We start from the raw sequence: 56,838 nt of genomic DNA on the forward strand, positions 1-56,838 counted from the left end.
ATCGCCAACACGCTGCTGCTCATGGTCACCGACAACCGGTTCGGCAGCGATCTGCTCGGCGGCGCCCTGTCTGCCCGCGATGCCATCGACGAGGCCCTGTTCGCCGATCCACCCCTGGCGAACTCCTGCCTCACCTACCCGCGCCAGCCCCAGCTGCTGGGCGACTTCTGGCTACCCGAGCACCAACCCGTCCTCATCAGCCTCGCCGGCTGCCACGACGACCCCACCGTCCACGGCGAACGCACCGGAAACCGGTCCCACCTCGCCTGGGGCGCCGGCCCACACGCCTGCCCCGCCCAATCGGTGGCCATGCTCATCGCCAACGAGGCCCTCGATCAGCTCCTGGACGCCCTGCCCGACCTCGAGCTGGCCCACCCTGCCAGCGAATTGGCCTGGCGCCCAGGGCCTTTCCATCGCGCGCTGACCGCGTTGCCGGTCACCTTCCCCCCGTCGCCACCGCTGAACTACCTCAGTGACACCGATCCCGCAGCGGCAGCACGGCCGTGGTGAGGTCGCACGCGCCGGCAACACCGAGACGGTGACACTCCGGGAGGGCGCCCATGGGGCGCCCTCCCGGAGTCCTACTCAGCCCCGAGAGGGACTGTTGCAGCGTGAATCCCACGCCGTCGGCAGATCCGCCGACAACACCGGCGCCCCGAGAATCTCGTCGTCGAAGCCGAAGGCATCCAGCAGTGCGGGCACACAGGCGGCGAGATCGTCGATGGCACGACGCAGCAACAGCTTCGTCGTCTCCACCCCGGCAACGTCCAGCAATCCGTGCGTGAGATACCACGCGGCATTCTGATCGAGATAATGCAGCGCGAAAACATCACGCACGGCAGCGATCTCGGCAAGATTCGCATGCTGGTGCAGCAGCTGCAGAGCCTCCTCGGCGCAATACGCCTCGGCCAGGCTCAACGCCTCCGGAATGACCGCCAGCCGATTGGCCAGCCCCGGGGTCGTCAGATGCTCCTGCGCCTCGTGCACGATCGTCAGGGTCCGGGCATTGAGCAGGCCCAGCCGATCGGCCGGATCCGCCGGATCGTGCAGACCCGGCTCGGGCACGGGCTTTCCGGCCAGGTGCTTGGCCAGCACGCGACCGGCCACCGAACCCAGCACGTGACAATCGCCCTCACCGGTGATCGCCGCATGACACACCCCGAGGTAGTCCGCGACCCGGTTCGCACTGAACATCCCCTGCGCACCCATCTTGATGCGACAGTGGGTCACCGTGTCCAGCGCGTGCAACTGGATGAAGTGCTTGGCCAGCATCACCGACACGACGGTGTCGCGATCGGTGAGATCGCTTGTCGCCAGTGAGGTCTTGATCGCGTTGCCGTAGATCGTGCGGGCCAGGGTGCCGGCCAGATCGGTCAGCAGCGTGTCGCGCACGTGCGGGATATCGGCCATCAGCGGGCTGTCGAACGGCGTCAACGGCACCACCCGCTTGGCCGCGTAGTTCAGCGCGATGTACAGCGAGGCGCGCGCCGAGGCGTTGAGGCAGGACGAGAGCGCCAGCCGTCCGACGGTCAGCTGGCTGATCGCCGAGGCGAACGAACGCTTGCGGCTGCTCTCGTCCTGCCAGGTCAGCACGCCCTGGTCGTCGATCGTGGCCAGGTCGTTGCTCAGCCAGGCATTGCGCTCGACCCGCAGGTTGTCGAAGGAGATGATCGAGTTGTCCATGATGACCAGCGGCTGATGATCCAGCTGGGTGATGCTCACCCCGGGGGCCGGATCGCCGTTGGCATCACGCAGCCGTGCCGCGAACAGGTGCACGCCCTGGTCCACACCGTTGGTGTCGACATACCGCGCACCGACGACGCAGACCCGCGACACCGGAATGCCCACGCTGGGCATGAATTTGCGCGCCCGGGTGTTCGGGGTGTTGATCACGAACCCGTCGCCGTCCCAGGTCGCGGTGGTCTGCATGAAGCCGATGTTCGAACCGCACCCGTACTCGGTCAGCAGCATCACGCCGATGCTGCTGGCATCGTCCAGGTCGTGCAGATACGGCGCTGCGGACTCCGCGTCGGTCAGGGTCGCCAGGCTGCCCGAGGCCAGGTTGTAGTGCCCGCTGATCAGCGGAATCAGGTCGGTGGCCAGGACCGCGGACCAGTCGAACACCGCGAACAGCTTGGGCAGATCCGTGGCAATCTCGCGGGTGCTGCCGATCTCCCGGACCAGGTAAGCGAGCTGGGCGTAGGCGTTCTCGCGCCGTAGCGCCTGGCTCTGGTGTTCGGTGACGGCGTAGGCCGGGTCGCTCAGCACCTTCTGCAGCTGGTGGTGGAAATCCAGGCTGCCGTGCCGAAGTAGCTCGGCCAGCGACGTCCCTTCCTGATACTCCTGCGTAACCATAACCCGCCTCCTACTACTCATTTCGAATCCCAGCAGCAACTTCGTCCACCGCTGGGCATAACGAGGCGATCGCTGCCGGACTTCGACGCACCGGGGCACCGCCGTTACTCGCACGCAAATGCGGATACCGGCGGGGGCGGTCGGGGAGTCCGGACGATCACCTGTCAAGAGCCCTATACAGCACAACCTACATGTAATTTCCGTTCCGCCACAGGGCTATCGAGCTCCGCACGCCCGCTCGCCGGACGCTGCGGCTAGCTCGGGAAATCCCGAACAGCGCAGGTAGAAGTGGAAAATGGGGGAGTAGACGGTCGCCCGATCCGACGCTTCCGGCAGGCCCGACGGACCGACCGGAATGCAGCGAGCAGGCGCCGCCGAGGCAATCGTGTCCTGACGACATCGCCGCTGTCGTAACGACGCACTTGACCGATCGAGACACAGATAACTATTGTGCCACACACCCTCTCGCTGTTCACGTCGAACGACGCCAATGCCCCAAATGCTCCGAAACAGACCTGGACGCACGGCGTGTCGGCCACTTCCCAGCGCAACGGCCAACCGACCGGAACGCTATGGGGCGCACGACCTCTCAGTGATCATCCGGCGAAGCATGTCGAGCCCGGATCGCGATGAGCCGTCACGCACTACGCGATTCGATGAGGTGTCATCGAAATCGGAGGTCTCCCAGCCGGTTCCGGCACAAGCCGTACGGTTCCACCGAGCGCCGCCCGACGCCGCGCACACCAGGTCCCCTGCGGCCCTTCAGTACTGGCCAGCGTCCAGCAGGCAAAACCTCACCAGACGGTTGGGTATACGATACTGCCGCAACCGAATTCAAGGAGACTACGTGTATCCGCCGCGCACGCAAGAGGGTGCCACCGCCAGCCCCAGGTCGATCGAGGATATCGGTCCCCGAATCCCGATCCACAGTGCACAATTCGCGACCGACCCCCACGGGGCCTATCGCCGAATGCGGAATGACTACGGCCCCCTGGTTCCGGTCGAGATGTGGCCGGGAGTACCCGCAACCCTGGTCATCAAATACCGCACCGCCGTGCGAATCCTCAACGATTCCGACCATTTCCCGGCCGACCCCAGCAACTGGCAGAGGACCGCGCCCCCCGACATTCCGATCATGCCGATGATCGAATACCGCCCCAACGCGATACGCACCGCAGGCGCGGAACACGCCCGCTACCGCACCGTAATGGTCGACGCACTCAACGGAATCGACGTGAACCAACAGCGGTCCCTGATCGCCAAATCCGCCATCCCCATCATCAACACCTTCTGCAAGGACGGCGAGGCCGACCTGCTGAACCAATACATCCTCCCGCTGGTCTTCTCCGCACTCTGCCAGGTACTCGGCTGCCCCCCGGAAATCGGCCAGCAGGTCGCCACCGCCAGCGCCGCCATGTTCGACGGCGTAGACACCGACACCGTCAACGAGATCATGGGCAAGGCCCTGCTCGACCTCACCGCCCTCAAGCGCAGCCAGCCCGCCGACGACGTCACCACCAGACTTGTCCAACACTCCGCCGGGCTGACCGACGAGGAAATGGTGCAGCAACTCGTCCTGCTGTTTGCCGCCGGCGTCGAACCACCACTGAACCTCATCTCCAACACCCTGCTGCTGATGCTGACCGACCGCCGCTTCATCGCCAGCGAGGACAACAGATTCCCCCTGACCAGCCAAGCCGCACTCGACGAACGGCTTGCCACCGACCCACCGATGGCGAACTACTGCATCACCTACCCGCGCCACCCCATCCTCATCGAAAACGTCTGGCTGCCGGCCAACCAACCGGTCATCATCAGCATGGCCGCCTGCAACACCGACCCGGAACTGAACAACGGCGAATTCCTCAACCGCGGCTGGAACCTGGCATTCAGCACCGGCGACCACGCCTGCCCCGCCCACGTCCGGCCCTACGCATTCCAGCTCGCGCAGGAGGCCATCGATCAAATCATGGACACCCTCCCGGAAATGGAACTTGGCGTCCCCGAGGACGAACTCGTCTGGCGCCCAGGACCATTCCACCGAGCCCTGACCTCACTGCCCGTCGTCTTCCCGCCCGCATCCCCGTTCATGCCCTGAGACCCGAGCACGCGCCGACACCCACAGGCGCAACGTGATCACGCCCCATCCGACTCCTTGATGTGTCATAAGTGATTGGCCAGTGGCTTTGGGGTGGAGCTGCGGCTACATCATCATCAGTTTCGTCTCGATTGGCGTGAAGTTCACGGGCATCTCGACCAGTGCACGGTGGAAGGGGCCCGGCCGCCACTTCAACTGCTCGGGCTCGATTGCCAGCTGGATTTCACCCACACGGTCGAAGAGTTGGTCGATGGCGTTCTGGACGGTCTGGTAGGCCACGTCTTTGGCGGGGCAGGCGTGCGGGCCGGTGCTCCAGGCGAGGTGTGAGCGGTTGCCGATGCTCTTGTTGCCTTCGCCGCGCTCACGAGGGTCGTTGTTGCATGCGGCGAGGCTGATCAGTACAGGCTGGTCGGCCGGTAACCACACGCCGTCGATCTGGATGGGTTGCCGCGGATAGGTGGTGCAGAAGTTCGACATCGGCGGGTTGTTGAACAAGACCTCATCGAGCGCATGGGCGGTCGACAGGTTGCGGCCTTCCTCGGTGGTCTGGAATCGCGGATCGGTGAAGATGAGCAGCAGCGCATTGGCCAGAAAGGTGCGCTGAGCCTCGAATCCCGCACCGTAGAAGCTCATCAGCTGCGCGAATACCTCGTCGTCGTCGAGGCCGTTGGGATGATGGGCCAGGTGTGAGGTGACGTCGTCGCCGGGGTGCTCGCGCTTGAGCGCGATCAGCTCCATCAGCGCCTGCTTGAGCATCACCATGCCTTGCTTGGCCTTGACGCGGTCGGAGTCGAAGCGATCGGCCATACCGACTGCGACCCGCTCGCCGATCTCGCTGGGGCAACCGCACATCTGATTGAGCACGTCGAGTATCAGCGGGAACGCGTACTGCATCACCAGGTCCGCGCTGCCGTTTTCGCAGAACGATGCGATCACCGGGACAGCAGCCTTGTCGACCATGGCTCGGATGGCGGTCTGGTGGATGTTATCGATCGCCACCACCGATGGCTCGCGGTAGCGCAGATGGGTGGCGCCAGTGTTGTTGCGGGCCGCCGGCAGCCACCCCATCATCGGCAGGATCGGTGAATCAGCGGGAATACTCTTCTGCCAGGTGCGCGGATCAGCCGGGAAATGTTCTGGGTCGTTGAGGATGCGGACCGCGGCCTTGTAGCCGATACACAGGTAGGCCGGAACGCCCGGAGCCAATTCGACAGGAACCAACGTGCGTTCTTGCTTGCGCATCTCGTCGTAGATCTTGTTGGGGTCGGCGACGAACTCGGGTGTATACATCGGGAACCGGTCCGGATCGACCTCCAACGATGCGCCGTGCTGGACGGGGCAGGTTCCGGTGGCCGTGGTGTGGGACTCGGGGACAGGTGACTGTGATGTGGTCAAAGACGTGACTCCGGACTGGAACAGGAATACGACGGGAAACTGATGCGATCACGGCAGGCTGGCGCGCTCACGTGGGTAGCACGAGGACGCCCTTGTGCCGGATAGTCGCGGGGACCGATCGATAGCATGTGCTCAACTGTTGTGCGGTACTTGGCGCTTCGCCCACGCAAGCAACATAGCAGCGACGACGACGATAGGCTCGCGAACACGGGTGCTACGCTCACGCCCCCACCGCTGGTTGCTGCCGCCCAAGGTCTTCGACGCCGGGCACGACTCACTCGAATACTACTGCGCCGCAGTGTATTCCGCGTTTCCGGTGCCTCGCATGAGTCGTGCGGAGGGTGAACGGTCAGTGCGCACGCACCCGTTGAGGTGCGTGATGGTCCGCGCGAATACTGACCGTAAAACGCTGCTGTACAACATGTTACGTTCGGGTACGTCTACTCGGCGAAAGGGGATGACTTCCGACAACCGGATGTGGAAGCCATCCGTGGTTATCGAGTAGCGCTGTCCGGCTCAGCGTCGGTCAGCAAGGCAGCATCGCCCACGCCGTGCGGTTGTGTAGTAACGGGGGCGATCGTCCCGGCGGCATGTGCCGCGGGCGGGGTCTCGCGGGGGCTGTGAGCCATGCCGAGCACGCGGAGTATCGGCGCGGTCGATGCGGTCGTCACCAGTGCCATGACCACCAGCAGCGAATACAGCTGGGCTCCGATCAGCCCGGTGGTCAGGCCCACGGACAGGATCACCAGCTCGGTCAGCCCCCGCGTGTTGAGCAGCGCTGCCACCGCGGCTGCTGGTCTCGCCTGCATCCCGGTAAGGCGGGCGGCGAGGTAGACGCTGCCGATTTTGCCCAGCACCGCGGCGGCGATGATGATCACGAGTTCACCGATCGCGGTCGAGTCGATCGAGCTGAGATCGACGGCCAGGCCCGCGACGACGAAGAACCCGGGTAGCAGGATCGCGCTCAGGACGCGTACGCCGGATTCCACGGTTCGGCGGCGTTCACGGGGGAAGATGACCCCGAACGCGAAAGCGCCGAAGATCAGGTGCAATCCGATCCATTCGGTGATCGCCGCGACGGCCAGCGCGCCACTGATGCCGAGCACGATCATCGTGTGGGCGGTGCCGATCTGGGAGATCCGCTCCAGCATCGGCCGCAGAACCCACCACAGCAGCCCGACAAGAGGGATGAGCAGGGTCAGCCGCCACGGGGTGCTACCCGGATGTGCCAGTGCCAGGACCACGGCCAGTACCGTCCACGCCGCGATGTCTACCAGCGCCGCGCATGCCAGGCTGATCTGGCCGATCTCGGTGTGTATCAGGTTGCGGTCGTGCAGGATCCGGGCCAGCACCGGGAAGGCGGTCACGGCCAGCGCGCAGCCGATGTAGAGGGCGAAGTGTAGCCGGTGGCCGGTCTGGTAGCGCGTCAGGACGGTGACCGCGAGGCCGCTGCCCAACACGAATGGCGCTATATAGGCCGCCGCCGACACTGTGGGGATCGAGCGGCGAGCACCGGTGAAGATGCCGCGATCGAGTTCCAGGCCGGCGGCGAACATGAACACGGTCACGCCGATATTGGCCAGCAGATTGAGGGAAGAGCGGGCGTCTTGCGGGAACAGCATCGAGGACAGGTGATGCCCGATGATGGCGGGGCCGGCCAGGATTCCGGCCGCGATCTCGCCGATCACCGGTGGTTGGCCGAGCTTCTCGGCCAACCATCCCAGGATGTGGGCCGCCGCCATGATCAGGACCAGGTCCAGCAGGACCGTGACGGTGGGAACGTTCAACTCTGGCATCTCCTACTCGGGCCCGCTGCGGGAGTACTGGACGGCGCGGTAGCAGGGTTCCAGGTCAGGTCGGGCTCCGCGGGGTCGGGTTCGTCGCGCAGCTCGGGTTCGGGCAGCCACACCATGGCCTGCTGTGCCGGGACGATGTCCGGGTTGAATGCTTCGCGAATCCAGCACACGGGGCGGTCACCCATTGACATCACGTACGCCCGGGCAGCGCAGGCACGCCCGTCCGGCCACGTCCTGGCGCCCGCCCACAGGATCCGGCGGCGCTGGCTCAGGCCGCGGGCGATCAATCCGTGCCCGATCGGGGTACCCAGATCGGCCAGCCCGCTCGTGTGAGCCGGTTGTGCCACGGCCGCAACGTAATTGATCGACACAGTCTGCTCGGGAGTGGCCAGGCACGAGCGCCGGATCGAGGCACGATCGGCTACCCGCAGCTGGAGAACACCGGCAATGAACGCGGGCAGCACACGGGCGGGAACCTCGTCCTGACGTATGACCCGCACGCTCAGACCATCCGCGAGCAGGTGCTCGAGTGCTGTGGTCGTCAGATTCTCACTCGCCAGCAAGGCTCGGGTCGTGGGGTGGTGGAAGCGCTGGATCTGTGCGGCCGTGTTCGTCCGGAACCCCGGCCCGTTGGGCGATGGTTCGCCCAACGGGCCGGGGGAGTGGGTGATCGTCACGGCCGACTCCATCTATCGGTTCGCACCGGGGAGTCCTGGTGACCGCGCCGCTAGTGCGCGGCGGCGCCGTGGCGCGGCGGCAGGACCGGGCGGGCCACCGCCTCCCGTTCGGCGTCCGTGCGTGCGCGGGTGGTCAAGCCGAACACCGGCTCGGTCGTGATCCGGATCTCGCCCATGTCGGTGTCCACCAGCGGGTCGCGCCAGTGATCCCAGACCGGTGACATGTCCAGTCCACCCATGTATTTGATGTTCACCCCGTCGGTGTCCGGGTCGGTATGCAGACGCTCGGCCTCGGAGGCGATGACCTCGGTGCCGGTCCGCTCCTGCGTGCCGGTGGTCTCTCCGACATCGGTCAGCCCGGCCATGATGCGCGTGAACGACTGTTCCGGCGAGTCGCCGTCGTAGACGTCGGTGAGCCGGTGAGCGTGTGCGAAATACTCCTCGGATCCGACGTAGTGCTCGTACATGCGTGAGACCAGCGATAGGAACCGGGTGTAGCCGCGGCGGAAAGTGTATTCGTAATAGGCCAGGGCGTCGGCTTCGCTCATCTCACCGCGCAGCGTGGTCGCGATCGCGGCCGCGGACACCAGCCCCGAATAGGTCGCCAGGTGCACGCCGGTGGACAGCAGCGGATCCAGGAAGCAGGCAGCGTCACCGACCAGAACGTAGCCGGGCCCGCAAAACCGGTCCGCGACATACGAATAGTCCTGCTCGGCCTTCACCTCGGCGACCTGCTGCGCGCCTTCGAGCATTGCGCTCATCGGCTTGCTGGCTGCGATGGTGTCCAGGTAGTAGGACTCCCGCGAGTCATAGCCCCGTAACTTCTCCGATGCCAACCGCGCGGACACCACGTAACCGACGCTGTTGCGACCGTCCGCCAGGGGGATGTTCCAGAACCAGCCACCCTCCTCGGTGGACGCGACGTTGATCGCGCCCTCGGGGCTGTCGGGGTGCAGGTGCGCACCCGTCCAGTACGACCAGACCGCGACGTTGCGGAAGGCCGGGTGCTGGCGGCGCATGCCGAAGTGCTTGGCCAGCAGTCCGTCTCGGCCCGTCGCGTCGACGAGGAAGTCGAACTCGAGCGTATGGACGGTGTCGTCACCGGCCTGGACCCATTCCGCGGCGATCGGGCGCTCACCGTCGAACACGATCCCGGTGACCTTCGCCTGCTCGATCACCTTCGCGCCCTGCTCGGCGGCGTTGCGCAGCAGCAGGTTGTCGAACGTCGCCCGGTCTACCTGCCACGACCACGCCTCGGCGTCGACCAGCTTGCTCCAGTCCAGCAGCCAGGTGTCGTGCTGCCACTGGAAGTAGCCGCCCCGCTTGATCTGGAAGCCGTGCGCGGCAACCTTGTCGTAGGCGCCGGATATCTGCAGGGTGGACAGGCACGAGGCCAGCAGCGACTCTCCGATGTGGTACCGCGGGAACGTATCCCGCTCCAGGAGGGTCACCTGCACTCCGGACCGTGCAAGCAGCGCAGCGGCGGTCGAACCCGACGGACCTCCGCCTACCACCAGAACATGTGGATTTTCCCTGGTCCCCATAGCAACTCCCTGGAAAGTGCGAACAGATCGTGCACCGCATCGTGCCTGGTCACGCGTCAGATGACAGATTGCCAACCTCCGTAGCCGTTGGTTAACTCGCTGACGGCGCACGGGATTCAGATTAACAGGCGATCTTGAAACATCAAGCAGAACAGTGTGTTCAAATGCAATCACATTGGCTGCATTCGATAGCTAAAAGTTAGCCATTGACCCAGTGGGGTATCGCTGGCAATGACACGCAGGCAAGGTGTCACGACAGTGAGGCTGTATTATGTTGCGGTGGTGCCGATTTCGGCGAACCGCCAAGAAGGGGGAGGCGTCGGCAAATAGACAGAAGGGCCGTGATCAGAGCTGGTTCGTCATGCATCACCCCATTTCCCGGCGCGTCCATAGTATGACGTTTGTTCGATTTCCGGGGTGCGTAGACCGGCAACCGGGCAGATACGCCTCGTGTGCGCTGGTCGAGCGGGGTGTACGCAGAGCTCTTGCGGCCGAACACGATTGCCGCCCATACGCGCGGACGGGCCGCGGCGAAAATCGGTCAGAGGCCCTGACCATGCTTCGCCGCGCCCCACCGCGCACAGAGCTATCCGGCAGTCGCCTCGGCGGTCAGCTTCGCCATCGTGGTCGCGGCCCGTTGCGCATCGGCAACATTGCACCGGCCCAGACCGCACGCGGTCGCGACCCCGTAGGCGGTGCGGCCGGCCGCTTCTTCGAACATACTCAGGGCACGGGCGCTGTCATCGCCGGATCTCGGCGACACCACACCGGCGATGATGTTCCACTCCGGGTCGAGCCGCCGCAGAGGTGCATAGAACGTGGGGGCCGCAGGAGCCGGTTCGGCACCGAACGCACACGGAATATGCACGGCGGGAAGGGGAGTGTCGTGATCGCGCAGTTGCCGCGCCGTGTGGTTCAGCAGAGTCACCGCCGGCGCCAGCGAGCGCGGACTCAGCAGCGACTTGTGCTGGTAATCGCCATAGCACAGGTGCAGGACACTGGGAGCCCCGATCTCGTGGATCCGGGTGAGCAGTGCGGCGAGTTGGCGAGCCAGCAGCGGCGCCGCGGCCCACTTTGCCCCCAGCCGATCAGCCTTGACCATGCCCAGCAGCGCGAACGGTGATTCCACCTGCCACACCACCCGGTCGCCGTAGCGGTCGTTCACCGCGGCGATCTCCTCGAGCACGGCCTCGGTGAATACCGGCAGCGCCCGCAAGGCGGCCACGATCAGATTCGATCGCCGCAGCGCCGGCCCGAGCGGGAATCCAGCCGACACCGCCGCACCAGCGAATACGAACATCGCCAGATCCAGCGGATTGGGTTGGCTCAGCTGCAGTTTCGTCTGCGCCAGCTCCGGTCGCTCGGCGCGCAGCGTATCGAAGGCAGCTACCACGGAACCGATGCGTTCGAGCCGGTCCATCGACACGTGCCGCCGCTCCAGCTTCGCACCGGGGCGCAGCGCGTAGCTGGGGAAGTCGCTGTAGTCCGCATACTCGCCTGCGCGGACGATCTCGAGAACATCGTCGTGTTCGCTGCGGTCACGGAGATACTGCAGGATCCAGTCCGGATCCAGGTCACAGGGCAACCCGGTCAGCCGACCGCCAGTGCTGTCGGCGAACCACCGCAGCACCGCATCGTCCCCGGTCATCAACTCCTCTGGAACACTTCCCACAAAATGCGCATACCTGGTCATCGACACTCCTCAGTTGTTCCGTTGCCCGCTAACATTCTCAGCCGAATCGCTTGCCTGTGAAAGGATTCCGCGAACCAGGAGGTAGACGTGGCTGCCGTGCGGCTGACAATGTAGCGGAAACGTGTACCAGGCATCGTATTTGCCCTCACAACGGGGAGAGGTGCTGCAGCAGGTTCCCTGCCTCGGCCAGCCGCGGAAGCATCTGGGTCGCAGCATCATTGACCGTCGCGACGTCGAACAGGCCCGGAGCCAGCAGCATCGCCGGGTACCGCGTGAGAGCCACCAACTTACGTCACTGTGACGATACGAAAGGTGCATAACTATGCATAAAACGCCGAATAAGGCCTTGGCGCTCGCAGGTTCTTCCCGGATCAAGCTTCACACTCGGATGCTGTCAACTGCGATCGGACCAGTCTCAGCTTTTTCCGAATCGCACACTGTTGCACGCCAACGCATTCCGCCCGCTCAGGCGATCCCGTTGTTACGCCGATAATTGACATTATGTAAGGCTAGCCGGACGCTCGCATCCCCCTCTTTCGGGGCATGCCACTATCGGACGGACGGTCGGCCCGCTTGTCCTGTCCTGGATCGACCGCAAGCAGACCGCCTCGACCTTCCACACCACCTCTGCGGCGCCGCCATCACGAACGGCTCCTGCCTCGAAACAACTCGCGGAGTAGTGATCGAAACCACTCCCCGCTTTCCCGACTTCCCCCATTTTGGGTGACGACCGAGTCGCTCGTGCGCACCTAAAGTCGGACCTATGAGTCAGTCGGAAATCCGAGAGGAGCTCAGAATGCCTGAAAATAATAATGAGGTCTGGTCTCAGCCGGCGGCCATGGCCATCCCGAAGGAAGGCTATGTGGAATACACTCGGGGGCGGTACGGCCCGACGTATCCCCGTACTCCGGCGTGCTACGGATTCAACATTATCGCCAAGGTGAAGGAAGGCCGAGAGGAAGCCATCCGCGCCTACGGAAAGCAACTCGATGCCGCCGTCGCTGCGCAACCCGACGTGCTGGCGCCGCTGCGCCTGCATTATCTGCGCTGGCAGTTGTTCGATGTCGGATCCGGGCTGCACTTCCAGTATCAGGGGATCTTCGACACCGACTTCGATAAATACACAGAGGGCGCCGTCAAGCTGTTCAGTATGACGGGGATCACCACAGCGTTCACCCATCTGGAGGGATTTCCGGAGGACTGGCGGACAAACCCCAAGGCTTTCATAATGTTCGTCCGCGACCATCAGGTGCCCAGCTTTCTGGAATACGGCGAGTACCCGTACGTCACCGCCGACGAGGTCAAAAAGGCGCTGCGGCTCAAAGCAGCGTTCTCCGACATGTTGGATCAAATGCAGTGATGGAGCTCGAATTCACTGATATCCAACACATACTTCTCGCCCGAACGCCGACCCGGGCCGGGCGCTATGAATTCCTGACATTCGACGATGCCGCCGGCGGGCGGGCATGGCTGACCGGACTGCTGGACCGCGTGCAATCGGCGGCCGATGTCCTCAGCACACTGGATGAATCGCGAAGTTGGGCCACGGTGGCTTTCACCTGGAACGGTCTGCGTGCGCTGGGTGTCGACGAAGATTCCCTGGCGACATTCCCGGACGAGTTCCGTGAGGGCATGGCCTCGCGCGCCGACATCCTCGGGGACACCGGCGCGAACGCGCCGGAGCATTGGACCGGCGGTGTCGCCGGCGACAATCTGCATGCGATCGTCATCCTGTTTGCCCGGGACGAGGACGAACGCCGCAGGTGTGTCGATGAACACGATGAACTGCTGGCTCGCTGCGATGGCGTGCGGTCGCTGTCGCACCTCGAGGTGAGCGCTACCCCACCGTTCGACTACGAACACGATCACTTCGGGTACCGCGACCCGGTGTCCCAGCCGGCCATGAAAGGTTCCGGCGCGCAACCCACCCCGGGGTCCGGCGAACCGCTGGAGCCCGGCGAGTTCATCCTCGGATATCCAGACGAGGAGGGGGTTACGGCACTCCCTGCACCCGAAGTGCTGTCGCGTAATGGGAGTTACCTGGCCTATCGCAGGCTGGAGGAACACGTGGGGCGCTTCCGGGATTATCTGCGGGAGCAGGCCGACACCCCCGAGGGGCAGGAGCTGCTGGCCGCGAAGTTCATGGGCCGGTGGCGTAGTGGGGCGCCGCTGGTCCTGGCACCGGAACGCGACGATCCGGAGTTGGGCGCAGACCCTGTGCGCAACAACGATTTCAACTACGGCGAGATGGACCCGCACGGCTATGCCTGCCCACTCGGTGCCCATGCCCGCCGGCTCAACCCACGTGACACCGCACCGAACATCAACCGCCACAGGATGATCCGGCGCAGCAGTACCTACGGACCGGCGCTGCCCGAAAACGTCGCCGATGACGGGGTCGAGCGTGGTATCGGGATGTTCCTGATCGGTGCCAGCCCGCTGCGCCAGTTCGAATTCGCTCAGAACGTCTGGATCAACGACACGTCGTTCCACGAGCTGGGCAACGAGCGCGATCCGATCTGCGGAACCCAGGACGGTTCGTTGGAATTCAAGATCCCCGAGAAGCCGATTCGGCAGGTGCACAGGAGTTTACCGGCCTTCACCACACTGCGGGGCGGGGCGTATTTCTTCCTGCCCGGCCTGCGAGCCCTGCGTTACCTAGCCGCCCTTGACGTCAACCCCGAACACTAGGAGTCACCATGACTGCGTTCGCCCGCACCTACAACCAGGCCCACATCGCCCGTCCACATACCGGCGGCCGACGGGTCAGTATCTACTGGACGTGGAGCTATCCCTGGGAGGCCCAGCGCGACCTGACGGCGCTGGACAACCGGTTCTCCACCATCACCGAAGTCCGCCGGGTGGCGTGGCCTGTCTATGAGACCCCGGAGTACGAGGCTGCCAATTTCCTGCAGGGCATCGCGGGCACGCTGGAGCTGTTTCACCGCTCTACGTTGGCGTTTCAGGAACTGGCTGGGCAGGTGACCGGCCATCCTGTCGGGGTCTTCCAGCGAGTCGACCAGGCGGGGTATCGACAGCCCATCGACGAGCGGGTCCTGGCCGACACCGACACCCTGATGGTGTTCGGTCTGGACCATCTGGCCGCGGACGAGCGCGCTGGGGCCGACGAGATCGCCGCGATCAAGCAGTGGCTTCGCCGTGAGGGGACCTGTCTGTTGCTGGCGCCGCACCACGATGTCGGATTCACCGATGACCTGGACCAGCGCCAGATGGAGTACCTGCATCATGGAGACGCGTTGGTGCCACGGCAGCAACGGTTCGGCGAGTACACCCGGTCCCTGATGGCCGCCCTGGACGTGCCGGTGCACAACAAGTGGGGGCTGCGGCCCGCTGTGGTTGAAGGCACCAAACAGATCGCGCCGCTGACCGCCTTCCATGATCTCGACACACCCAGGTTGCTCACCGATGTCACCACGCTGAACTTCCACCCGCACCTACCCCACTACGAGCTCACCGCACCGGAGAGCGCGAATCTGCGGGTCCTGGGCCGTCAGCGCGTCGACCCGACCAGGCCGCATCCTTTCACCATGGCGGGCAACTCGGAGTTCAATGCGCTGGTCTGGATGCCGCCTGCCGGTGACCGGGCAGGTGACATCGTGCTCGCCGACTCGACGCATTTCACCACCCTGTTCGGCGGCACCGACAGCCTGAAGTTCTTCTGGCGCAACCTCGTCACAATGCCGTGAACGAACTTCTGGTCCAGGGCTCGAACATTGCGGTCGTCGTCTTCGTTGTGTCGAGCACTCTCAGTGTTGGCCTGGGCCTGACCGTCGGCCAGATCTTGGCTCCGCTCGGGAACGTTCGGTTGGTTGTGCTGTCGCTGGCCGCGAACTTCGTGGTGGCGCCCTTGGTAGCGCTCGGGCTGTGGTGGGCACTCGGCCTCGAGCAGCCGCTCGGAGTCGGCCTGCTGGTGTGCGGCCTGGCGGCGGGCGCACCGTTCCTGATCAAGCTCGCGGAGTTCGCCAAGGCCGACCTGGCCTTCGCTGTGGGCCTGATGGTGCTGCTGATGGTCATCACCGTGGGTTTCGTGCCGCTGGTCCTGCCGTTCTTCGTCAAGGGGACGGCTGTGAACCCCGCGAGGATCGCGGCGTCGCTGGTGGTCCTGATGCTCATCCCGCTGGCGGCGGGCCTCGCGTTGCGAGCCCGCCGCCAGGCCGCCGCAGGCCGTATCCGACCCGTGCTCGGGCGGATCTCCACCGTCAGCATGATCCTCGTAGTGGTGTTGACGCTGGCCGGGCACTTCACGAGCGTGCTGTCGGTGTTCGGCACGTTCGGGATCCTGGCCGCCGTTGTGTATACGGTGACCTGCACCGGGATCGGTTGGTTCGTCGGCGGCCCCGGGGCGGGCACGCGGGGGGTGCTGGCGCTGGGGACGGCGCAGAGAAACACAGCTGCAGCATTCGTGGTGGCCGGGCAGAACTTTCACGACCCGAAGGTTGTCGTGATGATTACCGTCGTCTTGATCGTTGATTTCCTGCTGCTGCTGCCATTGGCTCGCCTGCTCGCGCGGCGGCGCTGACTTGGCTCAGCGGTGGTCGAGGAGGCCGAGTCGGCCGGCCTCGGCCACCGCGGCGGCGCTGACTTGGCTCAGCGGTGGTCGAGGAGGCCGAGTCGGCCGGCCTCGGCCACCGCGGCGGCGCGGGAGGAGACGTCGAGCTTGCGGTAGATCGACTTCGCCTGGCTCTTGACGGTTTCCCGGCTGATGGTCAGCCCGTCGGCGATGTGCTGCAACGACAGGTGCGTTGCCAGGTACGGCAGTAGCCGCAGCTCGGCCGGGGTCAGGGACGGCCGCAGTCCGCGTGCCGCCCGGGTAGCAGACAGGTCGCGGGTCTGGTCGAGCCAGCGTCGCACGCCGGCCGCGTCCGGCTCGCGCCGATAGGCCTGTTGGGCTGCGTCCAGGTGGTGGTTGCACAGCTCGCTGTCGTCGACCTCGATGGCGGCCGCGGCCACCAGCACGTGTCCCAGCATGGCGGTGCGGGCGGACAGATCGCCGAGTCGCCCGAGGAGTCGCTCGGCCTGGTGCATGGCCGCCTTCGCCCCGGGTGCGTCGCCGTGCCGGGCACGGACCAGGCCGTCGACCGCGTAGACCACCACCATCGGGACGAGGTCGCACAGGTCCCTCGAGTCGGCAATCGCGCGGGCGGCGGTACTGTGCTGCACGGCTGTCGGCAGATCGCCCTCTTCCAGATCCAGTACGGCGAGATGCGCGAGTGCGGCGGCTTGGAAGCCGGGCAGGTCCTCGATCACCGGCAGAGCGGCCTCCAGTGTCGTCCGTGCCCGCTGATGCTCGCCCATCATGGACAGTGCGACACCCTTCATGGTGGTGGCCGCCCCCCACCACGGGTTGACCAGGTGATCGCCGGCTTCGCACACGGTGTCGGCGTGCCGAACGACCTCCAGCACGCCACCGACACCGACCATCGAACCGATCAAGGCCGCCGACACCTTGACCGACGGCGTCCCGTCGGAGAGCGGCTCGCCGCGGTCGGCGCGGCTCGCACTCAACAGCGAGCGCTGGATCAGGTCGGCGTCACCGGTGGTCACGCCCAGCCAGGCCCGTGCGATGGCGCTGTCGGGATAGTCGGTGAATGTCTGCTCGCGGATCAGGCTGAGTCGCCGGACCAGGATTCCGGCGCGACCGTCGAAGCCCAGTCGTACGGCGTCCCGGCCCACGAGCGCGGCCACCCGTGCTTGGTCGTCGGCGGCCAGTGCCTGCGCCAGCGCGCCGTCGATGTCGCCTGTGCTCGCGAGCCGATCTGCGGCCTTGGTCGCCAGCGTTCGAAATCTGTCGGGATCCCGGTCCCGCAGTCGCGCGCGCAACAGGTCGCCGAACAACTGGTGGTAGCGATACCAGATCCCTTGACTGTCGATGGAAATGAGAAACAGATTGCCTGACCTGGTGATTGCGTCGAGCATCGCTGCGGAATCGTCGCGCTGCAGCAGGGCGTTGAGATCCTGCGCGCAGAATCGATCCAGCATTGCCGATTCCATGAGGAACGTGGCGGACGCAGAATCGAGCCGACCGAGTACCTCCTCGACCAGGTAGTTGGCTACCAGCCGGTGACGACCGGTGAAGGCGTCCGCGGTTGCACCTTCCCGCAGTGCCAATGCCGCCATGATCACACCGGCGACCCAGCCTTCGCACTTGTCGAGCACTCGCGCGACGGTTGCCTCGTCGATGCTGCCGCCGACCGCCGCGAACGCGGCAACTCCTTCGGTGGCGGACAACTTCAGCTCTGGGATTCCGATCTCGACGACGAGCCCCTGCAGTCGGCGTCGCGCCAGGTCGATCGGCGGCGCATGCCGACCCAGCAGCGCGATGGTCGTCGACGCCGGGGCCGTGTCGACCACGGCCCGCAGTGTGTCGACGGCGATGCCCGTCGACAACTCGTGGACGTCGTCGAGCACCAGCACAATCGGCCCACAGACCTCGAGCGCCTGAACCAGAGCCGGCACCAGTTGGGTTTCGGTAGCACGGCCGGCACCTTGTAGATACCGGAGCACAGCCGGGTCGACGTGCTTGACCTGGCTTATCGCAGTTGCGAGGTGCAGGAGGAGATGTGCGGGATCGTTGTCGAGTTGATCGAGACGCACCCACGCGAACGGACGGTTGTCGGCGTCCTCCCACAGTGCCACTGCGGTGGTCTTCCCGTATCCCGCCGGCGCGCGCACCACGACCAGCCCGCCGAGGGCTGTTTCGAACATGCGGATCACCGCTGGGCGGGCAACGACCGTGCCTGAAATCTTGGGTCGCCCTACGGTGGCCGATGGGATGTGGGCCAACCAATCTCCCGCTACCACGTGGCAATAGTAGGCCTGTTCGGCCCAATCGGATTACGTCCAGCACCGGTTGGATCGCTGAGCATCCTGCTCTCTCGAATGCTCACTTGATGGGGTTCCTGTAGTAACGGCGCAGGTTCGCCGCCTTGCGATGCCGCGACTTGGCCATCAGCTCCAGCAGGCTGGCGCCAGCCTCGCCGAGGTGGGTGAGCCCGGAGTGCCGGAGCTCGTGCAGGTCCCATCCGGTCCCGGTACCGTCAACGGCGGTTGCGGCGTCGAGCAGGTCGCGGGCCTGGTCGTAGGACAGCCGGGCCAGCCCGGTGTCGGGGCACACGTCCCGGTCGGCGAGGTACTTGCCGGGCCCCGGTCGCCGGTGGGTGACGAACTCTGTGCGGGCGCAGGTTTCGTACAGCATCCGCCACAGCGCCTTCTCCCGCACATGCACGTCGCGGCGGGAGATCAGCCGGTCGATCGCGGTGCGGGACCGTGTTCCATCGCCCGTGCCGGCAGGAACTCGTCGAGTTCCTTCGGCTCGCTCGGCCCGGCCTGCCGCCAGCCCAGATAATGCGCGGCCAGGCGCAGATGCTCAGTGCGGGTCTGGGCGCGCTTGCCATACGAACGGATCAACGCCGCGTCCACACCCAGCTGATCCGCCAACCGGGCCACCGCCAGCGCACCGGCTACGTTGTCCGGCACGAACCCCAACCAGGGCAGCGTGCACACCGCCACCGCCAGCCCGAGACGCACCCCAGCACCACGGCCCTGTGGAGCGATGAACGCCAGATCCGCCGGGGCCAGCGTGAAGAACCGGAACAGCTCATCCCGGCTGATCTCGGGGAACTCCCGCAGACGCTCCAGTTCCCCATCCGCGAACAACCGCGTCGCCATGAACCCCAACCTCCGGCCAGCCGCCCAACTACATCAGAAGTCCAGCCAAGTACCAACCCCACTGCCCCGCAGCCCAACTCGGTCGCACCACGGCGGATCAGCAGCTACCCGAGCTTCGTTGCTTTCTGCGCCGTTACTGCAGGAACGCCGAGCAGACGGCGTTCGACTACCCAGGTGGCGTCCATGCCTGCCATCACAGACGTGGAAAACGCGCCGATGATCAGAGCCATCGAACAAGCCGCGAACCAGACTCAGCCTCTGTTCTCGCTAGGCGGCCACCGGGAGTCGTGCCGAAACCCGATGGCCGAGCGCTCGATTCGCGCAATGACAGGGTCGGCGGGCCGACAATCCGCGACTATTCGGTGACCTGGTCCTCGGCCAAGTCCTCGACGCGACCGTAGAGCATGTGTTCCCGGCGTACGCCGTCGTCGTCGATACCGTCGGCGAAGTCCTCCCAATCCATGTTGGCGATCGAGAGGTTGTTTTCGATCTCCTGGATCGTGTGCGGAAGGGCCCGGAACGATCGCCCGGCGGGCTGGCCCGGCCAGTCATGGCCCGGGGCCGGCTCCGAGCCTAGATCCACGACCAGAACCGGGTGTTCGGAGGATCGAATTGTGGTCTCATCGACGACCAGCAGCAACGCGTGCCCGCCGCCGTCCGGCAGGCGCTCCAGTAGATCAGCGACCGGCAAGCCGGCGAACGTCCGGTCGTCGACAAAGGTCACGTCGGCCGTGAACTCGTCCGGTGTCACCCAGCTGATCCCGGCCTGCACCTGCTCCCAGGCCGCGTCGTCGGAGAAGTCGGTACGGACCACCGGGACGGCCGACGTAGCCGGCAGAAATGTCGTCATGCCCTACACCCTCGCAGGGCCAGCTCACCAGCTCAACTCGCGTCCGGCCACTCGGGAACCCACTATTAGCTGCGCTGGTGAATCCCGACGGCGGTTGTCTGCGAATTCCGGCGTCGGGCGGTGCGGCCGAGAGCTGTTGGCATCGGCGAAATCTGACGTCGTCGGCGAGCATGTCCGGTCGCTTCGGTGTGTCCCCACGAACGCACCATAACGCCGAATACAGGATGGTCATCCGTAGTAATCCATTGCGGTACAGGGGTCCTCGTCCCGGGCCACCTCAGGGCTTCCGTCCTCCTCTGACCCACTCACCGACTATTCGATCGCCCGGATTGTCATCGGCCGCGCCGCGAAGGCCGGATGCCCGCCACTGCGCAGGAACAGCCTGCGCGCGGGCAGGGCCGCCTGGATGTTCGACGTCGGCGCGCCCGCCGACGTCGCTGCGCTAACCCGAGTTCAGCCAAGCCACGCTGCACGCAGGTACGACCAGTGGCCACCGCTCGACAGCGTCATCGACGATCACGGCCTGTGACGCAGGTGAGTTCTGGTCAGCCCTTCTCGCGAGCACTCGCTGTTGACGAATTCGGCTGTTAGACAGAGTATCTCCCCTGGAAGGTCAGAAAATTCGGTGACGTGGAAAACATCCGTTGCTGTCCGTACTGCCCTGAGCCTCAGGAGACGGAGCGACGTCCAGGGCTCTACTGCGGAGAATCACCCGGACCACGTCGCGTTGGACGAGGAGAGTCTGAATCTGCTGGCAGGCCCGGTCCGCGAGCACCAGCAACAGCACATGCGGGCGGCGATCACCATTATCGGGGCCGGGATACGTCGCGGGGCAAGGTTTTCTCGTCTTGTTACGGTTCACGTTTCGTCCAGGCACTATCCGGCTGTCGCTGATCACGACTGACCAGTCGCTGGCGGCGGCAGTGCTCGGTGTGCTCGCAGCACTGGTCTCGTGGTCACCCCGGCGCCCGTTCTGGTTGAATCGCCCGTATGGCAACCAGTGTGCGCATCCCCGGCCTGGTGCTCACCGAGCACGAGTTCTCCGTCCCCCTCGACCATTCCCGCCCTGACGGCCCGAAGATCACCGCCTTCGCTCGGGAGATCGCCGATCCGGACGGGCTCGACCGGCCGCTCCTCGTCTACCTCCAAGGCGGGCCCGGGCACGAGGCGCCGCGGCCGTCGCGCGGGGCGCCGAGCTGGCTGCCGCGGGCGTTGCAGGAGTACCGGGTGCTGATGCTCGACCAGCGCGGCACCGGACGGTCCACGCCGGTCGGCACGTTGTCTGGCACTCCGGCCGCGCAGGCCGAATACCTCACCCACTTCCGCGCCGACGCGATCGTCCGCGACGCGGAGTTCGTGCGGCGGCAGCTGGGCATCGAGAAGTGGAGCGTGCTCGGGCAGTCGTTCGGCGGGTTTTGCACGCTCGCATACCTTTCCCACGCTCCAGAAGGCCTGGCCGAGGCCTTCTTCACCGGCGGGCTGCCGCCGATCGCGCGGCATCCCGACGAGGTCTACACCGCGACGTTCGCCAACCTGATCGAGCGCAACCGCCAGTACTACCTCCGCTATCCGGGCGATCGGGGCCGGGTCGAGGCGCTGCTGCCGATGCTCGACGACGGGGCCGTCGTCCTGCCCGACGGCAGTCCGCTCACCGCTCGGCTGTTCCAGCAGCTCGGGTACGTCCTCGGTGCCAGCGGCGGCGAGGAGGCGCTGCATTACCTGCTCGAACGCGACCCGAAGTCCCCGGCCTTCGCGCACGACGTCGCCAACTCGCTGCCGTTCACCGCGCGCAATCCGCTGTACTCGGTGATCCACGAGTCGTCCTACTCCGACGGATTCGCCACCCGCTGGTCTGCCGAGCGCGTGCTGCCGGATGAGTTCCGCACCGACCGGACGTTGTTCACCGGAGAGCACGTGTTCCCCTGGCTCTTCGACGACTTCCACGGTCTCCGGCCGATGAAGGAGACCGCCGAGCTGCTCGCCGCACACGAGTGGCCGCGGCTGTATGACGCCGATGTGCTGCGCGAGTGCACGGTCCCGGCGGCGGCCGCGATCTACGCCAACGACATGTACGTCGAGCGGATGTTTTCCGAGGAGACCGCGCGGTTGATCCCGACGCTGCGGCCGTGGATCACCAACGAGTACGAGCACAACGGCCTGCGCGCGTCGGGCGATCACGTGCTCGGACGGTTGATCGACCTCGTCCGCGGCCGGGTCTGACGGGTCGTGAGGGGATCCGGCCCCCGATCTTCAGTGAATGGTGCTGAACGAAACCCTCAGGCGCGCAGAGATTCGCATCGAACTCGGCACCGTGATGATTCGTGTCCTGAGGGGACGTTGGCAGGCGTCCAGACTCACCGGGGGATTCGCCTCCGGAATTGCCAGATACTCTGCGACACCCTCCGGGTTTGCCAGATATCTTGCGACAAATTGGCTTCAATCCGTCGCAGTACACTTGGCAATCCGCAGGTCACTGTTGCCAACTGCAGTGCGACCGGACAGTCACGCGCGAGTGCGGTTAACGCCGATGCGCCGCGGACGGACCGAGTCCATTCTCAGTCGAGATCGGCATCGAGCTCCTGCCAGGTGACCGTGACATCGAGCGGGTCGGTGATCGCGACGGCGGTGATGCTGTCGTGGGATCGAAAACGACTCTCGGTAACGTACTTTCCCTCGCTGTTGAGCCGGAGCACCTCGATCGACTTGACGCGACCGTTGTTGTTCTCCATGCGCACGATCCAATATTGCTCGATCCCCAGACGCGCATATTCTGCGCGTTTGTCGACACAGTCCGCGGTGACAGTGCCCGGGGATACGACCTCGACGGCGAGCACCGTGTCGGCAGCCGTGGGCTTGGTCTTCCACTTGCCTCGCGGCTCTTCGATGCACCGGTAGACGATGACATCGGGAGTCCGGAAGTTGAATGGCACCTCGGATACCAGCATGTCCACCTCGCGGCTGGCCTTCAGGCAGGGTTCATGCGGTTGCCGCTTGCGGACCGCGCCGCGCATGGCTTGCTCGATCGCCGAGGTGATCGCGATGTGGTTTGTCGAGGGCGATTCGCAGACAACCGGGAACCCGTCTTTGACCTCGATCGTCCGCGATACCTCCACGGGCATCGCAAGATACGTGTCCATGTCGATCTCGGGTACGGTGCGCAGCCAGGTCCAGTCGTATGCCTCGCTCATAGGAGCCAACCCTACCTAGAGGCCGGGTGATTCACCGGAGCGGACGCCACCGCCTTCAGCAGTTCCGCGGCTCGGCGGACGGCTGGGTTGGTGGCGGCTGCGGCGCGGATCGCTAGTCCGACGTGGCGGGTTGGAGTGGGGTTGGTCAGTGGGAGGATGCGGACTCCGGCGGGTGGGTCTACTGCTGCGAGGCGCGGGATCACCGTGATTCCGATGCCGGTGGCCACCAGGGACAGGGCGGTGCGGTAGTCGGGGGTTTGGACCTGGAAATTCGGGGTGATGTCGGCTTGGGCGCAGGCGTCCAGGAGGATGCGGCGGCAGGGGCCGTCGCTGGGTTCGTTGTCGATCCAGGCGCGCTCCCCCAGCTCGGCCAGCGGTACCGCGGGGGCCGCGGCGAGGGGGTCGTCGCGTCGGAGTGCCACGACGTACGGGTCGGCGGCCAGGCGGCGGAGGTGGGCGCTGGGTGGTGGTGGTTCGGCGGGGTTCTCGATGTAGATCTCGATGTCGTGCTGACCGTCGGCGACTTCGATGAGGCGCAGGTCCAGGCGTAGGGCCGGGAATTCCGTGCGGAGGGTCTCGATGAGGGGTGGCAGCCAGGTGGCGCTGACGGAGGCGACGTATCCGATCGAGATGCTGCCGAGCCGCCCGGCCCGCAGGTCCTTGATGACGCCCTCGACGCGCCCCATCTCGTCGAGGAGGTTGGCGGACTCGGTGGCCAGTGCGCGGCCGGCGGCGGTGGGTTCGAGTCCGCGGCCTACCCGTTCGACCAGTTGCAGGCCGGTCTGTCGTTGCAGGGCCGCGAGCTGCTGGCTGGCCGCCGAGGAGGTGTAGCCGAGTGTCTCGGCGCTGGCCCGCAGGGATCCGGTCGCGACGACGGTGCGCAGCAGTCGCAGGTGTGCGAGGTCGAGCATGCGTCGATCATACAGAATTGCTTAAGGGTTATAGAGAATTATTCGCTTGTCCTGTTCGGTTCGGGCGGTGACGATGGTCGGGTGACGCACGAATCCCCCACCGCCCCAACGCCAGGTCCGAATCTCGCTTGCGGCCTGCCGGCCGACGCCGCGATCATCGCTGAGGTGAGTCCCTCCCGCCCTCGGCTGCTGCCCGCCGGTGTCGATTACCCCAGTGCCGCGGCCGCCGCCGTGTCGGTCGTGCTGTGGGCGTCGGCATTCGTTGCCATTCGTGATGCGGGGCCTCGGCTGTCCCCCGCGCCGATGGCGTTGCTGCGGTTGGTGGTGGCGGCGGTGGCGCTGACCGTGCCGATGCTGGCTCGCACGGGTCGTTTCAGTCACGTGCCGCGGGCGCCGAAGCCGTTACTACTGGTCGCGGCGTACGCGGTGTTGTGGCTGGCGGGATATACCGTGGCGCTCAATACTGCCGAGCGTCATATGGATGCCGGGACAGCGGCGTTGCTGGTGAATCTGGCGCCGCTGATGGTGGCGTTCGGGGCGGCGGCGCTGTTCGGGGAGAAGCTGACTCGTTGGCTGGTGATCGGCGCGCTGATTTCGCTGGCCGGTGTGGCGGTGATCGGTCTGGGGGGCGGTGGCGGTCACCGCGACTACCTGGGTCTGGGGTTGTGTCTGGCCGCGGCGGTGTTGTACGCGGCGGGAGTGCTGGTGCAGAAGCCCGCGCTGCGGCACGTGGATCCGCTGACGGCGATCTGGCTGGGCTGTGTGATCGGCACGGTGGTGCTACTCCCCTGGGCCCCGCAGTTGGTGCACGAGTTGGCCGTTGCGCCCGCGCGGACGGTGATCGATGGTGTGTATCTCGGATTGTTCCCCACCGCAGTGGGTTTCACGACGTGGTCGTTCGCGTTGAGGCGCACCGATGCGGGTCGGCTGACCGCAAGTACGTATGCGGTGCCGGCGGTGTCCACGCTGATGTCGTGGCTGCTGCTGGGTGAGGTCCCCTCGGCGTGGGCGTTCGTCGGGGGCGTGGCCTGCCTGGTCGGGGTCGGGATCTCGCGGCGCAAACCGCGTGCGCGGGTGGCGGTTTCGCAGTCGGAGGTTCGGGCCGCGGCGTAGTGCGTGTCAGTGTGTGGCGCTGGGTGGGGTCAGTTGCTGGCTGCCGATCACCGAGAGCAGGCGGAGTTTTTCGGCGCTTTCGGTGCCGGGGCCGGCGGTGAAGACGAGCAGGGTCTGCTGTTGGTCGGGGTCGTCGAGGAGTTGGCAGTACAGTTCGAGGTCGCCGACGACGGGGTGGCGGAAGTGTTTGGTGCGGGTGTGCCGGATGCCGACCTCGTGTGCGTCCCAGAGGCGGGTGAACTCCGGGCTGGTCTGCTGGAGTGCGCGGACGATGGCGCCGGCGCGTGAGTCCGGTCCGTCGACGGCGTATACCGAGCGCAGTCCGGAGACCAGGACTCTGCTGTGGATCGGTTGTTCGTGGTCGGCGTAGAGGGCGCGAGAGCTTTCGTCGGCGAACCAGCGGTAGATGCCGCTGCGTTGGAGGCCTTCGAAGTTGGTTTGTTCGCCGTCGAATGCGATGTGGACGGGGTTCTGGGCGAGGGTTTCGCCGAGCCGGTTCAGGACCAGGGCGGGGGTGTCCTCGCCGATGCGGTCCAGGATGCGCAGCAGGCCGGGGTTGACGTGGTCGAGGCGGGTGGCGCGGGGTGGGGTGCCGCGTTGGGCCAGGACGAACAGGTGGTCGCGTTCGTCGACGGTGAGTCGCAGGGCGCGGGCGATGGCGGCGAGGATTTCCTCGGAGGGTTGCGGTCCGCGTCCGCCCTCGAGTCGGCTGTAGTAGTCGGCGGACATCATCGCGAGGGTGGCGACCTCTTCGCGGCGCAGGCCGGGGGTGCGTCGGCGGCGGCCGCGTGGGAGGCCGACGTCTTCGGGTTGCAGTACTTCGCGTCGTTTACGCAGGAAGTCGGATAGTTCCTGGTAGTCCATGTCCCCCATTGTTCAGGATCGTGCGGCCGCAACCACTGCTCGGCGAGCAGTGGTTACGGTGGGCCTGGTTGTCGGTCGGGGGTTGTCGGAGTGTGGAGGTATCGAACCGACACAAGGAGTGATGAGATGAAGACGACGGGCAATACGATCTTTCTGGCGGGCGGTACCTCGGGCATCGGTTTGGGGTTGGTCGGCGGCGGGCGCGTGGACCAGTGGGAGCCCGAGGAGGACGTGTACTGGGGTCCCGAGCAGACCTGGCTCGGCGACGAGCGGTACAGCGGCCAGCGCGACCTCGAGAACCCCCTCGCGGCGGTGCAGATGGGTCTGATCTACGTCAACCCCGAGGGCCCCAACGGCAACCCGGATCCGATGAAGGCCGCGGTCGACATCCGTGAGACCTTCCGCCGGATGGCAATGAACGATGTCGAGACCGCTGCGCTGATCGTGGGCGGGCACACCTTCGGCAAGACCCACGGCAACGCCAATGCCGAGCTGGTCGGCCCCGAGCCCGAGGCCGCCCCGCTCGAGGAGCAGGGCCTGGGCTGGAAGAACCCCCAGGGCACCGGTGTCGGCAAGGACGCGATCACCTCGGGCCTCGAGGGCATCTGGACGACCACACCCACCAAGTGGGACAACACGTTCCTCGAGATCCTGTACGGCTACGAGTGGGAGCTCGGGAAGTCCCCCGCCGGCGCCTGGCAGTGGAAGCCCAAGGACGGCGCCGGCGCGGGCACCGTCGCGGACGCGCACGTCGCGGGCGTGACCCACGCGCCGACAATGCTGACCACGGACCTGTCGCTGCGCGAGGATCCGATCTACAAGGAGATCACCAGCCGCTGGCTGAACAACCCGCAGGAACTCGCGGACGAGTTCGCCAAGGCCTGGTACAAGCTCACCCACCGTGACATGGGCCCGAAGGTCCGGTACCTGGGCGCCGAGGTTCCGGCCGAGACGCTGCTGTGGCAGGACCCGATCCCGGCCGTGGACCACGCGCTGGTCGACGCCGCGGATGTGGCCGCGCTCAAGGCCAAGGTGCTCGAGTCGGGTCTGACCGTGGCGCAGCTGGTGTCGACCGCGTGGGCCGCGGCCTCGTCGTTCCGCGGCAGCGACAAGCGCGGCGGCGCGAACGGCGGCCGGATCCGGCTGCAGCCGCAGGCCGGCTGGGAGGTCAACGAGCCCGACGAGCTCGCGCAGGTGGTCCGGGTGCTCGAGGGCATCCGCGACGCGTTCAACGCCTCGGCGGCGGGCGGCAAGCAGATCTCCTTCGCCGACCTGGTGGTGCTCGCGGGTTCCGCGGCGGTCGAAAAGGCCGCCCAGGACGCGGGTTTCGCGGTCGAGGTGCCCTTCCACGCGGGCCGCGGCGATGCCATCCAGGAGCAGACCGACGTGGAGTCCTTCTCCGCGCTCGAGCCCGCCGCGGATGGCTTCCGCAACTACCAGGGCAAGGGCTCGCGCCTCCCGGCGGAGTACCAGCTGGTCGACCGGGCGAACCTGCTGACCCTGTCCGCGCCCGAGCTGACCGTGCTGGTCGGTGGCCTGCGGGTGCTGGGCGCGAACCACAAGCAGACCGCGCACGGCGTGTTCACCGCGAACCCGGGCACCCTGAGCACGGACTTCTTCGTGAACCTGCTCGACATGGGCACCCAGTGGGAGCCCGCGCCCGCCGATGACGGCACCTACCTGGGCAAGGACCGCGCCACCGGCGAGCTGAAGTGGACCGGCACCCGCGTGGATCTGGTGTTCGGCTCGAACTCCCAGCTGCGTGCCCTGGCCGAGGTCTACGCCGAGGACGACTCGAAGCAGAAGTTTGTCAAGGACTTCGTCGCCGCGTGGGTCAAGGTGATGGATCTGGACCGCTTCGACCTGGTCTGAGCGCTGCAGTAGAACGGTGCCCCCGAACCGCACGGGTTCGGGGGCACCGTCGTTTCGGCCGACCGGCACTGCAACCGAATTCGCCGCCGCTGCAACCGATTTCATGTCACCGGGCCGGGCGGAGTTGTCAGTCCAGGCAGAACTCGTTGCCCTCGGGGTCGGTCATCACGATGTGACCCGCGCTCATCGGCGGTTGGGGATCCTCGCGGCGGACCCGTGTGGCGCCGAGCGCGACCAGGCGGTCGCATTCGGCCTCGAGCGCGGCCATCCGTTCGGCGCCCCGCAGGCCCGGTGCCGCACGGACGTCGAGGTGGACGCGGTTCTTGGCGACCTTGTCCTCGGGAACCTGCTGGAAGAACACGCGCGGGCCCGCCCCGCCGGGATCCTCGATCGCCGAGCGGGTGTTGCGGGCCTCGGGCGGAACACCCAGACCCACCAGGAACTCGTCCCAGGCCGCCAGCGGGTCCGCGCCGGCGGGCAGGTTCACCCCGGGCGGGCCGGGGTGGACGTAGCCCAGCGCCTCGCGCCAGAAAATCGACAATGCGCGAGGGTCGTGGGCGTCGAAGGTGATCTGGATGTGGCGGGTCATCGGGCTGCCCCGTGGGTGTGCAGGTACAGATCGCGCAGCAGGGCGACCTCGGACAGGTGGTGGATCAGCTCGCGATGAATGTTCAGCACAAGACTCGCCATCGGTGCGTCGGCAAAGGCCGGCTCCGTCGCACCGAGCGGGACCGCCAGCCCCTCCCGGCCCAGGGCCCGTACCCCGCGCAGCCACAGCTCGAGCTGGGTGTCGAGCTGCTCGAGCGCCTGCGCCGCGGTACCCGCGTAGTTCCAGGTCTCGTACGACGCGGCGGGCGCGCCGAAATGCGTCGCGTTACGCATGGCCAGCACGCCGACGATGACGTGCCCCAGGCGCCAGGCGATCGTGGTGAAGGGCGCCGGATCCGGCTGCGGGAACGCGAAATCGATGGTGAACTCGCCGCTTCCGGCCTGAATGGGCGCACTCGAGGCGCCGCGCGGGCTCACAGTCCACGGTTGCGGTACCGGAGACCAGAAGTACTCCTCGTCGGTCAGCCCCGCCAGCCGGGCGCGCACCTGATCGTTCCAGTGGAGCTCCCACTGCTCGCGCAGCTCCCGGTTCCAGTCCAGTTCGGTATCCATGGCGCCACTCTCGCACGCCATGCGGACAGGATCGGTCCGCTATCTCTGGCACGCTGAACCCATGGACGCGGGCCGACGGGAACGGGACACCACCGAGCGGGTGCTGACCCTGCTGGGGCTGTTGCAGCAGCGTCCGATGTGGACCGGCCCCGAGCTCGCCGACCGGCTCGCGGTCACCACGCGCACGGTGCGGCGCGACGTCGAGCGGCTGCGCGCGCTGGGCTATCCGGTACACGCCTGCCAGGGCACCGGCGGCGGCTACCGGCTCGGCGCCGGACAGGAGCTGCCGCCCCTGCTGCTGGACGACCGGGAAGCGATCGCCACCGCGGTCGCGCTGCTGGTCGGCGCCGGGCGCGCGGTCCCCGACGACGCCGCGCTGCGCGCGCTGACCAAACTCGATCGCGTACTGCCACAACGACTTCGGCACGAGGTACGAGCACTGGCCGGATCGGTGGAATCCTTCGGCACCGACCGCGAACCGGTGGACCCCGAGGCACTGATGACCCTGGCCCGAGCCTGCCGCGACGAGGTCGAGACCGGATTCGACTACCCGTCGGCGGGCTCGCTCGGGCGGCGCCGGGTCGAGCCCTACCGCCTCGTGGCCTCCGACCGGCGCTGGTACCTGCTGGCCTTCGACCTCGACCGCGACGACTGGCGGACCTTCCGCGTCGACCGCATGACCCGGGTCGCCGCCCGCACCTGGCACTTCCGCGCCCGCCCCGCCCCCGACGCGGCCCAATACGTCCAGGAAGGCATCGCCAGCCGCGTCTACCCGCACCGGGCGCGATTCCTGGTGCACGCCCCGGCCGACACCGTGCGCACCCGGATACCCGCGGCCGCCGCGGTAGTCCTGCCACGCGCGCACGACCGATGCGAAATACGCAGCGGCGCAGACAATCTCGACTACGTGCTGATGCACGTGGCACTACTGGGCCACGAATTCGAGGTCCTGGACCCGCCCGAACTGGCCGCGCGCGCCCACATCCTGGCACAACGCCTGCTGGCGGCCGGTGGCGCTCCTACCCAGGAGAAGTAGTAGCGCATGCGCAGGCGTACACCGCGTGGAAAGCTCGGCGCATGTCCGAACGCGCGGCGACCTCGCCGAATCTCACCGACCGGGGCCGCATTCCGGCCGTACTGCGGGTGGTCACCGAACTGATCGCCTGGGTGACCCTGCCCTGGGGCCTGGCGTCCTACTCCCCGATCTGGTCGGTGGTGGCGCTGCTGGTCCTGATCGGGCTGCCCGCCCTGTTCGCCACCCCGGGCGACAAGAAGCAGGTGTCCCGCCCCGTGCCCGGATTCGTGACCATCGCGTTCATGATCCTGCAACTGGCAGGCGCGGTATGGGGTGCGTACCTGGTGCTGCCCCGCTGGGCTCTCGCGGCGGTGTGCGTCCTGGTGGTGATCACCACCGTCGCCGAGATCCCGCGCTGGCGGTGGCTGGCCACCGCCCGGTCCTCGTGACCGTCGCCCGCGCGGACCCGTCCGAGTCCGCCGCCGGCGCATGCGAACTGTCCCAGTGCCTCACGGCCACCGAGGGATCCGCCGACTAGGCTGACCACATGTCGTTGCCGTGGCGTGGTCGGTTCCAGGAAGCCCCCATCACCTGGGAGGAGTTTCTCCAGATCGACGAAGACACACGTCAGACCCTGGAGATCGTCGACGGTTATGTGATTCCGCGCGAGCAACGGGACTCCAAGCATCAGAAGGTGGGAACACGCCTGTCGAATGCACTGGAGGAAGCGGCGGTCGAGGAGATGCGCCGCAATGGGGACCAATATATCGAGACCAACACCGAGACCAGCGTTCTGCTCTGGGAAGTACCGGCGACCGCCCGCATCCCGGATGTCGTGGTCAACCGGTGCCTCGACGACTTCGAGCAGCTCACGGCCGATCAGGCCCTGATCGTGATCGAGGTGGTCTCTAGGTGGTCGCAGCGACGCGATCGCGTTCAGAAACTCGCGGACTACGCCGACGCGGGAATCCCGCACTACTGGATCGTGGAGTTCGACAAGATCGGAGCCGTGAGCATCGACCGTTACCTGCTCCAGTCGCGCGCTCGTGCCTACACCCATCTGGAAACGACGCACCGCGACGGCCATGGTCTGGCCGTAGACGTGCACGTTCCTTTTCGGATCGTCATCGCCTGGGAACAATTGGACATCGCTCCGCGAATGTAGCGCGGGGTCGTCCGATTCCGGGGAAACTCGATGTGGACCGTGCTGGCCGCTACCACATCAGGGTCGTGCCCCCCCCCGCGCGGACCTTGCCGAAGAAGCGGCGGCCGGTGTCGGCGCCGTCGTGGTTGTAGGCGTTCATGATTCGGGCCAGGGCCTCGGCGAGTGATTGCAGGGCGGGATCGACGGTGTCCGGTTCCCAGTCCGCCGGGATGTTCCCGATCGTGACCACGATGCTGCCCGCGGCGGCCTCGACGGTGTAGGTCAGGTCCGCGGGCGCCTGGCGCAGCGGGCTGTGCACGGCCAGCTCGTCCGGGGCGCCCGGGTCGAGCAGGATGCGCTCGAGGGCGATGTCCTGGCCGATCATCTCGGCGATCTGCTCGAGGCTCGCGTGCCGACCGGCCCGGCCGTGGCGGGCGCCGTAGCTGCGGCCGGGATGCTCGTGCCGCGCCCGGCCGCTCTTGTCCAGGATGCGCTCGAGCATGCGCTGGGCCGCGGCGCGCTCGCCCGGGCCGGTGGCGGGATGCTCGATCAGGGTGCGCAGGCGCATGATCCGCAATGATGCACCGACTGCCATTCCACGCCCCTTTCGCAAACCATTCCGCCCGACGCTACCAGCGCCGGCTCACTGCTCGGCCGATCGCTGCGGCAGCGCGCAGGTCATGCCCTCGGCCATCCCCGCCGGGCGCACGCCCAGAGCCTGATTGACCCGGGCGCGCTGATTCTCCCAGGCGATCGCGGCCGCCAGCTCGGCGAACTGGGCCTTGGACAGGGTGGCCAGCAGCTGGGTGCGCAGCTCCTCGAGGTCCAGCGACGCCGGGGTCACCGTCATCGCCTCGGTCAGGGCCAGCACCAGCCGCTCCTGCTCGGTATAGGCGTCGCTGGTCCGAAACCGCGGCAGATCGGTGAGCTGGCGCTCGTTCAGGCCGCTCGAATGCGCCAGCGCCGAACCGATATCGAGACAGAACTCGCACCCCACCAGGCTCGCGGCCTTCAGCTCGGCCAGCTCCTTGAGCCGGGGATCCAGGCGATTGCTCAGCAGCAGCGCGGTCTCGTAGAACCCCACCGCGGCCAGGACCCACGGCCTGCGCACCAGCCAACCGGCCAGATCGGTCCGGTTGCGCCGGGCCCGCGCGAACGCCCGAATGTAATGCCAGATCCGCGTGACTGCGCGCATAACTCTTGCTCCCCACTGAATTCGGCGATGCGGAAGTGCAAGATCACCCTACCGCGCAACGACTACATTCTGTCGTAGTTCCCGCATCGGTAGTCTCCGCGGTAGTCTGAGGAGGTGGGGATCGAGTGGTATTGGGCCCTTGCGCAGATGCTGGCGCGAACAGGAGTTGACGCGGACGACGTATTCGACTTGGTGGATGCATGGATGAAGGGAAAACGGTCGGTGTGGCTACGGACCGCCGTCGACCCGGCGACCGGGCTCACGTCCCTGGTGATCTGGGGCCGCGCCGAGGACGGTCTCCCGCTGTCCGTCTTCGCTCGACGCGTCGGCCACGACATCGAGGTATTCACCGCCGCCTATCTCACCGCCGATCAGGCCACGGACTTCGAGAAGTGGGAGGCGACCCGCAATGACTGATCCGTTCTTGAACATGAGCCCTGCCGAGGTGGCGGCGATGACCGAACGCCTCGAGTTCACCGATGAGCCGATCGAGCCACCGATCGAGACAGGCCCGACCGCCGAGCCGGTTCTCATCCCCCGGTCGGTCAAGCTGACCCGTGACCTCGATCAGGCGTGTAAACACCGCGCCGCCAATCTCGGCATGTCGCAGTCGGCCTATATCCGCTCGCTGATCGAACGCGACATCGCGACCGCCGGGACCACTGCGCAGAGACCGGCGTGGGTGCGCGAACTGCTCGCCGTGATCGCGCAGCACGAGAACGACGAGCAGCGCAAGGCATCCTGAGCGGCGCCTCGGCCCCGGTCACAAACCGCCGAACCACCGGGCCATGGCGTCCCCGAGACCGTCGATGCCCTCGTCCGCGGCCCACGCGACGATGCCGTCCGGGCGGACCAACATCGACGAAAGCGCGCGGGGCTCGGCGGATTTCGCGGTCACCACGCACACCCGGTCGGCCCACGGCTCAGCGATCGCGCGCAGGTCCGGTGAATCGGTCAGATCCAGCAGCAACCCGCGCCCGTCGTGTCCGTGCTCGCCCAGGCAGGTGCCGTCGGCCAGGACGATGTCCGGGGCTGACCCGCCCACCAGCCGGTGGCCCGGGCCCAGGTCGTAGCGGTGCAGCACGCCCGAGATCCGCTTGAACACCGTGGTCGCACCGTCGCGAGTGGCCAGCAGTTCCTCGGTGACCGCCCGCATGGCGCGGCTGTGCGCATCTAGGCGCATGATCGCCACCTGGGCGCGAGTCCATTCCAGCACCCACGCCCCGATCGGATGCCGTTCGGCGGTATAGGTATCGAGCAGCTCCGCGCCCGCGCGGCCCGCCACCACCGCCGCCAGCTTCCAGCCCAGATTCACCGCATCCCCGATCCCCAGATTCAGGCCCTGACCGCCGAACGGCGAATGCACGTGCGCGGCGTCCCCGGCCAGCAGCACCCGCCCCCGGCGATACTCGCGCGCTTGCCGGGTGTTGTCGGTGAACCGGGTCGCCGAATGCACCGCGGTGATCCGCACCGGCACACCCGACACCGCGCGCACCGCCCGCTGCAGTTCCGCGGCGGTGACCGGGGCGGCGCGGTCCGCGGGCGGGCCGTCGAGCTGCACGGTCAGGATCCGCCCGGGATTGGGACCGTGGGCGAAGACGCCGGTCTCGGTGCTGTGCCAGCCGCGCGGCAGGTCCTGCGCACCCGACATCTCCACCAGCGCCTGATGTCCGGTGATCAGGGGATCCACGCCCGGGAATTCGAATCCGGCCAGCTTGCGCACCGCGCTGCGGCCGCCGTCGCAGCCCACCAGCCAGCCCGCGCGAATCACGGTGTCCCCCAGCCAGATCGTCACGCAGTCCGCGTCGTCGGTGAACCCGGTCAGCTCCGCGCCGCGCCGGATCCGCACACCCAGCTCCGCGGCCCGCGCGGTCAGGATCTCCTCGATCCCCTGCTGTGGGATCAGCGTGGCCTCCTCGAGCGGGCCCAGCTCCGCGAACGCGGGATCGGTCAGGTCGATATCGGCCAGATCCAGCCAGATCCCGGCGAAATGCCCGCCCGGAACCGGACCCCGCTCGCGCGGGGACAGATGCGGGGGCACCGGCCCGGCCAACCCGGCCACCGCAGCCCGGTGCCGCTGCACCAGCTGCGGCAGCAGGCCACGACGGTAGAACGCCTGCGCGGTGGGCACATTGATCGCTCCAGCTTTGATGGTCGGGTCCGGCTCGGTCAGCCGCTCGACCACCAGCACCTCCACCCCGGCCAGCCTCAGCTCGCACGCCAGCATCAGCCCGACCGGCCCGGCGCCGACCACCACCACATCGAATGTCTCGGTCATGGATCCCAGGCTGCCCGGCCGCGATTGCATAGGCCTTGCACCCGGCTTGCGCGGCCGCGGTCCGGCGGCCCCTCTGCCGGCTATTGCGAGACCCCAACGGAATTCGTCCGGCAACCGGGGCATTCCGGGCGAGCAGCGCCCGCGACGGCACCCGGACCTCGGTCAGGCGAATACCGCATACATCGAGAACTGTTCGGCCCGAACTATTTTCACCGCGCACACGAAACGGTGCCGGGCATCACATCGGCCACCGATGTAAACGTGCTTTTAACGCAAAACACAGCCCCGCAACGGGATCCGAAGTTTGCTGGACACCGCGATCCAGCAAACTTGCCGGGGCTCACGGACTTTCGCGCACGCCCGAGGACTACGGTATCGGCACACCACCCCGCAGCAAGCTCCGGCGAAAGGCGGCGGCACGATGACCGGGCCGTACCCGTATGACGAGCAGGACACCACGCTGGCCGAGCGGTACGGCAGTGCGGACTCGATCGAATGGCACGGCCAGCGAGTACATCCCATGTACTGCGAACCACTCGGCGCCGACCCGGTCGTGCTGACCCTGACGCTGCAACGGTCCGCGCCGCCGGCCGGAGTCATCGGGCTCGGCATCGGCGTCTCGGTGCTCAGCGGCCACGTCGCCCTGAACGGGCGGCGCCTCCGCGGGGTCGACGTGTGGACCGACGCGATGACCGGCGGGGTCGACATCGAACTGCGCGGGGCCGGACCCGAGGCCGCATTCACCCTCACCCCGGTCTGGATGCCCGCCGACGGCCTGACCGTGTCCTGGATCGGAAACTACGGCGTCCTCATCGACCGCAACCCCGGCCCCGCACGGCCGACACTGCGGTGCAGCACGGGCATCGGCGCCCCCGATTTCACCGAACTCGTCGTCCGGATCGGCGTACGCACCCTCGAGGACGACCGATCCCGCTACCGCGGCGCGCTCTACGACCTCGGCGTGGCCATGCACGGCCGCGGCGACACTGATCAGGCCTGCGCGCTGTGGACCCAGGCCGCGGACTTCGGGCACCTGGGCGCCGCCTACGACCTCGGGGTGGTGCGCTTCCGGCGCGGCGAGCTGACCGAGGCCGAACACTGGTGGCGCGCCGCGGCCGACCACGGCGACATCCGCGCGATGGCCGGGCTGGCAGAAGTGCTGGACCGCACGGGGAATGCGAGCGAGGCCAGGCGATGGCGCGCAGTCGCGAGCGGCATGACGCCAACCTGAACGCACCCGGGCCGAATACGGACAGGCGCCGCATGCGCGGGGCCGACGTGGGGTGCGCGGCCCGACCCCTCGGAAGCCGAGCGACTCAGGGCGCCGCGAAGGTCCAGTGCCCCACCAGCAGTCCGCCACCGACCACCGTCGAGGCCAGCGACGCGCCCCCGAACACCAGCACCCACAGCAGCGCGGGCAGATGCGTCAGCCGCGAGAGCTGATCGGCATCCGACCCGTCCCCACGCACATGCACCCGCTGCAACTCGACCACCGCCCGCAACCCCCCGAACAGTAGGAACCACGCCACCGCATACCCGAACACGCCCTGCACCACCACATTTCCGTACCACGACACCGCGAACACCAGCCCACCCGCGACCACCACGGCCAGTAGCCCGAACAGATTCCGGATCAACAACAGCAGCACCACCAGCGCCGCCACGAACAACCACAGCATCAACGTCAGCCGCCCCACCCCCAGCAGCGCCGCACACCCCAGCCCCAGCAGCGACGGGGCCGGATACCCGGCCATCGTCGTCAAAATCATGCCCGGCCCATACGGTTTCCCGCGCGAGACGGTGACCCCCGAGGTATCCGAGTGCAACCGCACCCCCCGCAGGCTGCGCCCGGTCAGCACCGCCACCAGCGCGTGCCCGCCCTCGTGCGCGATCGTCACCCCCGTGCGCAGCACCCGCCACACCGGCGTATACAGCACCACCGCCAGCGCCGCCGCCGCGGTGGCCAGCACCACCCACAGCGGCGGATGCGCCGACACCAGCCCCAGCCGATCACCCACCGACGACAACGACCCGGCACCTGCGAACCACGACGAACTCACCGCCGTAGGGTATCCGCACCACCGCCCTCGCGCAGACCACACCATCGCCCCGGCCGCAGACGACACCCCACCCGGGAACCACACTCGAGAAGACGGGCATGTTCGCCGCACGTCTCGTGGTCCGGTGCTGCAGGCGGCGGTCGTGGTCGCAGGACTCCGCAGTGGTGAAAATGCAGAGTGTTCTCGCCGGGCGTGGGCTCACGGTCATCCGAATTCGAGCGCCAGTGAGGGTTCCGGCGGCAGATCCCCGTCGGCCCGCATTCGCCCACCGATCGAGCGTGATCGTGCTATCGCAGGAGCCGGTGAGCGACGCCGGGTATCAGTGCGCACACTCCTCGCCCTGATCGCAGGGTACGAGAACGACGGCATCGCAAGGCATCCCGAGCCGACACCGCGCGTGTGGAGGCCGCGGCCGGTTGCCGCGGCCCCCACACCGGCGATACCAGCCGATTCCACGGCACGGGTGAGCGCGGTGGCTCAGTCGCGGCGAGCGACCCCCGAGGTCGGCTCGTCGCGCAGATTATCGATGAACCAGTTCGGGTAGACCGGCGCGGGCGGCATCCCCTCGGCCAGCTCCGCGATCTCCTCCGCGGTCAGCTTCACCTGCGCCGCACCGAGATTGTCCTCGAGCTGATGCAGCTTGCTCGCGCCCAGCAGCACACTGGTCACCGCGGGCTGGGCCAGCAGCCACGCCAGCGCGACCTGGGCGACGGTGGCCGAATGCTTGTCCGCGATCACGCGCATCCGCTCGATCAGCGCGAAACCCTGCTCCTTGTCGTGCGGCAGCAGATCGAAACCCGACAGGCGATTGTCCGGGTCGGTGAGATTCTCGCGGGTGTACTTACCCGAGAGGAATCCGCTGGCCAGCGGGCTCCACACGGTCATGCCCAGACCGTAGCGGCGCATCATCGGAATCACATCGCGCTCGACGTCGCGCCCGACCAGCGAGTAGTACATCTGACCGTGGGTGAACGGCGCGAACCCGTTGGCGCGCTGGATCTCCAGCGCCGCGGCCACCTTCCACGCCGACCAGTTCGAGAATCCCAGATACCGCACCTTGCCCGCGCGCACCACCTCGTCCAGCGCCGCCAGCGTCTCCTCCAGCGGGGTCAGCGGATCCTCCCGATGCACGATGTACGCATCGATCCAATCCGTGCCCAGCCGCTTCAGGCTCTGCTCGATCGACCACAGGATGTGCCGCCGCGACAGACCCGAACGCACCAGCGGGGCCCCGGTGCGGAACCCGACCTTCGTCGCCAGCACAACCTCGTCGCGGCGCGCACCCAGCGCCCGCCCCAGCAGCACCTCCGACTCACCCCCGGCGTACCCGTCGGCGGTGTCGAAGAAATTGATGCCCGCATCCAGCGAGCGGCCCACCAGCTGATCGGCCACCTCCGCGCCAACCTTCGCGACCGCGGCCATATCGGCATTGCCGGAGGTGAATGTCATCGCGCCGAACGCCATCCGCGAAACGATCAAACCGGTGGAACCCAGCTTCGTGTACTCCATGATCATGAACTTAGTGACCCGGACACCCGCGGTCGAGCCCGCTGTCACGAACCGGCCTGCGCGCGAAGCACTCTGCCCGATCCCGCCGCACCACCGACGAGCAGTCCCCAGCGCCGGGCGAACCTCTAGGCTGACGGGCGAACCTCCCCGGAACATCCGGGGAGCCGAGGAGAGGAAGATCCGATGAAGCGCCTGCGATGGGCCGCCGCCGGTCTCGCCGTCCTGGCCGCCGCCGCACCGCTGCTGACCGGATGCACCGAGGTCAAGACCTACCTGAACAAGGGCGGGGAAACCGCCTGCAGCGACTACGTCAAGCAGGACCAGGACACCCAGCGCCTGACGATCACCAAATTCATCCAACAGCAGACCGGCAACAACCACGACCCCGCCGGCACTCAGGTCGACGCCACCATCATCGCGGTGAACTTCCTGTGCAGCAATCAGCGCAACTCCGCCACGCCCATCAAGAACGCCAACATCGCCGGCATCTTCCTGAACCAGTAGGGGCCGCCCGGATACCGGACCGGCTCAGCGCACCAGCTCGATCGCCTTCGCCAGCGCGTCCATGCTCGGCTCGAGCGTGGTGAAGTAGCTGATTCCGAACCGTTCACGGCGCTCGCGCAGCTGACCGGCCATCTGCTCGGGCGTACCCGCCAGCACCGTCGGCAGCTCCTCGATGTCCTGCTGCCCGTCCTCGGGCACGGTCGTGATGAGCCGCGCCCGCAGCACATCCCGTTCGCCCGGCCCCGCGACCGCCTGCAGCAGAATGTTGAATTCGGTGCTCGCGGCCCGGTCCCCGAGCAGCCCGCGCACGTACGCGACCCGCTTGTCGAGTTCCTGCGGCGTGGCCGCGGTGAGCAGGCCACTGTCCGCAGCGCTGCCGCCGGTGAACGCCACGATATCCGCGTGTTCGGCAGCCACCCGCAGGAGCCGGTCGCCCCAGCCCGCGATGAGCAGGCGTGGGCCACCCGGGCGGGCCGGTTGCGGCTGGTACTGCGGATCGGCGCTCGCACTGCGCAGCGTGGCCGCGAATTCCGCGACCTGATCCACGCGCCGGCCCGCACCGGGGAATGCGATACCCGCGCTGTCGAATTCGGCCTTCACATAGCCCGCGCCCAGGCCCAGCTCGACCCGTCCGTCGGTGAGCGCATCGAGCGTGATCGCCTCACGCGCGAGCAACACCGGGTTGTAGAAGGGCACGTTGAGCACGAACGAGTTGACGTGGGCGCGCTCGGTGACCTGGGCCGCGAGCATCATCGCCGGGAACGGCGCCGGCAGGCCCAGATGGTCGGGCACGCTGATCACATCGAAGCCCAGATCCTCTGCCTTGCGGCACTTTTCTATCCAGGCCGCCTTGGACTCGACGGTGAGCATGTTGACGCCGAAACGAAAGGGAAGGGACATAACTCCAGACAACCGGTCCGATGCCCGGCGAATTCCTCCGCCGCCGGGCCGGGTGCGCAATCATGAGAGAGCGCAGGGACTTCCCGGACGACGAGGCTGGTGCCATGCCACTCGCACACACGCTTTCCCAGCAGCGCGCCGCACTGGAACAGGAGTGGGCCCGCTGGGCGAGCCCGCATGCCCGGGCCACCCCGCCCGAGAGCTCGCAGCTGCGCGAGGAGGTCATCGAATCCTGGCAGCGCTCCCTGAACACCGTCGACCCGGCACGCCGCGCCGCACCCGCCGACGACGAGGAGATCGGCTCGCGCTGGGCGCGCTCCCCGCTGCGCGGCCCGGTCACCGCGCTGGCCGACGAATTGCACAGCATCACCGATGATTCCGGATTCGCCGCCTGCGTCACCGACGAGCGCGGCACCATCCTGTGGGTCTCCGGCGGACGAGTACTGCGCCGGCGCGCCGAACAACTCAACTTCGCCCCCGGCGGCCGCTGGGACGAGCAGCACATGGGCACCAACGCGATGTCCCTGGCGCTGTGCACGGGACAGCCCAGCACCGTGTTCTCCGCCGAACATCTCATCGCCGCCCTGCACAGCTGGGTGTGCTACAGCGCGCCGATCAACGCCCCCGACGGCCGCCGCCTCGGGGTCATCGACCTGTCCAGCAGCTGGGAGCGCTCGCATCCGCTGGCCATGGCCACCGTGCGGGCACTGGCGGCAGCGATACAGTCCCAGCTGCCCGCCGACCTGACCACCGGGGCGGCGGACATCCGCCTGGAATGCCTGGGCGCCGCGACCCTGCACCGGGCTGGCACGACGGTGCGGCTCAAGCCCCGCCAGCTCGAGATCCTGACCCTGCTGGCCCTCGAGCCCGCCGGATACACCCCCCAGGCCCTGCACGCCGCGGTCTACGGCGACCGCCCGGTCGCGCCGGGCACCCTCAAATCCGATGTCTCCCACCTGCGCCACGCAACCGGCGGACAGATCACCAGCCGCCGCTACATGCTCTCGCGCCCCATCGACTGCGACGCGCTGGAACTGCTCGACGCCATCGCCGCCGGGGACCTGAGTACCGCGCTGCGGCTGTATAGCGGCCCGCTGCTGCCCGGCTCGGACACCCCCGGCATCGTGCAGTGGCGCGAATACCTGGCGGTGAGCCTGCGCACCGCGGTGCTGGCCAGCGGATCGCCCACGCACGCAGTGCAATACGGCACCCGCTGCGCCGACGACGTCGCGGTACACGAACACGCGCTGCGCCTGCTCGCGCCGGGCGATCAGCGCAGACCCGCCGTGGCCGCCCGCCTGCACGCCGCACTGCACAGCTGAGCGCGCGGTCCGCGCCAACCTTGCGCCAACCCCGCCGATCCACACTGACGCCCGTCCGGATCACTCCGCGGCACGGGCGTCGGGTTGCGTGCGCAACACAACAGTGAGGGCCCGCCCGCGCCGCCGTCGCACCAGAAGCGAGCATCATGATCTACGCCAAGCCCGGAACCAACGGCAGCATCGTCGAATTCGCCCGCCGCTACGACAACTTCATCGGCGGCGACTGGACCGCGCCGGTCGAGGGACGCTATTTCGAGAATCCCTCCCCCATCGACGGCGAAACCTTCTGCGAGGTCGCCCGATCCACCGCCGCCGACATCGAGCTGGCCCTGGACGCCGCCCACGCCGCGGCCCCCGCCTGGGGCGCCACCCCGGTCGCGCGCCGCGCAGCGCTGCTCAACCAGATCGCCGACCGCATCGAGGGCGACCTGGAACGCCTGGCCGTCGCGGAAACCTGGGAGAACGGCAAACCCGTCCGCGAGACCCTGGCCGCGGACCTGCCGCTGACGGTCGATCACTTCCGGTATTTCGCCGGTGCGGTGCGCGCGCAGGAGGGCGGGATCTCCGAGGTCGACGCCGATACCGTCGCCTACCACTTCCACGAGCCGCTCGGGGTGGTCGGGCAGATCATTCCCTGGAACTTCCCCATCCTCATGGCCGCCTGGAAACTCGCACCCGCCCTGGCCGCGGGCAACTGCGTGATCATCAAGCCCGCCGAGCAGACCCCCGCCTCGCTGCTGCTGGTGATCGAGCTGATCGCGGACCTGCTGCCGCCGGGAGTGGTCAACGTGGTCAACGGATTCGGCGTCGAGGCCGGCAAGCCCCTGGCCGCCAGCTCGCGCGTGGCCAAGGTCGCCTTCACCGGGGAGACCACCACCGGCCGGCTGATCATGCAGTATGCGAGCGAGAACATCATCCCGGTCACCCTGGAACTGGGCGGCAAGAGCCCCAACATCTTCCTGCCCGACGTGATGGCAAACGACGATGCGTTCCTGGACAAGGCGATCGAGGGCTTCGTGATGTTCGCCCTGAACCAGGGCGAGGTGTGCACCTGCCCGTCGCGGGCGCTGGTCCACGCCTCGATCTACGACCGGTTCCTCGAGCGCTGCATCGAACGCACCCGCAACATCACCGGCGGCAACCCCCTGGACAGCAGCACCATGATCGGCGCGCAGGCCAGCAACGACCAGTACGAGAAGATCCTGTCCTATTTCGACATCGGCCGCCGCGAGGGTGCCACGGTGCTCACCGGCGGTGAGACACGCAAGGTCGAGGGCTACCCCGGCGGGTACTACATCGAGCCCACCATCTTCGAGGGCACCAACGACATGCGGATCTTCCAGGAGGAGATCTTCGGGCCGGTGGTGTCGGTGACCCGATTCGACACCGTGGACGAGGCGATCGGCATCGCCAACGACACCCTGTACGGGCTCGGCGCGGGCGTGTGGTCACGCGATATGAACACCGCGTACCGGATCGGGCGGGCGTTGCAGGCCGGGCGGGTGTGGACCAACTGCTACCACGCCTATCCCGCGCACGCCGCGTTCGGCGGATACAAGAAATCCGGCATCGGCCGGGAAAACCACAAGATGATGCTGGACCACTATCAGCAGACCAAGAACCTGCTGGTCAGCTACTCACCGGACAAGCTCGGATTCTTCTGATGCCCCGGGACGATTCGCCGGAACCGGTCAGCCGCGTCGGCATCACCGACGCGGCGGCCGCGATGCTGAGCGGCCTGGTCCGTCGGCACGGTCCGGTGATGTTCCATCAGTCCGGCGGCTGCTGCGACGGTAGCTCCCCGATGTGCTACCCGCGCGGGGAATTCCGGGTCGGCGCCGCGGACGTGCTGCTGGGCGAGCTGCCCGGGCGCACCCCGTTCTGGATGAGCGCGGACCAGTTCGAGTATTGGCGCCACACCCACCTCACCGTGGACGTGGTGCCGGGCCGGGGCAGCGGATTCTCCCTGGAGGCGCCCGAGGGCGTGCGTTTCCTGATCCGCTCCCGGCTGCTCACCGACAGCGAGGTCGACTCGCTCGCAGCCAGCCCTCCGCGCACCGGCGCCGAACCGGTGGCCACGGAACCAGATTGAGGCAGTGTCCAGCACGGCCGTCCACTCCGAGCCGGACACCGCCCCGCGCTGCCGCGCCGCCGCCGGATTCGGCGGCGCGGCGGCGACGGTCGGCGAATTCCCTTGCCCCCGAAGCCCATTGGTGATGCGCATCGGCATAGGCCCGCGAGCCGCGGCTGCGCCAGATGTCCGGCACGACCTGCTGGCCACCCGCGTTCGTCTCGCGCCAGCCCGCGGCGAACTCATCGGCCGCCGCGCCGAGCCAACCCTGCGACAGCAGCTCATCGACCTCCCCCGCGGCGCAGGCCAGCGCCGAGCGCAGCGTCTCGGCGACCTCCAGGACGTCCTGGCCGTAGGTGCGGACCGCGTCCGCGACAGGCCATCTGTCGCGGCGCCCTGCTCCGCGGGTTCAGCGACCGGGCAGGAACCGGATCGCGCGCGCCAGCGTCATCAGCATCGGCTGCCAGCGCGACTGCGAAAGCCCCAGGGGCGCATCAAGATTCATCCACCGGGTCAGTACCACCGACTGCGGCTCGGTGAACTTCAGCAGCCCGTCCGGACCGTGGCGGCGGCCCACGCCCGAGATGCCCATGCCGCCCATCGGGGCCGCGGTGGTCCCCCACGCCGGGGCGTAACCCTCATCGATGCACACGGTGCCCGCGTGCAACTGTTCGGCGATGCGCTGCCCCTCGGCCGGGCTCTGCGCCCACGCACTGGCATTGAGGCCGTATTCGGTGTCGTTGGCGCGCGCGATCGCCTCCTCGACGGTGTCGACCGGGTAGATCGACACCAGCGGGCCGAAGGTTTCCTCGCGGCCACACTCCATCTCGTCGGTGACCCCCGACAGCACCGTCGGCTCGAAGAACAGCGGTCCCAGATCCGGGCGCGCACTGCCGCCCGCGAGCACCGTGGCACCCTTGGACACCGCATCGGCCACATGCTTGGACACCGTCTCGAGCTGCGCGGCGGAGATCAGGCTGCCGATATCGGCCGAGAAGTCGTAGGCCGCACCGAGTTTCGCCGCGCGCACCGCCGCGGTGAACTTCTCGGTGAACTCCTGCGCCACCGCCCGCTCCACATACAGCCGCTCGATCGAGATGCACAGCTGCCCGGCGTTGGAGAAACACGCCCGCACCGCCGCCCGCGCGGCCCGCTCCAGATTCGCCCCGCGCGCCACGATCATCGGGTTCTTGCCGCCCAGCTCCGCGGAGAACCCGATCAGCCGGTCCCCGCACTGCCGGGCCAGGGTGCGCCCGGTCGCCGAGGAGCCGGTGAACATCAGATAGTCGCACTCGCGCACGATCTCGGTGCCCACCACCGCGCCGGGCCCGGGCACCACCTGCAGCACCTCGCGCGGCACGCCCGCGCGCAGCAGCAGCTCCGCACACGCCAGCGACGAATACGGCGTCTGGCTGTCGGGCTTGACCACCACCGCATTCCCGGCAGCCAAGGCCGGCAGCGCATCACCGATCGAGAGCAGCATCGGATAGTTCCACGGCGCGATCACCCCGACCACACCCTTGGGCACCGCGCGCACCTGCGCCTTGTTCAGCAGCGGGAACGCACCCGGAACCGCATGCGGGGCCAATAGTTTCGGCGCGACCCGGGAGAAGTACCGGGCCGCGAACATCAGGCCCATGATCTCTTCCTGCGCGGCCCAGCGGGCCTTTCCGGTCTCGGCCTGGATCACGTCCATCAGCTGCTTACGGTGGCGCACCACCAGCGCGCGGAAACGCTCCAGCACCGCCGCGCGCTCACCCGCGGACCGGCCCGCCCACCCCCGCTGCGCCTCCCGCGCCCGGGCGAACGCCGCGGTGACGTCCTCGGCCGCGCCCACCGGCACCTCGCCCAGCGGATTCCCGGTGAACACCTCGGTGATCGTGCGCGATGCGCCCTCGGATGCGGAATCGACCGCGGCGAATCCCCGCAGGCGCTCGAATAGGGCGGGTTCCGGTACAGCCATAGCAGACCTCCTACTTGTGAGTAACCGCGCGATACACACAATCTACCGCGCACGGTCCCGGGCTGCGGACAACTCACGCGGAACCCGACACGGAACCCGGGGGCGTCGCGGCGGCCCGGGGCGGGTCCGGTTGGCCCCCAGGGCAATCCGCGACAGACCGTCGCAAGGACGCCACGAAACCGGCGCCCGGCGTCATCGAATTCTCGCGCGGCGATCGCGAAATCGGGTCGGGTCCGCCACTGCCAGCAACACGGCTCGGTAAATACCTACTACCTGCGCAGTGCGCATAGCTCCGGCGAGATATTACGGTGCGGCAAACTCCTAAGGGGCGCAGGCATATTCGATGTTGCGTTGTCAAATTCGGACCTGCTGGCCGAGTTGAATCGCCAAAATTGACTAGAACCAGTTACATTGTGTCAATGTTGAGAGCGAGGCTGGGTGTCCGAGCCCGCATTCTCGCAATTGCACTCATTCCGAGCCTGGCGTTGCTCGTGATCGGTGTGGGCGCGGCGGGATATCTGGTAAACCAGGGACGACAGCAACAGCAGTGGGCCGACACGCTGCAGAGCAGCCTCGGCCCCGCCAAGGGCCTGGTGGACGCCGTCCAGCAGGAACGGCTGCTGTCGCTATGGCGCCTGGGCGGGGACCGGTCACAATCGCAGGCCCTGGCCACCGCCCGCACCAACTTCAACGCCTCCATCGACGGCCTGGTCACCGTCAACGCCCAGCTCGACAGGGCCAGCTCGGGCAAGATGGTCAGCGTCACCGCCGGAATCGACACCCTCAAGCAGCAACTGCCCGCCCTGCGCGATGGCATCGACGCCGGCATCCTGCCGGTCGACGCGGTCTACACGATCTACAACCGGATTCTCGACGGCGCCTCCCAGGGCACCGCCATCGTCCAGCACAACGCCCCCGACGCCCAGGTCGCCACCGGACTGGCCTACGCCAACCAGCTGCTGTCCGCGCTCGAGGCGTACGCCCGCGCCAGCGCCCTGACCGCCTCGACGCTCGACGGCACCCCGCTCTCGCCCACGCTCGCCACCGAACTGCGCAACTACTCCGGCTACTACCAGGCCGCGATCCTACCGCTGGCCGAAGCCCTGGGCGGCAATGTCGGCACCCAGCTCACCGCGCTGATCTCCACCTCGGCCTGGCAGCAGACCGCGGCCATGCAGCAGGCCGTGCTGACCACCCCGCCGACCAAGAAGACCGCCGAAACCCTCGGTCTCCCACAGTTTCCGATGAGCAAGCAGGACTGGCTCGCCGCGACCGAGCAGGTCTCCCAGGCCCTGCTCGAACAATGGATCGCCCAGAGCAGGGTCAACGAGCGCATGGCCACCGACACCGCCGCGGCCACCATCCACAACGCCCTGGTCGCTGGCGGCAGCGCCCTGGTCATCGCGATCCTGGCCTTCCTGGTCGCGCTGTGGCTGGCCAACCGGATGATCGGTCGCCTGCAGCGGCTGCGCACCGAAACCATCGCCCTGGCCGAGGTCGGGCTACCCGAAACGATGCGCCGGCTGCGCGAGGGCGAACCGGTCGACCCCGAAACCGAGGCCGCCCGACTGGATTTCGGGCGCGACGAGATCGGCTCGGTCGCCAACGCGTTCAACCGGGCGCACACCGCCGCGGTCACCGCGGCCATCACCGAGGCCAAGACCCGCGAGGGCGTGCGTGCGGTGTTCCTGAACATCGCGCACCGCAGCCAGCTGGTCGTGCACCGCCAGCTCGAACTGCTCGACGAGGTCGAGTCCAAGCAGGAGGATCCCGCGCTGCTGGACACCTTCTTCCGGCTGGACCACCTGGCCACCCGTGAGCGCCGCAATGCCGAGAACCTGATCATCCTGGGCGGTGGCCGCCCCGGACGGCAGTGGCGGCGCCCGGTGCCGCTGGTGGAGCTGGTGCGCAGCGCGGTCGGTGAGACCCTGGACTACGCCCGCGTCCACACCGCCCGCATGCCGCAGATATTCGTCTCCGGCGACGCGGTCGCCGACGTCATCCACCTGCTCGCCGAACTGGTCGACAATGCCACCTCCTTCTCCCCGCCGCAGTCGCGGGTGGACATCACCGCCAACCGTGTGGGCAAGGGCATGGTCGTGGAGATCGCCGACCAGGGCATGGGCATGTCCCCCGAGGACCTCGAGCGGCACAACGAGATGCTGCGCAACCCACCGGATTTCGGTCTCGCCGCACTGACCGCGGACTCCCGGCTGGGACTGTTCGTGGTCGCGCAGCTGGGCCGCCGGCACGCGATCACCGTGCGGCTCGCCGACTCCGACTACGGCGGCATCCGCGCGATCGTGCTGGTCCCCACCGCACTGATCACCACCGAGGCCTCGGTCGCCGACCACCTCTCCGACCGGATGCCCGTCCGGCGTATCCCCACGGCATCGGTGACCGGCGAAATGCCTTCCGTGGCAGGAGAACTCACCGCTTCCTCGGCGGTCGCCATCGCGCCCCGGCCCGCGCCCGACGAGCGACCCGAGGACGACTTCGCGGCGTTCGAGACGCACTCCCCTCGCGACGAACGCTCCTACCTCGGCGAGGCCACCCGCTTCGAGGCGCCACCGCACCGCGACGAGTACCCACGCTCCGAGGAGGCCGCACGCGCCGACACCGCCGCGCGTGCAGCGGATTCGGCGCACCTTGCCGAGCTGCGCCGGGCGGCGACCCCCCGCCGCGCCGACAGCCCGCGCCCCGAGACCCCGCACACCCCCGGCGACACCCGCCCGCCGCTACCGCGCCGGCGCCGCCAGGCCAGCCTGGCCCCGGAGCTGAGCACTTCGCCCGAGCAGCCCCCGACTCCCGCGGCCGCGCCCACCACCCGGTCCGCGGAGCAGGCGCGAGATCTCTTCTCCGCCATCGAGAACGGAACCCGTCAAGGGCGCCAGGCCCCACCGGACACCGGCAGTATCCGGCCCGGCGGCAACACATGGGACGAACAGGAAGGCGAAGGTGACTACTTCCCACGCAGGTGACCTGAACTGGCTGCTCGACGACCTCGTCGAACGCCTGGCCGGAGTGCGCTACGCGGTGGTGCACTCCACCGACGGCCTGGTGCTGGGCCGGTCCACCACGATGAACCGCGAAGACTCCGAACACTTCGCGGCCATGTCCTCCACCCTGTACGGCCTGGCCCGCAGCGCCGGCAGCCGGTTCGACGGCGGCGGCGTCCGCCAGGCGGTGATCGAACTGGACCGCGCGATCCTGTTCGTCACCGCCGCCGGCAGCAACGCGTGCATCGCCCTGCAGGCCAACGAGAACGCGAACCTGGGTATGGTCGCGTACGAGATGAACCTGACCGTGCAGCGTGTGGGCAGCTACCTGTCCACCACCGCGCGACAGGGCATGGCCGAACACGTGGAGTATCGATCGTCATGACGCAACACGGTCAGTCGTGGTACGACGACGCGGCGGGCCCGCTGGTCCGCCCCTACGCCGTCACGCGTGGCCGCACCATCGGGGCGGGACACGAACTGGACATGCTCACCCTGGTGGTGACCGCCGACCGGGCGCCGGCCATGCGGCGGGCGGAGCCGGAATACGCGGAAATCATCGAGCTGTGCCGCAAGCCGATGTCGGTGGCCGAGGTCTCGGCCCTGCTGAAACTGCCCCTGGCCGTGGCGAAAATCCTCGTCGGTGATCTAATCAGCGAGGGGCACTTGATTTTCCGGGCGCCCACTCGAACAGACGCCGGGCCCGGCGACCTGACCGTCCTGCGCGCCGTCCTGGCCGGAATCCGAAAGCTCTGAGCAACGTGCCTGAAATGTCGTCCGCGGCGGGGCTCGCCGCGTCGGTCAAGATCCTCGTCGCCGGTGGCTTCGGCGTCGGCAAGACCACCATGGTCGCCTCCATCAGCGAGGTCGCGCCCCTGCGCACCGAGGAACTCATCACCGAACTGTCCACCGGCGTCGACGATCTGTCGGGCGTGGAGGACAAGAAAACCACCACCGTCGCACTGGATTTCGGGCGCATCACCATCGACCCGAGCCTGGTGCTGTACCTGTTCGGCACCCCCGGCCAGGACCGATTCTGGTTCCTGTGGGACGAATTGGCGCGCGGCGCCCTCGGCGCGGTCGTCATCGCCGACACCCGGCGGCTCGAGAACTCCTTCGCCGCCATCGACTACTTCGAGCGGCGCGGGCTGTCCTTCGCCGTCGCGGTCAACTGCTTCGACGGCGCCCCCGTCTACACCCCCGACGAGGTCCGCGAGGCCCTCGACCTGGACGCGCACCAACCGGTAGTGCTGTGCGACGCCCGCGACCGCGGCTCGTGCAAGACGGTGCTGATGACCCTGGTGGAACACCTGATCCAGCAGGCCTCCGTCGGCGTGGGCTGAGCCGCGGGCCGCCCCGGCCGAACGACCAGCGTCAGCAGCCGGCCAGATCGACCTCGGCGAACGACCCGATCCAGCGATGCGGCGGCCGAGGGGAATTCGGTTCCCCGGGCCGGGTCACACCCAGCACCTGCCAGCCCGCCGCGCTCGCCGCATCCAACTCGTCCGGATGATCGGACAGGAACAGGATCCGGTCCGCGGGCGTCCCGATCGCCCCGGCGATCTTGTCGTACGAGGCGGATTCGCGCTTGGGCCCCGCGGAATTCAGATCGAACCAGCCGCCGATCAGCGGCGACAGATCCCCGCCGCGGGCGAAGGTGAACCAATCCTGTTGATTGCGTACCGAACCCGAGGAGTACACGTGCAGCGCCAGGCCCGCCGCATGCCAGGCGGCCAGCGCGGGCGGGGCATCCGGGAAGAACTCCCCGTGCAACGCCCCGGAACGAAAACCCTCCGCGCAGATCGTGCCCTGCGCCGCCTTGAGCGGTGCGGCCTTCACATCGGAATCCAGCCACCCGCACAGGATCTCCGCGACCCGCGCCGCATCGGCCGCGGGCTCGCCCGCCAGCTCACGCGTCCCGGACAGCACCGCATCGGCCGGGCCGCCCCGGTTGTCCGCCAGCCACTGCGGCAGGTGGGTACGGGTATAGCCGTACAGATCCTCGCGCACCGAGGCGGTCGGGCTCGTGGTGCCCTCGATATCGACGACGATCGCGCTGATCACGACCCCACCTCGCCGCAGCCGCGCCGTGTCACGCGCTGACGAGTTCGTCGAGGGTCGGGAAGTTCGCCCCGATCCTGTTGCCGGTGAAATCTCCCACCCAGCCGTCCTCCTCCTCGAAGAACCGGATCGCCAGGAAGTCCGGCCGTGAGCCCATGTCGAACCAGTGCCGCGTGCCCGCGGGCACCGACACCAGATCCCCGCCCTCGCAGACCACCGCAACGACCTCACCGTCCAGGTGCAGGTAGAAGCAGCCGCGCCCGGAGGCGAAGAAACGCACCTCGTCCTCGGCGTGCCGGTGCTCGGACAGGAACTTCTCCCGCGCCGCCACGGCCTTCTCGGGCCACTGCGGATCGTTGTCGTCCGGATGGATGCGCGCGACATCGATGTGCTTGTAACGGCCGTCACTGTTCACATCGCCTATCCGCCCGGCGTATTCGGCGAGAATCTGCTCGGTCGGCGCTGCCGCGACGCCGGGGGCGACCGGCCAGCGATCGAAAACGATCCCGCGGCGGGACAATTCGGCCCCGATCGCCGCCGGATCCTCGGTACGCAGCACCACCGCGCCCGCATCGGTATCGGACATCACTTGCAGCAGAGTCATTGTGGTCTCTCCTCACACACCCGGGTCGGCGCCGACGATACGGCGCCCGCTCAGTGTTACCAGCTCGCACATCGCCTCGAGGCATTCCGCCCGATCGCGTGCCTGCGCCAGGCCCGCACCCCACGCGGTGATGCCGTGCCCGGCGATGAACAGCACCGGCGGCGCCGCCGGATGCTCGATCAGATACCGCTCGATATCCGCGCCGATGCGCGAAACGTCCGGATGGTTCGCGAACACCGGAATATCGATGATTTCCGCAGCCCCCAGGCCCTTGATGAGCTCGTATCCGGTGAACCGCAACGTCGCCGGGGCATCGGCAGCACGGGTGCCCAGGGACGCGCTCACCGACGCGCCCGACCGCGGCGCCTCGCTGTCCGGTCGCGCCACCGCGCCACCGGAATCCGTGGTACCGGCCTCCGCGGGTGCCGTGATCGACTGCACGGTCGCATAGGGAGGATGCACGTGTACCACCGCCTCGGCGCCCGTGGCGCGGTAGATCGCGGTGTGGATCGCAGTCTCCGCCGAGGGCCTGCGAAGGCCCGAAATCTGCTGTGAGTCGGCGATATTCACCGTGACCATGTCGGAAGCCCCGAGCTCGCCCTTGGACAGCCCGCTGCCGGTGACAACGGCGGCCTTGCCGGCGCGCACGGAGATGTTTCCTGCCGTGCCCGGCATCCAGCCGCGCCCGTACAGTCCACGCGCGAGGTCGGCAATCGACTGTGCCGCAACCAATTCCGTCTCTGCACCGGCATCCTCGACGCCCCCTCGCACCACCGATCCCGCCGGCGATTGCGAGGCCATGTGATCACGCTCTGCGGCAGGGTCGCGCCCGATGACCGTGCCGCTGACGACCCCGTTCTCCGTGACAACGGCGGTCACCAATTCGGGTGGCGTCACATCGAATGCGGGATTGAACACCGCGGTGCCCGCAGGAGCGGTCGCCACTCCCGCCACTTCGGTGATCTCCTTCGCAGCACGTTCCTCCACGACGATCTCATCACCGGTCGCGGTCGCGAGATCCCGCGTCGATTCCGGCGCGACCACCACGAACGGGATGCCGTGGTGGTGCGCGGCCAACGCCAGCGCGTACGTGCCGATCTTGTTCGCGACCGACCCGTCGGCGGTGATGCGGTCCGCCCCGACCACCACGCAGTCCACCTGCCCGGTCCGCATCGCCCACGCCGCGGCCGTATCGATGGTCAGCCGATGCGGGATCCCCGCCTCGGCCAGCTCCCATGCGGTCAGTCGCGCACCCTGCAGCAGCGGCCGGGTCTCGTCCACCAGCACCGATTCGATCGCCCCGCGCTGCGCCAGCACCCGGATCGCGCCCAGCGCGGTGCCGAACGCGGCCGTCGCGAGCCGGCCGGTATTGCAATGGGTCAGCATCCGCAGCGGCCGATCCGGGCACACCCGCTGCACCAGATCCGCCGCATGCGCCGCCGCGGCCCGATTGACCCGGCCATCCTCGTCGAGCATCGCCATCGCCTCCTCGAGCACCGCCGTCGCCCCGTCCGGGAGCCTGCGCAGCGCCCGGCGCACCCCCCACGCCAGATTCACCGCGGTCGGGCGCGCGGAGGCGATCCGCTCGGCCTCCGCCAACACCCGCGCCTCGTCACCGGCGTGCGCGAGCGCGGCCAGCACCACCCCGAAGGCCCCCGCCACGCCGATCGCGGGCGCGCCCCGCACCGCCAGCGTCGCGATCGCCTCGATCACCCCGTCGACCGTGGTGATCCGCAGCGAACGGACCTCGCGCGGCAGCGCCCGCTGATCGATGATGACCAGCGCGCCATCGACCCACGCGATCGAACTCTCACCCATCCGCACAACCCTCAGCCCTGAACCCGACACTGCAGTAATCAACGGTATCGAACCAGGCCGCCGAATCGCCCACCAGGTTTACGCGCACGCCGATCGCCATACCAGCGCCCGGCAGCTCGAACACCAGCCACCAGGCGAACCCGTCGCGTGTCAGGCCGCGTGACGGATGAATTCGAGGATCAGCGGCAGATCGGCAGTGGTCAGCGGACGGGCCGCCACCCCGGACACGTCGCGTTCGATCAGCGAACGGATATATGCGGACTGCGTGAGCCCGAGTTCGACCGCCCGGGCCTTGCACTGGCGATCGAGTTCCGGGGTGAGTTTCACCGAGCGCGGAATGGTTGCCCCGCTCGTCTCGACGCCGAGTGACTGCGGAGTGACTTCCTGCGCGTCACGCGGGTCCACGGACGCCATGACGCGTTCGGTGAGCGCGGCGATCTCGTTGATGCTCATGTCGTCGAAAGGGTCAGTCATTGCGGTGCTCCCATCGCTCGTGCTCCGCGATCAATTCGCCGGTGGGTAGGAAAGCGTTGATGACATAGAGGTCGGGCCCGTCAATGCGCGCCAGGATCACCAGTAGTCGCCCGTCGTCGCCGCGCCCCATCAGCACGGCTGCCTTCAGGCCGGTGGCGTCGTCGACTCCGGGCAGCATCCGCATCGGCCGTTGCCCGGCCAACCATGCGCTGACCAGGTCGTATACGTCGTCGATCTCTATGCCGGAGCGCGCCAGCAGTGCTGCCAGGCCCCAGAACCATGTAATCCCCACACCTACGAGACTACAGTCAGACTACCGCAGGTCAAGACGCCGTTCAGGGGATGTGATCAGCGGTGAAGATCATCGACCACAAGCGAGCAGTTCGGGCCTGCATCACGAGCTCAGCGGTTGGCCCGCCGTGTCCGGACCGGACAGAGATCGCCCGGCCACGACATGCCTATGCCCGCGCCGACGGCAGGGACTGGTTGATCAGCAATCGCGCGGCCTTGGACACCCGGGTGGCATCGCCGGTCACCAGGCGGTCCTGCAGCAGGCCACGGATGCCCGAAATCAGCAGGGTCGCCGTGGATCTCGGGTCCGGCATGGTCGAATCCAGCTCGCCCAGCACCTTGGTCAGGGCGTCGATCAGTACGTATACCGCGTCGTTCGCATAAGCCGCGAAGGGGCTGGCGGGCACCGAGGCCACGCCCAGCACCTGCAGCAACACGCTGGTGCTGCGGACCCAGTCGCTGGTGGTGTTCACGCAGAACGATTCGATCAGGCGGCGTCGCAGCATGTCGATGTCCTCGACGTCGAAGAACAGGCCCGCGATATCCGGGCGCTGGGTCTCGAGGGCTGCGACCAGCATCTGCTCCTTGCTGCCGAAGTAGTGGATCAGCATGCGCGAGCTGGTACCGAGGTAGTCCGCGAGCGGTCGCAGCGACAGCTCGGTGAGGCCGCGTTCGGCGATGTAGGCGATGACTCCGGCGAGCAACTCTGCTCGGCGAGCCTGGTCGAGAGGGCGTGGCACGGGTTGACTGTAGCGCCCGCTACAGGTATCCATTAACGCCATGGGTGTAACAACTGCTTCACATTCGCCGCGCGGCGTCGTTGTCACGGGCATGGTCACCACGACCAGCCTGGCCCCCGACCTCGCGGGCACCTGGCCGGCGCTGCTGGCCGGTGAGAGCGGAATCGGCCCGCTCACAGACGATTTCGTCACCAAATACGATCTGCCCGTACGGATCGGCGGCAAGCTCAAGCAGCGCCCCGGCGAGCACCTGACCCGCATCGAGCTGCGCCGCCACTCCTACGTGCAGCAGATGGCGCTGGTGCTGAGCCGGCAGGTGTGGGAGGAGGCCGGCAAGCCCGACGTCGAGGGCGAACGGCTCGGGGTGGCCATCGGCACCGGCCTCGGCGGCGGCGACACCATCTACGACGCGATCCACGCGATCGAGCAGGGCGGCTACCGCAAGATCCACCCCCTGACGGTGCCCATGGTGATGCCCAACGGCTCCGCGGCCCGCGTCGGGCTCGAATTCGGCGCCAAGGCGGGCGTGTACGCGCCCACCTCGGCCTGCGCCTCGGGCGCCGAAGCCATCGCGCACGCCTGGCGCCTGATCGCCACCGGCGAGGCCGATGTGGTGATCGCCGGAGGCGTCGAGGGCCACATCGAGGCGATCCCGATCGCCAGCTTCGCGATGATGCGCGCGATGAGCACCCGCAACGATGCCCCCACCGCCGCGTCGCGCCCCTTCGACCGCGACCGCGACGGCTTCGTCTTCGGTGAGGCCGGGGCGCTGGTGGTGCTCGAATCCGAGGAGTTCGCCGCCGCGCGGGGTGCGCAGGTGCACGGCCGCATCGTGGGCGCAGGCATCACCTCCGACGGCTTCCACATGACCGGCACCGACCCCGAGGGCGGCGGCTCGGCGAACGCGATGCGCAAGGCAATCGACTTCGCCGGGCTCACTCCGCAGGACATCGGCCACATCAACGCCCACGCCACCTCCACCCCTGTCGGCGACGCCTCGGAGGCCATCGCCATCGCCAAGGTCGCCCCGCACGCGAGCGTCTACGCACCCAAGGGGGCGCTCGGGCACTCCATCGGCGCGGTGGGCGCGCTCGAGGCGATCCTGACCGTCTGCAGTGTCCGCGACGGAATCGTCCCGCCCACACTGAACTTCGAGAATCCCGACGACGGCGTCGAGCTGGATATCGTGCACGGCGAAGCCCGCAAGCAGGACATCTCCTATGCGCTGAGCAATTCGTTCGGTTTCGGCGGACACAACGTCACCCTGGCCGTCGGCCGCGCCTGAGCGCGTGCGCATCCCGGGGCCCGCCGCCCCGGGATGCGCACATAGAACTTGTTTCAGTATTGTTCCGGCATGGCCTTCGTGATCGACGAGAGTGTGGAGATCGACGCCCCCGCCGCGGCGGTGTGGCAGGTGCTCACCGACTTCCCCCGGTACGGCGAATGGAATCCGTTCTGCGTCTCGGCGCAGACGACGCTGGAACCGGGCGCGCCGATCGACATGCGGGTGAAGCTGATCGGCCCCAAGGAGCGCGCGCAGCGCGAATACATCCGCTCGGTCGAGCCCGGCGCCGGATTCAGCTACACCATGAAGCCGATGCCCCTGGGCGCCCTGCACAGCCTGCGCTCACACACCCTGACCCCGCTGGGCGACGAGCGCTGCCGCTACGACTCGCATTTCGAGCTCGCCGGCTGGCTGCTCCCGGTCGTCACCGGACTGATGGGCGCGGCCCTGCGCCGCGGATTCGGTGAGATGACCGCCGCAGTCGCCACCCGGGCCACGCAACTCTAGGGCAACCGGCATCGAGCGCAACACCGCACCCGATGCCGTCTTGCGGTGGCGCCCGGCGGAATTCGGTCGAATCGTGCGCGACACAGTAGGTTCGCCTACCGTGGACCTCGGCCCTGGGGGCTCGGGGTCCATCGGGCCCGCGATGCGCCGCCGGATCGTCCGGCCGCGAGGGCAGATCGGCCATGCTCGCACGAACCGAGAGAAGGTCACGAACGGTGTCTCGAACGACCGGGGGCGCGTTGGCCGCCGCCGTCACATCAGCTGTCATCGCCGCCGGGCTGCTGACCGGGTGCGGCTCGAGTGGCGGCTCGGCCGCCGCGCCATCCACGGCAACCCCTGTCTCGCAGGCGCATTCGCAGGCGACCGCGGCGCCGATCGCCAGCGGTGAGCCCAGCCCGGCCGCCTGCGGAGTCGACCTGTCCTCCCCCGCGGTGGCCGCCGCGGTGCGCCGCCAGCCCACCGAACCGGCCACCCACAGCGCCTGGGACACCGACCCGAAGACCTTCGAGGGCAATTTCAACCCGTGCGCGACCCTGTCCACGGCGATCATCACCATCCAGGGCGCGACCGGCAGCTCGCCCAACCAGGCCCTGATGTTCCACAAGGGCACCTATCTCGGCACCGGGACCTCCAGGGCGTACGGCTTCACCAGCCTGGACACCGCGACCACGACCGACGACACCGTCGTGCTGGACTACAAGACACCCGGCAGCTGCAACGCCTGCGCCGACGGCACCGTCTCGCACGTCCAGTTCCATTGGGACGGAACGCATGTGGTGATGACCGGCAAACTGCCGAGCTACTGACCGGGCCCGGCCGGGGCGCGCGGCCCCGGCCGGATCGGTCTCAGGCGTTGTTGAGCTTGTTCAGCCGTTCGCACGCGGTGAGGTAC

54 protein-coding genes and 2 pseudogenes (2 of these 56 only partly in view) are annotated in these 56,838 nt (G+C 67.8%); 26 read left to right on the forward strand and 30 right to left on the reverse strand.

Annotated elements, in window-relative coordinates:
• Positions 1–510: the 3' portion of a cytochrome P450 gene (locus ABH933_RS37925; protein ID WP_429425026.1), read on the forward strand. It extends 654 nt beyond the left edge of the window; only the last 510 of its 1,164 coding nucleotides appear in the window; its start codon lies beyond the left edge, outside the window; it ends in the stop codon at positions 508–510.
• 75 nt (positions 511–585) lie between these two features.
• Here ABH933_RS37925 and ABH933_RS37930 read toward each other — a convergent pair whose 3' ends face one another.
• Positions 586–2,355, reverse strand: coding sequence for a hypothetical protein (locus ABH933_RS37930; protein ID WP_429425028.1), 1,770 nt, complete (start codon positions 2,353–2,355; stop codon positions 586–588).
• Between the two features lie 970 nt (positions 2,356–3,325).
• On the opposite strand from ABH933_RS37930, the gene ABH933_RS37935 reads away from it, so the two are divergent.
• Positions 3,326–4,453, forward strand: coding sequence for a cytochrome P450 (locus ABH933_RS37935; protein ID WP_429425030.1), 1,128 nt, complete (start codon positions 3,326–3,328; stop codon positions 4,451–4,453).
• A 105-nt stretch (positions 4,454–4,558) separates the two neighbouring features.
• On the opposite strand, the gene ABH933_RS37940 is transcribed toward ABH933_RS37935, so the two are convergent.
• From ABH933_RS37940 to ABH933_RS37965, 6 genes are all read right to left on the reverse strand, one after another.
• A complete protein-coding gene (locus ABH933_RS37940; RefSeq protein ID WP_429425032.1) occupies positions 4,559–5,770 on the reverse strand; it encodes a cytochrome P450 in 1,212 nt (403 codons plus the stop codon).
• 572 nt (positions 5,771–6,342) lie between these two features.
• On the reverse strand, positions 6,343–7,635 hold the full coding sequence (locus ABH933_RS37945; protein ID WP_429425034.1) for a cation:proton antiporter: 1,293 nt from the start codon (positions 7,633–7,635) through the stop codon (positions 6,343–6,345).
• On the reverse strand, positions 7,632–8,321 hold the full coding sequence (locus ABH933_RS37950) for a hypothetical protein (protein ID WP_429425036.1): 690 nt from the start codon (positions 8,319–8,321) through the stop codon (positions 7,632–7,634). Before ABH933_RS37950 ends, ABH933_RS37945 begins: the two co-directional genes overlap by 4 nt.
• A 50-nt stretch (positions 8,322–8,371) precedes the next feature.
• Positions 8,372–9,865 carry a tryptophan 7-halogenase gene (locus tag ABH933_RS37955; RefSeq protein ID WP_429425038.1) on the reverse strand — a complete coding sequence of 498 codons (1,494 nt, stop codon included), beginning with the start codon at positions 9,863–9,865 and terminating at the stop codon, positions 8,372–8,374.
• Positions 9,866–10,451: 586 nt separating this feature from the next.
• A complete protein-coding gene (locus ABH933_RS37960; protein ID WP_429425040.1) occupies positions 10,452–11,513 on the reverse strand; it encodes a hypothetical protein in 1,062 nt (353 codons plus the stop codon).
• Positions 11,514–11,703: 190 nt separating this feature from the next.
• The gene (locus tag ABH933_RS37965) at positions 11,704–11,841 is read right to left on the reverse strand and encodes a hypothetical protein (protein ID WP_429425043.1); all 138 of its coding nucleotides are present in this window, start codon (positions 11,839–11,841) and stop codon (positions 11,704–11,706) included.
• 513 nt (positions 11,842–12,354) lie between these two features.
• Between ABH933_RS37965 and ABH933_RS37970 the strand changes: the two genes are divergently transcribed.
• The 4 genes from ABH933_RS37970 to ABH933_RS37985 are packed head-to-tail and all read left to right on the forward strand — an operon-like array spanning position 12,355 to position 16,098.
• Complete coding sequence (locus tag ABH933_RS37970) at positions 12,355–12,918, forward strand: hypothetical protein (protein WP_429425045.1); 564 nt, start codon at positions 12,355–12,357, stop codon at positions 12,916–12,918.
• Positions 12,918–14,249, forward strand: a complete 1,332-nt coding sequence (locus ABH933_RS37975) for a Dyp-type peroxidase (RefSeq protein ID WP_429425047.1) — start codon at positions 12,918–12,920, stop codon at positions 14,247–14,249. Before ABH933_RS37970 ends, ABH933_RS37975 begins: the two co-directional genes overlap by 1 nt.
• Positions 14,250–14,257: 8 nt before the next feature.
• Complete coding sequence (locus ABH933_RS37980) at positions 14,258–15,265, forward strand: hypothetical protein (RefSeq protein WP_429425049.1); 1,008 nt, start codon at positions 14,258–14,260, stop codon at positions 15,263–15,265.
• A gap of 47 nt (positions 15,266–15,312) precedes the next feature.
• On the forward strand, positions 15,313–16,098 hold the full coding sequence (locus ABH933_RS37985; protein WP_429425247.1) for a bile acid:sodium symporter family protein: 786 nt from the start codon (positions 15,313–15,315) through the stop codon (positions 16,096–16,098).
• Between the two features lie 68 nt (positions 16,099–16,166).
• Here the strand turns inward: ABH933_RS37985 and ABH933_RS37990 are convergent, their stop codons facing one another.
• From ABH933_RS37990 to ABH933_RS38005, 4 genes and pseudogenes are all read right to left on the reverse strand, one after another.
• The gene (locus ABH933_RS37990; protein WP_429425052.1) at positions 16,167–18,284 is read right to left on the reverse strand and encodes a LuxR C-terminal-related transcriptional regulator; all 2,118 of its coding nucleotides are present in this window, start codon (positions 18,282–18,284) and stop codon (positions 16,167–16,169) included.
• A 178-nt stretch (positions 18,285–18,462) separates the two neighbouring features.
• On the reverse strand, positions 18,463–18,774 hold the full coding sequence (locus ABH933_RS37995) for a hypothetical protein (protein ID WP_429425054.1): 312 nt from the start codon (positions 18,772–18,774) through the stop codon (positions 18,463–18,465).
• A gap of 71 nt (positions 18,775–18,845) precedes the next feature.
• A pseudogene (locus ABH933_RS38000) lies at positions 18,846–19,247 on the reverse strand (DUF4158 domain-containing protein); the annotation flags it as partial.
• A gap of 355 nt (positions 19,248–19,602) precedes the next feature.
• Positions 19,603–20,097, reverse strand: coding sequence for a DUF6924 domain-containing protein (locus ABH933_RS38005; protein ID WP_429425057.1), 495 nt, complete (start codon positions 20,095–20,097; stop codon positions 19,603–19,605).
• A gap of 990 nt (positions 20,098–21,087) precedes the next feature.
• Between ABH933_RS38005 and ABH933_RS38010 the strand changes: the two genes are divergently transcribed.
• Positions 21,088–22,317, forward strand: coding sequence for an alpha/beta fold hydrolase (locus ABH933_RS38010; protein WP_429425059.1), 1,230 nt, complete (start codon positions 21,088–21,090; stop codon positions 22,315–22,317).
• Between the two features lie 335 nt (positions 22,318–22,652).
• Here ABH933_RS38010 and ABH933_RS38015 read toward each other — a convergent pair whose 3' ends face one another.
• Positions 22,653–23,285: a Uma2 family endonuclease gene (locus ABH933_RS38015; protein WP_429425061.1), complete on the reverse strand. Its 633-nt coding sequence runs from the start codon at positions 23,283–23,285 to the stop codon at positions 22,653–22,655.
• Positions 23,286–23,296: 11 nt separating this feature from the next.
• The gene (locus tag ABH933_RS38020; protein WP_429425063.1) at positions 23,297–24,196 is read right to left on the reverse strand and encodes a LysR family transcriptional regulator; all 900 of its coding nucleotides are present in this window, start codon (positions 24,194–24,196) and stop codon (positions 23,297–23,299) included.
• Between the two features lie 81 nt (positions 24,197–24,277).
• Between ABH933_RS38020 and ABH933_RS38025 the strand changes: the two genes are divergently transcribed.
• Entirely contained in the window at positions 24,278–25,309 is a 1,032-nt protein-coding gene (locus ABH933_RS38025; RefSeq protein ID WP_429425065.1) for a DMT family transporter, read from the forward strand.
• Between the two features lie 6 nt (positions 25,310–25,315).
• Here ABH933_RS38025 and ABH933_RS38030 read toward each other — a convergent pair whose 3' ends face one another.
• Positions 25,316–26,173: a helix-turn-helix transcriptional regulator gene (locus tag ABH933_RS38030; protein ID WP_429425067.1), complete on the reverse strand. Its 858-nt coding sequence runs from the start codon at positions 26,171–26,173 to the stop codon at positions 25,316–25,318.
• Between the two features lie 147 nt (positions 26,174–26,320).
• Between ABH933_RS38030 and katG the strand changes: the two are divergent.
• Positions 26,321–28,045 (forward strand): annotated as a pseudogene (katG, locus tag ABH933_RS38035) (catalase/peroxidase HPI); the annotation flags it as partial.
• 127 nt (positions 28,046–28,172) lie between these two features.
• On the opposite strand, the gene ABH933_RS38040 reads toward katG, so the two are convergent.
• Positions 28,173–28,634, reverse strand: coding sequence for a VOC family protein (locus tag ABH933_RS38040; protein WP_429425080.1), 462 nt, complete (start codon positions 28,632–28,634; stop codon positions 28,173–28,175).
• Positions 28,631–29,194, reverse strand: coding sequence for a DinB family protein (locus ABH933_RS38045; RefSeq protein WP_429425249.1), 564 nt, complete (start codon positions 29,192–29,194; stop codon positions 28,631–28,633). Before ABH933_RS38045 ends, ABH933_RS38040 begins: the two co-directional genes overlap by 4 nt.
• A gap of 73 nt (positions 29,195–29,267) precedes the next feature.
• On the opposite strand from ABH933_RS38045, the gene ABH933_RS38050 reads away from it, so the two are divergent.
• From ABH933_RS38050 to ABH933_RS38060, 3 genes are all read left to right on the forward strand, one after another.
• Positions 29,268–30,242: a helix-turn-helix transcriptional regulator gene (locus ABH933_RS38050; protein WP_429425082.1), complete on the forward strand. Its 975-nt coding sequence runs from the start codon at positions 29,268–29,270 to the stop codon at positions 30,240–30,242.
• 41 nt (positions 30,243–30,283) lie between these two features.
• On the forward strand, positions 30,284–30,670 hold the full coding sequence (locus ABH933_RS38055; RefSeq protein ID WP_429425084.1) for a hypothetical protein: 387 nt from the start codon (positions 30,284–30,286) through the stop codon (positions 30,668–30,670).
• Between the two features lie 98 nt (positions 30,671–30,768).
• Positions 30,769–31,386: a Uma2 family endonuclease gene (locus ABH933_RS38060; protein WP_429425086.1), complete on the forward strand. Its 618-nt coding sequence runs from the start codon at positions 30,769–30,771 to the stop codon at positions 31,384–31,386.
• A gap of 49 nt (positions 31,387–31,435) precedes the next feature.
• Here ABH933_RS38060 and ABH933_RS38065 read toward each other — a convergent pair whose 3' ends face one another.
• Together ABH933_RS38065 and ABH933_RS38070 are read right to left on the reverse strand one after the other, a co-directional pair.
• A complete protein-coding gene (locus ABH933_RS38065; protein WP_429425088.1) occupies positions 31,436–31,960 on the reverse strand; it encodes a hypothetical protein in 525 nt (174 codons plus the stop codon).
• A gap of 48 nt (positions 31,961–32,008) precedes the next feature.
• A complete protein-coding gene (locus ABH933_RS38070) occupies positions 32,009–32,560 on the reverse strand; it encodes a carboxymuconolactone decarboxylase family protein (protein WP_429425090.1) in 552 nt (183 codons plus the stop codon).
• Positions 32,561–32,674: 114 nt separating this feature from the next.
• Here ABH933_RS38070 and ABH933_RS38075 point away from each other — a divergent pair, with 114 nt between their 5' ends.
• Positions 32,675–32,977, forward strand: a complete 303-nt coding sequence (locus ABH933_RS38075) for a hypothetical protein (protein WP_429425092.1) — start codon at positions 32,675–32,677, stop codon at positions 32,975–32,977.
• Positions 32,970–33,305 (forward strand): hypothetical protein, encoded by a 336-nt coding sequence (locus ABH933_RS38080; protein WP_429425094.1) that lies wholly within the window; start codon positions 32,970–32,972, stop codon positions 33,303–33,305. Before ABH933_RS38075 ends, ABH933_RS38080 begins: the two co-directional genes overlap by 8 nt.
• 18 nt (positions 33,306–33,323) lie before the next feature.
• On the opposite strand, the gene ABH933_RS38085 is transcribed toward ABH933_RS38080, so the two are convergent.
• Entirely contained in the window at positions 33,324–34,838 is a 1,515-nt protein-coding gene (locus ABH933_RS38085) for an FAD-dependent monooxygenase (protein WP_429425096.1), read from the reverse strand.
• A gap of 421 nt (positions 34,839–35,259) precedes the next feature.
• On the opposite strand from ABH933_RS38085, the gene ABH933_RS38090 reads away from it, so the two are divergent.
• Positions 35,260–36,069: a tetratricopeptide repeat protein gene (locus ABH933_RS38090; RefSeq protein WP_429425098.1), complete on the forward strand. Its 810-nt coding sequence runs from the start codon at positions 35,260–35,262 to the stop codon at positions 36,067–36,069.
• 85 nt (positions 36,070–36,154) lie between these two features.
• Here ABH933_RS38090 and ABH933_RS38095 read toward each other — a convergent pair whose 3' ends face one another.
• On the reverse strand, positions 36,155–36,898 hold the full coding sequence (locus ABH933_RS38095; RefSeq protein WP_308166766.1) for a M50 family metallopeptidase: 744 nt from the start codon (positions 36,896–36,898) through the stop codon (positions 36,155–36,157).
• 477 nt (positions 36,899–37,375) lie between these two features.
• Positions 37,376–38,407 (reverse strand): aldo/keto reductase, encoded by a 1,032-nt coding sequence (locus ABH933_RS38100; protein ID WP_215920026.1) that lies wholly within the window; start codon positions 38,405–38,407, stop codon positions 37,376–37,378.
• 183 nt (positions 38,408–38,590) lie between these two features.
• On the opposite strand from ABH933_RS38100, the gene ABH933_RS38105 reads away from it, so the two are divergent.
• Positions 38,591–38,911 carry a hypothetical protein gene (locus tag ABH933_RS38105; protein ID WP_429425100.1) on the forward strand — a complete coding sequence of 107 codons (321 nt, stop codon included), beginning with the start codon at positions 38,591–38,593 and terminating at the stop codon, positions 38,909–38,911.
• Positions 38,912–38,935: 24 nt separating this feature from the next.
• Here the strand turns inward: ABH933_RS38105 and ABH933_RS38110 are convergent, their stop codons facing one another.
• Positions 38,936–39,811 carry a TIGR03621 family F420-dependent LLM class oxidoreductase gene (locus ABH933_RS38110; protein WP_429425102.1) on the reverse strand — a complete coding sequence of 292 codons (876 nt, stop codon included), beginning with the start codon at positions 39,809–39,811 and terminating at the stop codon, positions 38,936–38,938.
• A 62-nt stretch (positions 39,812–39,873) separates the two neighbouring features.
• Here ABH933_RS38110 and ABH933_RS38115 point away from each other — a divergent pair, with 62 nt between their 5' ends.
• The 3 genes from ABH933_RS38115 (at position 39,874) to ABH933_RS38125 (ending at position 43,225) form a co-directional block, all read left to right on the forward strand.
• On the forward strand, positions 39,874–41,133 hold the full coding sequence (locus ABH933_RS38115; RefSeq protein WP_429425104.1) for a transcriptional regulator: 1,260 nt from the start codon (positions 39,874–39,876) through the stop codon (positions 41,131–41,133).
• 143 nt (positions 41,134–41,276) lie between these two features.
• Complete coding sequence (exaC, locus tag ABH933_RS38120) at positions 41,277–42,797, forward strand: acetaldehyde dehydrogenase ExaC (protein WP_429425250.1); 1,521 nt, start codon at positions 41,277–41,279, stop codon at positions 42,795–42,797.
• The gene (locus ABH933_RS38125) at positions 42,797–43,225 is read left to right on the forward strand and encodes a DUF779 domain-containing protein (protein WP_429425106.1); all 429 of its coding nucleotides are present in this window, start codon (positions 42,797–42,799) and stop codon (positions 43,223–43,225) included. Before exaC ends, ABH933_RS38125 begins: the two co-directional genes overlap by 1 nt.
• Positions 43,226–43,613: 388 nt before the next feature.
• Here the strand turns inward: ABH933_RS38125 and ABH933_RS38130 are convergent, their stop codons facing one another.
• Positions 43,614–45,167, reverse strand: coding sequence for a succinic semialdehyde dehydrogenase (locus ABH933_RS38130; protein ID WP_429425108.1), 1,554 nt, complete (start codon positions 45,165–45,167; stop codon positions 43,614–43,616).
• A gap of 419 nt (positions 45,168–45,586) precedes the next feature.
• Between ABH933_RS38130 and ABH933_RS38135 the strand changes: the two genes are divergently transcribed.
• The 4 genes from ABH933_RS38135 to ABH933_RS38150 are packed head-to-tail and all read left to right on the forward strand — an operon-like array spanning position 45,587 to position 49,509.
• The gene (locus ABH933_RS38135; RefSeq protein WP_429425110.1) at positions 45,587–48,148 is read left to right on the forward strand and encodes a nitrate- and nitrite sensing domain-containing protein; all 2,562 of its coding nucleotides are present in this window, start codon (positions 45,587–45,589) and stop codon (positions 48,146–48,148) included.
• Positions 48,126–48,551 carry a roadblock/LC7 domain-containing protein gene (locus ABH933_RS38140; protein WP_429425112.1) on the forward strand — a complete coding sequence of 142 codons (426 nt, stop codon included), beginning with the start codon at positions 48,126–48,128 and terminating at the stop codon, positions 48,549–48,551. The genes ABH933_RS38135 and ABH933_RS38140 overlap by 23 nt, the downstream gene beginning before the upstream one ends.
• Positions 48,548–48,922 (forward strand): DUF742 domain-containing protein, encoded by a 375-nt coding sequence (locus ABH933_RS38145; RefSeq protein ID WP_429425114.1) that lies wholly within the window; start codon positions 48,548–48,550, stop codon positions 48,920–48,922. Before ABH933_RS38140 ends, ABH933_RS38145 begins: the two co-directional genes overlap by 4 nt.
• A 14-nt stretch (positions 48,923–48,936) precedes the next feature.
• Positions 48,937–49,509: a GTP-binding protein gene (locus ABH933_RS38150; RefSeq protein WP_429425116.1), complete on the forward strand. Its 573-nt coding sequence runs from the start codon at positions 48,937–48,939 to the stop codon at positions 49,507–49,509.
• Between the two features lie 31 nt (positions 49,510–49,540).
• Here the strand turns inward: ABH933_RS38150 and mtnC are convergent, their stop codons facing one another.
• The 6 genes from mtnC to ABH933_RS38180 form a co-directional block, all read right to left on the reverse strand.
• Entirely contained in the window at positions 49,541–50,230 is a 690-nt protein-coding gene (mtnC, locus tag ABH933_RS38155; protein ID WP_429425118.1) for an acireductone synthase, read from the reverse strand.
• Positions 50,231–50,258: 28 nt separating this feature from the next.
• On the reverse strand, positions 50,259–50,831 hold the full coding sequence (locus ABH933_RS38160; RefSeq protein ID WP_429425121.1) for a 1,2-dihydroxy-3-keto-5-methylthiopentene dioxygenase: 573 nt from the start codon (positions 50,829–50,831) through the stop codon (positions 50,259–50,261).
• 12 nt (positions 50,832–50,843) lie between these two features.
• Positions 50,844–52,649: an S-methyl-5-thioribose-1-phosphate isomerase gene (gene mtnA / locus ABH933_RS38165; protein WP_429425123.1), complete on the reverse strand. Its 1,806-nt coding sequence runs from the start codon at positions 52,647–52,649 to the stop codon at positions 50,844–50,846.
• 150 nt (positions 52,650–52,799) lie between these two features.
• Entirely contained in the window at positions 52,800–53,123 is a 324-nt protein-coding gene (locus tag ABH933_RS38170; RefSeq protein ID WP_429425125.1) for a hypothetical protein, read from the reverse strand.
• Positions 53,116–53,415 (reverse strand): hypothetical protein, encoded by a 300-nt coding sequence (locus ABH933_RS38175; RefSeq protein WP_429425127.1) that lies wholly within the window; start codon positions 53,413–53,415, stop codon positions 53,116–53,118. The genes ABH933_RS38170 and ABH933_RS38175 overlap by 8 nt, the downstream gene beginning before the upstream one ends.
• 166 nt (positions 53,416–53,581) lie before the next feature.
• Positions 53,582–54,154 (reverse strand): TetR family transcriptional regulator, encoded by a 573-nt coding sequence (locus ABH933_RS38180; protein WP_429425129.1) that lies wholly within the window; start codon positions 54,152–54,154, stop codon positions 53,582–53,584.
• A 40-nt stretch (positions 54,155–54,194) separates the two neighbouring features.
• Between ABH933_RS38180 and ABH933_RS38185 the strand changes: the two genes are divergently transcribed.
• The 3 genes from ABH933_RS38185 to ABH933_RS38195 all read left to right on the forward strand — a co-directional run bounded on the left by ABH933_RS38185 (position 54,195) and on the right by ABH933_RS38195 (position 56,752).
• Positions 54,195–55,439 carry a KasA/KasB family beta-ketoacyl-ACP synthase gene (locus ABH933_RS38185; RefSeq protein WP_215920005.1) on the forward strand — a complete coding sequence of 415 codons (1,245 nt, stop codon included), beginning with the start codon at positions 54,195–54,197 and terminating at the stop codon, positions 55,437–55,439.
• A 69-nt stretch (positions 55,440–55,508) separates the two neighbouring features.
• A complete protein-coding gene (locus ABH933_RS38190; protein ID WP_429425130.1) occupies positions 55,509–55,946 on the forward strand; it encodes an SRPBCC family protein in 438 nt (145 codons plus the stop codon).
• A gap of 215 nt (positions 55,947–56,161) precedes the next feature.
• The gene (locus ABH933_RS38195) at positions 56,162–56,752 is read left to right on the forward strand and encodes an LppP/LprE family lipoprotein (RefSeq protein ID WP_429425132.1); all 591 of its coding nucleotides are present in this window, start codon (positions 56,162–56,164) and stop codon (positions 56,750–56,752) included.
• Between the two features lie 40 nt (positions 56,753–56,792).
• On the opposite strand, the gene ABH933_RS38200 is transcribed toward ABH933_RS38195, so the two are convergent.
• On the reverse strand, positions 56,793–56,838 hold the end of the coding sequence (locus ABH933_RS38200) for an NAD(P)H-dependent flavin oxidoreductase (RefSeq protein ID WP_429425134.1). The gene runs 1,076 nt beyond the window's last position; only the last 46 of its 1,122 coding nucleotides appear in the window; its start codon lies beyond the right edge, outside the window; its stop codon occupies positions 56,793–56,795.

It is taken from the genome of Nocardia sp. GP40 (assembly GCF_050434125.1).
Classification (GTDB): domain Bacteria; phylum Actinomycetota; class Actinomycetes; order Mycobacteriales; family Mycobacteriaceae; genus Nocardia; species Nocardia albiluteola.

Bases quoted from the DNA above. Each gene is read 5' to 3' on its own strand.
- ABH933_RS38100 (WP_215920026.1), bottom strand. From the start codon at position 38,407: ATGGAGTACACGAAGCTGGGTTCCACCGGTTTGATCGTTTCGCGGATG.
- ABH933_RS38040 (WP_429425080.1), bottom strand. From the start codon at position 28,634: ATGACCCGCCACATCCAGATCACCTTCGACGCCCACGACCCTCGCGCA.
- ABH933_RS38015 (WP_429425061.1), bottom strand. From the start codon at position 23,285: ATGAGCGAGGCATACGACTGGACCTGGCTGCGCACCGTACCCGAGATC.
- ABH933_RS38080 (WP_429425094.1), top strand. From the start codon at position 32,970: ATGACTGATCCGTTCTTGAACATGAGCCCTGCCGAGGTGGCGGCGATG.
- ABH933_RS37975 (WP_429425047.1), top strand. From the start codon at position 12,918: ATGGAGCTCGAATTCACTGATATCCAACACATACTTCTCGCCCGAACG.
- ABH933_RS37935 (WP_429425030.1), top strand. From the start codon at position 3,326: ATGCGGAATGACTACGGCCCCCTGGTTCCGGTCGAGATGTGGCCGGGA.
- ABH933_RS38030 (WP_429425067.1), bottom strand. From the start codon at position 26,173: ATGGACTACCAGGAACTATCCGACTTCCTGCGTAAACGACGCGAAGTA.
- ABH933_RS38060 (WP_429425086.1), top strand. From the start codon at position 30,769: ATGTCGTTGCCGTGGCGTGGTCGGTTCCAGGAAGCCCCCATCACCTGG.
- ABH933_RS38110 (WP_429425102.1), bottom strand. From the start codon at position 39,811: ATGTCCCTTCCCTTTCGTTTCGGCGTCAACATGCTCACCGTCGAGTCC.
- ABH933_RS38160 (WP_429425121.1), bottom strand. From the start codon at position 50,831: ATGACTCTGCTGCAAGTGATGTCCGATACCGATGCGGGCGCGGTGGTG.
- ABH933_RS38070 (WP_429425090.1), bottom strand. From the start codon at position 32,560: ATGCGCGCAGTCACGCGGATCTGGCATTACATTCGGGCGTTCGCGCGG.
- ABH933_RS37995 (WP_429425054.1), bottom strand. From the start codon at position 18,774: ATGCTGTACGAAACCTGCGCCCGCACAGAGTTCGTCACCCACCGGCGA.
- ABH933_RS37970 (WP_429425045.1), top strand. From the start codon at position 12,355: ATGCCTGAAAATAATAATGAGGTCTGGTCTCAGCCGGCGGCCATGGCC.
- ABH933_RS38145 (WP_429425114.1), top strand. From the start codon at position 48,548: ATGACGCAACACGGTCAGTCGTGGTACGACGACGCGGCGGGCCCGCTG.
- ABH933_RS38190 (WP_429425130.1), top strand. From the start codon at position 55,509: ATGGCCTTCGTGATCGACGAGAGTGTGGAGATCGACGCCCCCGCCGCG.
- ABH933_RS38050 (WP_429425082.1), top strand. From the start codon at position 29,268: ATGGACGCGGGCCGACGGGAACGGGACACCACCGAGCGGGTGCTGACC.
- ABH933_RS38010 (WP_429425059.1), top strand. From the start codon at position 21,088: ATGGCAACCAGTGTGCGCATCCCCGGCCTGGTGCTCACCGAGCACGAG.
- ABH933_RS37955 (WP_429425038.1), bottom strand. From the start codon at position 9,865: ATGGGGACCAGGGAAAATCCACATGTTCTGGTGGTAGGCGGAGGTCCG.
- ABH933_RS38055 (WP_429425084.1), top strand. From the start codon at position 30,284: ATGTCCGAACGCGCGGCGACCTCGCCGAATCTCACCGACCGGGGCCGC.
- ABH933_RS38020 (WP_429425063.1), bottom strand. From the start codon at position 24,196: ATGCTCGACCTCGCACACCTGCGACTGCTGCGCACCGTCGTCGCGACC.
- ABH933_RS38090 (WP_429425098.1), top strand. From the start codon at position 35,260: ATGACCGGGCCGTACCCGTATGACGAGCAGGACACCACGCTGGCCGAG.
- ABH933_RS37960 (WP_429425040.1), bottom strand. From the start codon at position 11,513: ATGACCGGGGACGATGCGGTGCTGCGGTGGTTCGCCGACAGCACTGGC.
- ABH933_RS38135 (WP_429425110.1), top strand. From the start codon at position 45,587: ATGTTGAGAGCGAGGCTGGGTGTCCGAGCCCGCATTCTCGCAATTGCA.
- ABH933_RS38150 (WP_429425116.1), top strand. From the start codon at position 48,937: ATGTCGTCCGCGGCGGGGCTCGCCGCGTCGGTCAAGATCCTCGTCGCC.
- ABH933_RS38185 (WP_215920005.1), top strand. From the start codon at position 54,195: ATGGGTGTAACAACTGCTTCACATTCGCCGCGCGGCGTCGTTGTCACG.
- ABH933_RS37930 (WP_429425028.1), bottom strand. From the start codon at position 2,355: ATGGTTACGCAGGAGTATCAGGAAGGGACGTCGCTGGCCGAGCTACTT.
- ABH933_RS38130 (WP_429425108.1), bottom strand. From the start codon at position 45,167: ATGGCTGTACCGGAACCCGCCCTATTCGAGCGCCTGCGGGGATTCGCC.
- ABH933_RS38115 (WP_429425104.1), top strand. From the start codon at position 39,874: ATGAGAGAGCGCAGGGACTTCCCGGACGACGAGGCTGGTGCCATGCCA.
- ABH933_RS38065 (WP_429425088.1), bottom strand. From the start codon at position 31,960: ATGGCAGTCGGTGCATCATTGCGGATCATGCGCCTGCGCACCCTGATC.
- ABH933_RS38085 (WP_429425096.1), bottom strand. From the start codon at position 34,838: ATGACCGAGACATTCGATGTGGTGGTGGTCGGCGCCGGGCCGGTCGGG.
- mtnA (WP_429425123.1), bottom strand. From the start codon at position 52,649: ATGGGTGAGAGTTCGATCGCGTGGGTCGATGGCGCGCTGGTCATCATC.
- ABH933_RS38105 (WP_429425100.1), top strand. From the start codon at position 38,591: ATGAAGCGCCTGCGATGGGCCGCCGCCGGTCTCGCCGTCCTGGCCGCC.
- ABH933_RS37990 (WP_429425052.1), bottom strand. From the start codon at position 18,284: ATGTTCGAAACAGCCCTCGGCGGGCTGGTCGTGGTGCGCGCGCCGGCG.
- ABH933_RS38005 (WP_429425057.1), bottom strand. From the start codon at position 20,097: ATGACGACATTTCTGCCGGCTACGTCGGCCGTCCCGGTGGTCCGTACC.
- ABH933_RS38170 (WP_429425125.1), bottom strand. From the start codon at position 53,123: ATGACTGACCCTTTCGACGACATGAGCATCAACGAGATCGCCGCGCTC.
- ABH933_RS38125 (WP_429425106.1), top strand. From the start codon at position 42,797: ATGCCCCGGGACGATTCGCCGGAACCGGTCAGCCGCGTCGGCATCACC.
- ABH933_RS37980 (WP_429425049.1), top strand. From the start codon at position 14,258: ATGACTGCGTTCGCCCGCACCTACAACCAGGCCCACATCGCCCGTCCA.